A 43,627-nucleotide genomic window follows, 5' to 3' on the forward strand; every position below is an offset into this window, starting at 1 on the left:
CGGCCCGGGCGCCATGGAGGCGGCCAACCGGGGCGCGTCGGAGGCGGGCGGCTATTCGATCGGCCTCGGCATCGAGCTGCCGTTCGAACAGCACCAGCTCGTCGTAGTCACCGGGCGGGATGACGCCGCCCACGGTGACCATGATGTCGGGGCGCCCGACATCGGCCAGTGCCTGCCGCAGGGCCGGCACCAGCGTGAGGTGGCCCGCGGCCAGCGACGAGACGCCGACGACGTGCACGTCGTTGTCGGCCGCCTGCTGCGCCACCTCTTCGGGGGTCTGGAACAGCGGGCCCACGTCGACGTCCATGCCGAGGTCGGCGAAGGCGGTGGCGATCACCTTCTGGCCGCGGTCGTGGCCGTCCTGACCCATCTTGGCGATCAGGATGCGGGGGCGGCGGCCCTCGGCCTCGGCGAACGCCTCGACCAGTTCGATGGCCTTGCTGATGTTGGTCACCTTGCCGGCCTCCTCACGGTAAACGCCGGAGAGCGTACGGATCTCGGCCTGGTGGCGGCCGTAGACCTGCTCCAGGGCATCGGAGATCTCGCCGACGGTGGCCTTGGCACGCGCGGCGTTGATGGCCAGGGCCATCAGGTTGTTCTCCATGCCGCCCTCGGTCGAGGCGGCCGCGCGGGTGAGCTCGGCCAGTGCCTGGGCAACCGCGGCCGAATCACGTTCGGCGCGCAGCTTTTCCAGCTTGGCGTTCTGCTCGGCGCGCACGCGCGAGTTCTCGACCTTGAGGACCTCGATCGGGGTGTCTTCCTCGACCAGGTACTTGTTGACGCCGATCACCGGCTGCTGGCCGGTGTCGATGCGGGCCTGGGTGCGGGCCGCGGCCTCTTCGATGCGCAGCTTCGGAATGCCCTCCGAGATGGCCTGCGCCATACCGCCGTGCGCCTCGATCTCGGCGATGTGGGCGCGGGCGCGCTCGGCCAGCTGGTGGGTCAGCCACTCCACGTAGTACGAGCCGCCCCACGGGTCGGCCGGACGGGTGGTGTTGGACTCCTGCTGGATCAGCAGCTGGGTGTTGCGGGCGATGCGGGCGGAGAAGTCCGTCGGCAGCGCGAGCGCCTCGTCGAGGGCGTTGGTGTGCAGCGACTGGGTGTGGCCCTGGGTGGCGGCCATCGCCTCCACGCAGGTGCGCGCGACATTGTTGAACACGTCCTGCGCGGTCAGCGACCAGCCCGAGGTCTGCGAATGCGTGCGCAGCGCGAGCGACTTCGAGTTCTTCGGCTCGAACTTGGCGACCAGCTCGTTCCAGAGCAGCCGGCCCGCACGGAGTTTGGCGACCTCCATGAAGAAGTTCATGCCGATGGCCCAGAAGAACGACAGCCGCGGTGCGAACTTGTCGACCTCCATGCCCGCGTCCAGACCGGCCTTGATGTACTCCACGCCGTCGGCGAGGGTGTAGGCCAGCTCCAGGTCGGCGGTCGCGCCGGCCTCCTGGATGTGGTAGCCGGAGATCGAGATCGAGTTGAACTTTGGCATCTTCGCGGAGGTGTAGGCGAAGATGTCGGAGATGATCCGCATCGAGGGCTTGGGCGGGTAGATGTAGGTGTTGCGGACCATGAACTCCTTCAGAATGTCGTTCTGAATGGTTCCGGCCAGCTGCTCGGGCGCGACGCCCTGCTCCTCGGCGGCGACGACGTAGAGCGCCAGGATCGGCAGCACCGCGCCGTTCATGGTCATCGACACCGACACCTGGTCCAGCGGAATGTGATCGAACAGTTCCCGCATGTCCAGGATGGAGTCGATGGCGACACCGGCCATACCGACGTCACCGGTGACGCGCGGGTGGTCGGAGTCGTAGCCACGGTGGGTCGCCAGGTCGAAGGCGACCGACAGGCCCTTCTGGCCGGCCTGCAGGTTGCGGCGGTAGAAGGCGTTGGAGTCCGCCGCGGTGGAGAAGCCCGCGTACTGACGGATGGTCCACGGCTGGTTCACGTACATGGTCGGGTACGGACCGCGCACGAACGGCGAGATGCCCGGCACGCTGTCGAGCGGGTAGCCCTCGGCGACGATGGCGTCCCGGTCGGCCTTGGTGAACACCGGCGGCACGTCGATGCCCTCGGGGGTCGACCAGGTGAGCTGTTCGGGCGCATAGTGATTGGCGGTCGCGGCGGTCTTGACGAACTCCTCGACCTGCGCGGCGCTGACCTCGGCGGGGGCGGTGTCGCCCGCGGTCAGCGGTACTTCGGCGAAATTGCCGATCCGGTGCTTGATATCGGTCATCTCTACGCTCCCAGCTTCTCCAGCAGACCGGACAGAGCCGCCACCGCATCCATGCGCGCGGTCACGAAACCGTCGGGGCGCTGGGCGCCGGTCAGGTCCGCGACCGCCTTCTCGGGTCCGGCCAGCAGCACGGTGGTCACACCGGCCGCCCGCAATTCCTCCACCGCCGCGGCGGCGTCGGTGCCGTACCGCTTGTCCGAACCACACAGCACCGCGATCGACGGACCGGCCTCGGTGACCGCCTCGATGCCGCCGGAGGCGAGCAGGTTGGTGGAGAAGGTGACACGAACATTGTTCTCCGACACCGGGCCCAGCGGAACCAGCCGCACCCGCGGCCGCGCGCCGTGGGCGGCCAGGTAGGCGTCGGAACGGTTGCGCAGCGCCTCGAAGGCGGCGCCGTAGCGGAAACCGGCGTCGGCGCGCGCGGCGTCCGACAGCGGCTTCTCGCCCAGGTTCGGGAATTCGTTGACACCGGTGACGGCCGTCTTGCGGTGCGCCACATCGGAATCGCGCTGCGCCTTGGTCTCGCCGATGCGCTCGGCCAGCAGACCCGCCTGCAGCGCGGCCAGGTAACCGCCGGCCGCCTCGATCTCCTGCATGAACTCCCACGCCTTGGCGGCGAGCTCATCGGTCAGCGACTCCACGTACCAAGAGCCCGCGCCCGGGTCCTGCACGTGGCCGAGGCGGGACTCCTCGAGCAGCAGCAGCTGGGTGTTGCGGGCCATGCGCTCGGAGAACGCCTGCGACACCTCGAGTTCCCCGGCGGGCAGGGCGGCGTCGAAGGGCAGCACGGTGACGATGTCGGCGCCGCCGACGCCCGCGCCGAACGCGGCGAGCGTGGTGCGCAGCATGTTCACCCACGGGTCACGCTGGCTCATCATGGCCGCGGAGGTCACGGCCTGCTGCGGCGCGTTACCGGCGGACGGGGCGCCGCACACGTGGGCCACGCGGGCCCAGAGCTTGCGGGCGGCACGGAACTTCGCGACCGTCTCGAACTGGTCGTCGGTGGCGGCGAAGCGGAACTCCAGCTGTCCCAGCGCGTCCACGATGTCGGCGCCCGCGTCGGTGAGCGAGCGCAGGTACTCGAGGCCCGCGGCCACGGCCGCGCCCAGCTCCTGCGCGTCGGAGGCGCCCGCGTTGTGGAAGGCGATTCCGCACACCGTGATCGCGCGGATGGTCTCCGGGCGGCCCACCGCCTGCTGGGCCAGCGCGACCGCGCCGTCCAGGTCGATGGCCGAGGTGCCCGCGAACAGGCTCGTCAGCGGGGTCGCGCCCAGCGAGACGCGGATGTCGGCGCGGTCGGTCAGCGTCGCCACATTGGCGGCCGCGTAGGCGTCCAGCACCGAGAACAGCTGCGCGGCGGCCTCATTGGCGGCCGGGCCGGCGTCCAGGGTGAGCGGGGCCAGCTCGAACAGCAGCCCCCGCAGCGCGGTGGCCAGACCCTCGACGGGGACGCCGCGCTCGGCGACGCCCAGCTGCACGGCGCTCACGCCGTTGTCGAGCGCGAACAGGATGTCGGCGTTGACGGCCTTGGCGTCCTGACCGGCGAACTTCTGGCTCACGAACCAGCCGCGGTGCACGTCGCGGGTGGCGTCGCCACCGCGCACGTAGGGGAACTGCCCGGGCAGCGGCTGCTCGGGCAGTTCGTCACGACGCGTGTAGAGCGGGTTGACCGTCAGACCGTCATAGGTCGTGACCGCGAGCAGCTGCTCCGGCTCGGCCGGCAGTTCGCTCGCATCCACCTTGCGGGCCTTCGCCAGCACCCCGGCGACACCCTTGCGCCAGGCGGCATACTCGGGCACCGGATCGGTGTCCGAGTCGGAAGCAATCGGCATAGCTGCGTGTCCTTCTTCCACTCCCTGACCGGATGACCGCAGAACTGGCATTCGCGCAGATCAACGGTCACTTTGGTTAACGAGCATTCCTCGTCTTTCCCCTGATGCTAGCGGCACCCCCGGGATTGCCGTCTCCGGAGTCTCGCTACCAGCGGGTAACCTGGCGCGGTGCCAACAACCGTGAGCTCCCCGCTCGAGCGCGTATCCGGGCTGCTCAGCCGCCTTCGCCAACCCCGCACCCTGGCCTTGCTGATCGGCTGCGGACTCCTCTTCGCGCTCGCGGCCTTCGCGCCGCATCCGGCACCCCAGCAGATCCGCCAGTGGGCCGACTCGGTCGGGCCCACGCTGCCGCTGGTGTTCTTCGCCGTGCACACGCTGGTGTGCGTGGCCCCGTTCCCCCGAACGATATTCACGCTCAGCGCGGGCATGCTCTTCGGGTCGACCGAAGGCCTGACGCTCGCCGTCACCGCCACCACCCTGAGCGCGGTGCTGGCGTTGTGGCTGGTGCGGGCACTCGATCACGAACGGGTCCGGGCCCGGCTCACCCATCCCTCCGTGCAGGCGGTCGACGCCCGGCTCGCCCGGCGGGGCTGGCTGGCCATCGGATCGTTGCGGCTCATCGCCTTCGCGCCGTTCTCGATCGTGAACTATTGCGCGGCACTGTCTTCCATCCGGTTCACGCCGTACCTCGCGGCCACGTTCCTCGGCATCATCCCGGGCACGGTGGGGACCGTGCTGCTCGGTGACGCGCTCACCAACCGGACCTCCCCCGCCCAGATCATCGTCACCGTCGCATGCCTGGCGGTGGGCGTGATCGGCCTGGTCGTGGACGCCCGGATGACGGTCGAGCGGGCCGACGGCTGAACTGCCCGGAGTCGGATCACCGGACACCCGTGACCGGAATCAGTCCCGCGCCGCGGCCCGGTCGGAACCGAGGTGGGCGTCCAGGTACTGCCGGACCATGATGGTCAGGGCCGCCAGCCGCATGGCGTCCAGCTCCGGCTGCGGGAAGGTGCCGGTGTGGATGGCGAAGCCGTCGAAGCAGAACACCACGATCGAGCCCAGGGCCAGATTCTGCTCGGGCGTGAGTCCACGAGCGGCGGGCAGGCCGCCGCCCGCGAGCATGGCCGCGGCGTACTCGTCGCGGACCACCGAGAGGTGTTCGCGCAGTTGCGCATCGGTGCGGGCCGCGATGGTCAGCTCCAGCCACACCGTATTGATGGGGTCGCGGGCGGCGTCGAGCCAGATCGACAGCACCGCGTCGACGTCGCGCGGGTCGGGCAGCTCGGCGACATTCGCGCGGAAACGCTCGATCTGACGGCGGCCGACCTCCGCCGCGGCCGCGGCGACCAGGTCGAACAGCGAGTCGAACCGCCCGAACAATCCGCCGTGCGAGACCCCGGCGCGCCGGCACACCTCATTGACCGTGAGCTTGACGTAGCCCTTCTCGACGATCGCCCGAATAGCGGCCTCGATCAGCGCCTCTCGCGTCTCGGCGCGCCGCTGGGCCTGAGTCCGCCGTACGGCCGTCACGACACTGTCCTCCAGGCTCCACGTACATCCGATCGACCGATCGTTTTCCTGCGACCACGCTACCAACCTGCCCCCACCTGCTGACAGTCCACCGGCCACCGGTAGCGCTCCGCGCGAGAACGGTGGGGTCCCCTCCGCCCCACCGTCCCCGGCATTCCATGGTCGGTCGCCGCGCCCGCACCCGGCGGCCCGCCGATACCACTGATCAACGTGGTGCCCGCACCCCTGCGCGGGCAAGCCGCACACCGGGATTGGCGCGTACGGACCCACGTCGGCGTGATCGGGTAGCACGCGGAACCCGGGCCGTTGACGGACCCGGTTTCAGAATCACGCTGATCCTGGCCCTGTTCGGCGCGCTGCCGCCCCGACAGGATCGGGCCGGACGGTTTCGGTCTCACCCCGGCACCGCAGGCCCACCCGACGGAGAGAGAGGCGCACCCGCGTGAGTCCCCACCACGTGCCCGGAACACCCACATGATCAGTCTCGGCGCGACCGGCCCCGCGACCGCACCCGCCGACCGTGCCCGAATCGCGCTGCCCGCCGGACCGATTCGCGGCCTCGCCGTGCGCGCGGCCTCCCTGGCCGGATTCCTGGCCCTGTGGTGGGCGGTCGCCGCCGCGCGGCTCGTCGACCCGCAATTCCTGCCGGGCCCGCACGCCGTATGGGACGCCTTCGTGCGCGCCAACAGCTGGCATCAGCTCGCGCCCGGAGTCCCCCGCGAGGTGCCCGGCGAACAGAACTACTTCCTGTGGGAGCATCTGCTGGCCAGCCTGCAGCGCATCGCCGCGGGCGCGGGCGCGGCCGTGATCCTCGGTCCCATAGCCGGTTTCGCGCTCGGCACCTCCCGGACCCTGGCCACCGTCGTCGGGCCCTACCTCAACTTCGTGCGCACCCTGCCGCCGCTGGGCTACATCGGACTGCTCATCGTGTGGTTCGGCATCGGCGACACCTCCAAGATCTGGCTGCTGTTCCTGGCCGCCTTCCCGCCCATCGTGATCGCGACCATGACGGGCGTGCACCAGGTTTCGGCCGACCGCGTCCATGCCGCCCGCGCGCTGGGCGCGAACCGGCTGCAGGTCGTCACCCGGGTGCTACTGCCCGCCACCCTGCCCGAGGTCATCGGCGGGATCCGGGTCGCCGTCGGATTCGCCTGGACCACCGTGGTCGCGGCCGAGCTGAACAACGGCATCCCCGGCATCGGCGGGCTCGCCTTCCTGGCCGGTCAGCAGCTCAACACCGCGCTGACCATGGCCTGCATCATCGTCATCGGTCTCACCGCGCTCACGCTCGACGCGGTCATCAGTCGGATCGGCGCGCTGGTCGTGCCGTGGAAAGGCCAAGCATGAAACGCGTTGCCCGTTCAGTACGCACAGCCGCGGCCCTGGCGGTCGCCGGGCTGCTCACCGCCTCCCTGACCGCGTGCGTCCAATCCGGGCGCACCGACCAGTCCCGCGGCGGCGGGGAGAAGGTGGCGTGCCCGGTCGCCGTCGACGAAACCTTCACCGGGACGGTGCGACTCGGCTACCAGGAGATCCCCAACGGGGACCTGATCGTGAAGGACGCCGGACTGCTCGAGACCTGCCTGCCCAAGGCCACCATCACCTGGTCCAAGTTCGCCTCCGGCGCCACCGTCATCCAGGCGTTCGGATCGAACTCCCTGGATCTGGGTCTGCTCGGCAGCGCGGCCGCCGCCCGGGCGCTGTCCGCGCCGCTGCACATCGGCATGAAGGCGGTGTGGGTGCACGACGTGATCGGCGCGGCCGAATCGCTCGTCGTGAAGGACCCGGCCATCACCTCGGTGGCGGGCCTGCGCGGCAAGAAGGTCGCGGTGCCGTTCGCCAGCACCTCGCACTACAGCCTGCTCGCGGCGCTCACCGCCGCCGGAATCGAGCGGGACGTGACGCTGGTGAACATGCAGCCCGACGCCATCGCCGCGGCCTGGCGTGGCGGCGATATCGACGCGGCGTTCATCTGGGAGCCGACGCTGTCGGAACTGGTGAAGAACGGGCACGTGGTCACCACCGCCGCCGAGACCGCCAAGGCGGGCAAACCCACCTATGACCTGGCGGGCGCGCGCAGCGACTTCGTCACGGCCAACCCGCGCTTCCTCGAGGTGTGGACCGCCGCGCAGAACTGGGCGGTCAATCTCATCAACTCCGCGCCCGACAGTGCCGCCACCCATATCGCCGCGCAACTCGGCGTTCCGGTCGCCGACATCCGCAAGCAGCTCGGCGAGTACGGCTACCTCGACGCCGCCACCCAGGCCGGTCCGGCCTATCTGGGCAAGCAGCTGGGCGCGGACCTGAAGTCCTCGGCCGACTTCCTGCTGAGCCAGGGTGAGATCCAGGGCCTGGCGGCGCCCGAGGCGTATGCCGGAGCGGTCGACGCGGGCGCGGCCACCAAGGTCAGCGCGAAATGACCGCGGCGCTCGACCAGCGCGACCGGGTGGTGCTGACCGAGGTCTCCAAGACCTATGACACCCCGACGGGCAGCACCGTCGCACTGTCCCCCACCGATCTGGTCATCGAGCCCGGCGAGTTCGTGAGCATCGTCGGGCCGTCCGGATGCGGCAAGACCACGCTGCTGCGGCTGCTCGGCGGGTTCCTCGAGCCCAGCACCGGCACCCTGCTGGTCGGCCGGGACCGCGTCGACGGCCCGAGCCCCGACCGCGGGGTCGTCTTCCAGTCGCCCACCCTGTACCCGTGGCTCACCGTCCGCGGCAATGTCGAGTTCGGACCGAAATGTCGCGGCGTGGACAAGAAGACGCGGCGGGTCGCGGCGGACCGGCTGCTCGAACTCGTCGGGCTCGCCGACGTCGGCGGGAAGCGGCCCTACGAACTGTCCGGCGGCATGCAGCAGCGGGCGCAGATCGCGCGGGTGCTCGCCAACGATCCGCGCATCATCCTCATGGACGAGCCGTTCGGCGCGCTGGATCAGCTCACCCGCGAGCGGTTGCAGGTGGAGTTGCTGCGGCTGTGGCGTGCGGCCGGGAAAACCATTGTGTTCGTGACCCATTCGGTGGAGGAGGCGGTATTCCTGTCCACTCGGGTCCTGGTCATGAGCGCCCGGCCGGGACGGGTCATCGTGGACCGCGCCATCACCCTGCCCGGCGATGACGACGACGGTGTCCGGGAGTTAGCTGTCACCGCGACGCCTGAATTCCAAGCCCTCAAGATCGAATTGGCGCAGGCGATCTACGAAGCCCACGCGTGATTCCTCGAAATACGACAATGGCCCGTGCCGCATCATCGCGGCACGGGCCATCGCAAATTCCGGGTGAGCGGAACGCCTATTACAGGTAGGCGCCGCACACGGGCCAGGCGCCCCGGCCCTGGCCGGCGAGCACGTTCTCCGCGACGCGGATCTGCTCCTCACGGCTGGCGTTGGCGGCGCTGCCCGCGCCACCGTAGGCGTTCCAGGTGCTCTGGGTGAACTGCAGGCCGCCGTAGAAACCGTTGCCGGTGTTGGCGGCCCAGTTGCCACTGCTCTCGCACTGCGCGACAGCATCCCAGTTGCCCGAGGCGGCCGAGGCGGTCGCCGTCGACAGCGCGAACGGGACGGACACGAGCGCGCCCACGGCCGCGGTGGCGGCGGCGATACGAGTGCGGGTGGTGAGCTTCCGGTTGCGATGCATAAGTTTGTTTCCTCGCCCCGCTCCCACCGGCCCGTGCTGCTCGCTGCGGGTCCCCGTCCCCAGGGGTATCGGTTGCTCTCGAATCGCGGGACGGAGTTGCCGGTGTTCGTCGATTCGAGCTGGAGCCCGGGTTTCTCCGAGCCGCTAGCGACGGTAACGGAAAGATCTCCGCAAATCACGTATCGATCACGAGCAGTTGACGAAACGATTGCGACCGTACTTTATGCGGTTTACGCAGTTCGTCGCGGAGTGTCGGGGAATGACAATTCTGGAATTCAACCGATAATTTGTGAGCGAGGTCACGCGTAAAAGGTGACGCCGATCGCGTAATACAAACGCGACACAAAACGATGCGCGCGCGAAAACCTGCCGCGACCGGCTCGGATCGTGCTGCGCGCAACCGTTGCCCCAGGTCAGAGCCCTAGGGATAGTTCCTGGAACGTCGTTTCGGGTCCCCCAGGAGGAACCATGGCCGCCATCGATGAACCCCGGTCCGGAGCCCGCGCGGTCGACCGCGCGATCCACGTCCTGAACTGCCTCGAGGGCGACGATCCCGAGCTGTCGCTGAGTGAACTGGCCCAGCGGGCCGCGCTGCCGGTCAGCACTACGCACCGGCTGGCCCAGGCGCTGGTCCGGGGCGGGTTGCTCGAGCAGGATCCGGCCACCGACCGGTATCGGGTCGGGCAGGGACTGGCCACGCTGGCCCGGCCGGCCCTGGCCCGCCTCGGCCTGGACTCGATCGCGCCGCACCTCTACGCGCTGGCGGCGGGCATCCGCATCACGGTCAGCGTCAGCGTGCCCGAGGCCGACGACGCGGTGACGGTGTTCCAGGCCCGACCGCCCGTGCACTTCTGCCACCATCAGGTGCCGCGAGCCCGGCAGTCGCTGCACGCCAGCGCGACGGGTCACGCGTTGCTCGCCTACTCCGCCACCCGGGCGGCGGCCGATGTCGACCTCGACCGGGTCCGGCACCGGGGGTTCGCCAGCGAGCTCATCGAGACCGAGGATCCGATCCGCGCGCTCGCCGTCCCGATCGTCGGGCCGCATCGGCAGGTGCGGGGTGCGCTGGCGGTGCAGGCCCGCTCGGCGCGCCTGGACGGCGAGTTGATCCGGGCCGTCGTCCCGGCCATGCGCATCGCGGCCGGGCGGATCGCACCACTGTTCCAAAACACCGGCGACGCAATGCTTTCCGTCGCCGAATTTCGCTCACACTGATTTCCACATCGTGAAATGGCGGTTGCCGGGGCATCCCGGCCATCGCAGCATGTGAGCACTCCGACCGACCGTCCCCGCCCCCGAAGAGGAATCCCCATGCGGCTCTGTTGTCGTCCCCGCCACGAAACCCATTCCGCGACGGACACATTCACCGAAAGACTTCCTCATGGCCTTCTCTCTCCGCCCCGTGCGGGTGCGGCGCGCGGTCGCCGCCGCGATCGCGGTCACCAGCGCGGCGGTCCTGCTCACCGGCTGCGCCAAGACCGATGCGGGCACGACCGCCGACGGTAGGACCGTCCTCCGCTATCAGGGCAGCACCGGCCAGGTCTCGGCCTTCGAGCTCGCGGCCGACCTGGGCTACTTCACCAAGATCGACCTGCACTGGGAGGGCGACACCACCAGCGGTCCCGCCAATATCCAGGCCGCCGCCACCAAGCAGGTGGAATTCGGCAGCGCGTTCAACGGCGCGGTCATCAAACTCATCGCCGGCGGCGCACCGGTCACCTCGGTCCTCAGCTCCTACGGGGCGGACGAACTGAACTTCACCGGCTACTTCGTGCGCGACGACTCCCGCATCACCTCCGCGCGCGACCTCATCGGCAAGAAGGTCGGCGTCAACACCCTGGGCGCGCACCACGAATTCATCACCCGCCAATGGCTGCACGATCAAGGGCTCAGCGACGCCGAGATCAAGCAGGTGCAGCTCATCGTGCTGCCACCGGCCAATACCGAGGACGCGCTACGCAACGGGCAGATCGACGTGGCCGCGCTCGGCGGCGTCTTCCGCGACACCGCCCTCGGGCGCGGCGGCATCCATCCGCTGTACACCGACAAGGATCTGTTCGGCCAGTTCGATTACGGCACCTATGTTTTCCGCAACGACTACCTGAAGTCGCACGGCGACGCGGTGGCCGACTTCGTGCAGGGCACCGCGCGCGCCACCCGCTGGCTGCAGGTGACCCCGCGCGACGAGGTGGTGGCCCGGTTCGCCGACATCATCCACAAGCGCGGGCGCAACGAGAACACCTCGCTGCTGCAGTACTACAAGAGCTCCGGCATCCCGGTCCCCGGCGGCGTGGTCGCCGAGCGGGAGCTGCAGATCTGGATCGACTGGCTGGTGCGCAACGGCGAACTGCCCGCGGGCAAGCTCGCCGCCAAGGACCTCTACACCAACAAGGACAATCCGTACGCCAACGGGAAGTACCCGGCGACCGGCGGCCCGAGCGGCGAGGCGGTGTCGAAATGAGCACCGCCGCCGTCAAACTGGCTCTGTCCGGGGTTCGCAAGGAGTTCCCGATCCGGGGCGAACGGGAACCGCTCACCGCGCTCTCCGACATCTCCGTCGATGTTCGCGACGGCGAGTTCCTGGTCCTGGTCGGGCCCAGCGGTTCGGGCAAATCCACGCTGCTGGATCTGCTCGGCGGACTGGACCGCCCGACCGCCGGGCAGATCCTGCTCGACGGAGCGCCCGTCACCGGCCCCGGCCTCGATCGCGGCATCGTATTCCAGCAGTACGCGCTGCTGCCCTGGCGTACGGCCCGGGCCAACATCGAATTCGGGTTGGAGGCCAAGGGCATTCCCCGCCGCGCCCGCAAGGGAATCGCCGAGCACTATCTGGAACTGGTCGGACTGGCCGGATTCGGCAACCGTTACCCGCACGAACTGTCCGGCGGCATGAAGCAGCGCGTCGCCATCGCCCGCAGCCTCGCGTTCGATCCCGAAGTGCTGCTGATGGACGAACCGTTCGCCGCGCTCGACGCCCAGACCCGGGAGTCGTTGCAGGACGAGCTGTTACGGATCTGGCGGGCCACCGGCAAGACGGTGCTGTTCATCACCCACGGCATCGACGAGGCCGTCTACCTGGGGCAGCGGGTCGCGGTGCTGACCTCACGGCCCGGGCGGATCAAGGCCGTGGTCGACATCGACCTCGACCGGGCGGCCGACCCGGATGTCCGTTCCAGCGAGCGGTTCCGCGAACTGCGCCACCACGTGTGGACGCTACTGCATGACGAGGTCGCGCGAGCTCGGGACCTCGAGCAGGCCGCGCTCACCGCCGATCGGAGGAATCCCCATGTCTAGCGCTGTGCACCTGGTCGACGCACCCGTCGAGATCCCGACGCGCACCGCCGATCACGCGACACCGCGACCGAACCGCGCCGCCTCGGTCCTGCCGGGGATCGCCCGCATCGGCTGGCGGATCGGCAAACCGGCCGTGGTGATCGCGGCGTTCCTCGCGGTGTGGGAGGCCGCGCCGCGACTGGGACTCGTGGACGAGGTCTTCCTGCCGCCGTTCTCCACGGTCGTCGGGGCAGGGCAGGAGCTGATCCGCAACGGTCAGCTGTGGGAGCACGTGTCCACCAGCCTGACCCGCTCGCTCATCGGCTTCGCCATCGCACTCGTGGCGGCGATCCCGGTCGGTGTGGCGATCGCCTGGTACCGGCCGGTCGCGGAGTTCCTGAGCCCGGTGCTGGAACTGTTCCGCAATACCGCGGCCCTCGCCCTGCTGCCGGTGTTCATCCTGATCCTCGGCATCGGCGAGACCTCGAAGATCGCGCTGGTGGTGTACGCGGCCTTCTTCCCGATCCTGCTCAACACCATCAGCGGCGTGCGAACCGTGGACCCGCTGCTCGTGAAATCGGCCGTCTCACTCGGCTTCTCACCGCTGCGGCTGTTCCAGAAGGTGATCCTGCCCGCGGCCGTGCCGTCCATCTTCACCGGTATCCGGATGGCGGCCTCGGGCTCGATCCTGGTGCTCATCGCCGCGGAGATGTTCGGGGCGCGCGCCGGACTCGGATACCTGATCACCGCCGCGCAGCAGAACTTCCAGATTCCGGACATGTACGCCGGGATCGTCGCCATCGCCGTGGTCGGACTCGTCTACAACGGCGTGCTCGTGGCCATCGAGCGGCGGCTGTCCCGGTGGCGCGCGCACCGCTAGCCGCCGCCACCCCCTGAAACCATCGAAGGATCACTCCCCTATGTCCAACCCCCGCAAGACCTTCCATCTCAACGCCTTCCTCATGGGCGTCGGCCACCACGAGGCCGCCTGGCGGCATCCCCGCACCCGCGAACACCAGGTGCTCGAGGTCGGGCACTTCCAGGAGCTCGGGCGCATCGCCGAACGCGGCAAACTCGACTCGGTGTTCTTCGCCGACGGACTCGCCGTGGGGCCGCGCGTCAAACGCAACGCGCTCGCCGTCTTCGAACCGGTCACCCTGCTCGCGGCCATCGCCACCGCCACCGCGCATGTGGGCCTCATCGCCACCGCCTCGACCAGCTACAACGAACCCTTCAATCTGGCCCGCAAATTCGCCTCCCTGGACCACATCAGCGGTGGGCGGGCCGGATGGAACATCGTCACCTCCGGCAGCGAGGACGAGGCGTTCAACTTCGGCTTCGACGCCATCCCCGAACACGCCCGCCGCTACGAGCGGGCCGAGGAGTTCGTCGATCTGGCGGTCCAGCTGTGGGACAGCTGGGAATCCGACGCGATCGTGCTGGACCCGGAGACCGGCGTCTTCGCCGACCCGGACAAAGTGCACACCCTCGACTACCGCGGCGAACGATTCCGGGTCCGCGGGCCGCTGAACTCCCCGCGCAGCCCGCAGGGTCGGCCGCTGCTCGTGCAGGCCGGATCCTCGGAGAGCGGAAAGGAATTCGCGGCCCGCCACGCCGAGGCCGTGTTCACCGCCCAACGCACCCTCGCCGAAGGGCAAGCGTTCTACCGGGACCTGAAGGCCCGGCTACCCAAGTACGGTCGTTCCGCCGACGACCTGAAGGTGCTGCCCGGTCTGGTGCCGTTCATCGCCGCCACCGAGGCCGAAGCGCGAGCGCTGGAACAGGAATTCACCGACCTCATCTCTCCCGACTACGCGCTGCGGCAGTTGTCGGCGCTGCTGGGCGTCGACCTCACCGAGCACGCCCTCGACGCGCCGCTGCCGCCGCTGCCACCCGAAAGCGAGATCGAAGGCGGCAAGAGCAGATTCACCCTCGTCAAGGAGCTCGCCGAGAAGGAGGAGCTGACCGTCCGCCAGCTCATCGGCAAGCTCGGCGGCGGCCGCGGCCACCGCACCCTCGCCGGCACACCCGAACAGATCGCCGACGACCTGCAGACCTGGTTCGAGCAGGGCGCGGCCGACGGCTTCAACATCATGCCGCCGTACCTGCCCGGCGGGCTCGAGGACTTCGTCGACCAGGTGGTGCCGATCCTGCAGCAGCGCGGCCTGTTCCGCACCGAGTACACCGCCACCACCCTGCGCGGCCACTACGGGCTCGCCCCGGTGGAAAGCCAGTTCACTCCCGTCCGCACCCAGGCCACCGCCTGAGCACCGAAAGGAAACCCTCATGACCACCGTCACCGAGCACCCCGTCGGCACCTTCCAGATCACGCCCGTCGCCGGGCACATCGGCGCCGAGATCAGCGGCATCGACCTGCGCGACGACTTCACCGACGAGCAGATCGCGGTCCTGACCGCGGCCCTGCACGAATACAAGGTGCTGTTCTTCCGCGATCAGCACATCGGGCACGCCGAGCAGATCGCGTTCTCACGCCGCTTCGGCGCGGTCACGCCCTCGCATCCCTACGACGACGACGCGCCCACCGAGCACCCCGAGATCCTGGCCGTCGACAGCCGGCTCTACGAAAAGCGGTTCGGGAAGAAGAAATTCAGCTACACCAATCAGTGGCACACCGATATCTCGCCACTGATCAACCCGCCCGCCGCCTCCCTGCTGCGCGCCGAGATCGCACCCGAGCGCGGTGGCGACACCCAGTGGACCAATCTGGCGGCCGCCTATGCGGGACTGCCGGATTCGCTCAAAACGCTCCTCGACGGCCTGCGCGCCGAGCACCGGTTCGGCGGCAAGCTGCCCGTGTGGGACGCCGACAGCGACTACGCCAAGCGCGTCGCGGCGGCGCCGCTGGTCACCGAGCATCCGGTGGTCCGGGTACACCCGGTCACCGGGGAACGCGTGCTGTTCGTGAACCCCGGCTTCACCACCCGCATCATCGGATTGACCCCGCGGCAGAGCGACGCGCTGCTCGAGCTGCTGTACGCCGAGATCGCCGACCCCGCGTACACGGTCCGATTCCGGTGGGAGAAGGGCAGTGTCGCGTTCTGGGACAACCGCGCCACCGCGCACCTGGCGCCCAGCGATCTCGACCATCTCGACGTGACCCGGGTGCTGTACCGCACGACCCTCGAAGGGGAGGTGCCCGTGGGCGTCGACGGCGAGCAGTCGCGGTCGATCTCGGGCGAACGCTTCGACGGTTCGGCGAACTGACTGACGGTTCGGCGAACTGACTATTGAGGCCCTCCCGGCGGTGCCGGGAGGGCCTCAATCAATCTCGCGTCAATCGATATCGCGTCCGGCGGCTATCGCGTCCGCCAGCTATCGCGTCCGGGAACTCGAGGGATCAACGTCCCTGCGGGCGCGGCGGCTGCGGCGGGTTCTGCCAGCGCTGATCGGGCGGTTCCTGCCGGTACTGCGGCTGTACGGGCGGCGTCGGACGCTGGGTGTGCGGCAGCTGCTGCGGTGCGACCGTCGGCGGCAGGCTCATCGGCTCGACCGGGGTGCGGGCGTCGGCCTCCGCGGCGCGCACGGCCTGCTGGGTGGCCGGGTCGGTGGCCGTGTCGAACCAGTCGGCGACCTCGTCGGAGTCGTCCTCGGTGGCCGGCTCGGCACCGTCGGGGGCGGGCTCATAACGGAAGACGCCGTCCTCGCCCTGCTTGCCGAAGCCACGCGCGAAGCCTTCCAAAGCCTTGCCGAAGTCGCTCGGCACCAGCCACACCTTGTTGGCGTCACCCTTGGCGACCTGCGGCAGGGTCTGCATGTACTGGTAGGCCAGCAGCTCGGGGGTGGGTTTGCCGTTCTTGATCGCGGCGAACACCTTCTCGATGGCCTTGGCCTGGCCCTGCGCCTGCAGGTACGCGGCCGCCCGTTCACCTTGGGCACGCAGGATGCGGGACTGCCGCTCACCTTCGGCGGACAGGATCATCGACTGTTTGGAGCCCTCGGCCGCGAGGATCTGCGCCTGCTTCTGGCCCTCGGCCGTCTTGATCGACGCCTCGCGCTGACCTTCGGCGGTGAGGATGATGGCGCGCTTCTCGCGGTCGGCCTTCATCTGCTTCTCCATCGATTCCTGAATCGACGGCGGCGGATCGATCGCCTTGAGTTCCACGCGCGAGACCCGCAGGCCCCAGCGGCCGGTGGCCTCGTCGAGGACGCCGCGCAGTTCACCGTTGATCTGGTCGCGGGAGGTGAGGGTTTCCTCGAGGGTCATGCCGCCGACCACGTTGCGCAGCGTGGTGATCGTCAACTGCTCAACGGCGGCAATGTAATTGGAGATCTCGTAGACGGCGGCTTGCGGGCTGGTGACCTGGAAGTACACCACCGAGTCGATCTGCACGGTCAGGTTGTCCTTGGTGATGACCGGCTGCGGCGGGAAGGACACCACCCGCTCGCGGAGGTCCACCTTGGCGCGGACGCGGTCCGCGAACGGCACCAGGAAGGTCAGCTGCCCGGACACGGTCCGCGAATAGCGGCCCAGCCGTTCGATCACGGCGGCCTCGGCCTGCGGCACCAGCGCCACCGACTTGAAGACCACCACCACGACCAGAAGAATGAGTACGACGGCGACTATCAGTACAGCCATCACGGCCCTTTCATGACGACGGCGTGCGCGCCGTCGATCCTCATGACGAACACGGTCGAACCGACCGGGTAGGTCTCCTCGGCGTTATACGGACGCGCACTCCACACTTCTCCGCCGAGCTTCACGCGACCGCCATGCTCATCGACCGTTTCGAGCACCTTGGCGGTCTTACCGGGCAGGGCGTCCACCCCCGTCTGATGCGGCGGCGGAATCGCGTAGCGCCGCAACAGGAATGGGCGCACCAGCACCAACAGCGCGATCGAGGTGACACCGAACACGACCGCGTCCACCAGCACCGGGGCCCCCGTGAGCGCGTTCACGCCCGCGGTGATCAGCGCGGCGACCCCCAGCATGATCAGCACGAGACTGCCCGTGAGCATCTCGGCCGCCGCGAGCAGGATGCCCGCGACCAGCCAAACTATTGCGGCCACGCCACAACAGTAACTGTATTTGCGAGGCCCGGCTGATATTCGTGATCACTCCGAGCCCCACGACCGGGCACATCGGACACCGATCGCCGGAATCCGTGCGCAACCTGCCCAGCAGCCGCCCCCGCCGCCGGAATGGGCGCGGCGCGAGCGGGATTCCCGCCCGCCGCCGGTAACCTCGACGCGGTGAGTGGGCACCAGAAGTACGGCGACATCTTCTCCGGGCACGCACGGAAACAGAAGCGGGAGGTGCCCCGCGTGGTCGCCGAACGCGACCTGGTCGCCGAGGACGCGGCCACCGGATTCTGCGGCGCCGTAGTCGGTTTCGACCGCAGCTACGACGGCGAGTTCGTCAAACTCGAGGACCGCGCCGGACGAGTCCGCCTGTTCGCCCTGCGGGAAGCCGCCTTCCTGATCGACGGCCGGCCGGTGACCCTGGTGAAGCCGACCGCCACCGCACCCGCGAAACCCACCCGATCCGCCTCCGGATCCACCCGCGTCGAAGGCCTGAAAGCGCGCGTCGCGCGCGCCAGCCGCATCTGGGTCGAAGGCATCCACGACGCCGCCCTCGTCGAACGCGTGTGGGGCCACGACCTCCGCGTCGAAGGCGTGGTCGTCGAACAACTCGAAGGCCTCGACCACCTCGGCGCGAAGCTCGCCGAATTCCAGCCCGGCCCGAACCACCGCGTCGGCGTCCTGGTCGACCACCTGGTCACCGGCTCCAAGGAATCGGGCCTCACCCAGGGCCTCGGCCCGCACGTCCTCGTCACCGGCCACCCCTACATCGACGTGTGGCAGGCCGTCCGGCCCCGAGCCGTGGGCATCCCCGCCTGGCCGGACGTACCCCGAGGCGAGGACTGGAAGACCGGCATTTGCGGGCGCCTCGGCTGGGGCACCCCGCAGGACGGGTGGCGGCGCGTCTACAACGCCGTCAACTCCTACCGCGATCTGGAAACCCCCCTCATCGGTGCGGTCGAACGACTGATCGATTTCGTCACCGAGCAGGAGTAGCCCGCCAGTTATCCTCGAATACATGAGTTCCCCAAGCGCCTCGCTCACGGTCTGGGCCGGTTCCTGGCTGGCAGGTCGTAGCGCCCCCGACGATGTGCTCGACGAACTGCGCGCTTGGGCCCCGCAGCAGACCGTGGCCGCCGGAGACCCTGTCACCGGTGGGCACACCGGGCTGCCGTGGGCATCCGACGAAGACCCCACGGCGGTGGCCGGAGCGGGAATCATGGTGCTGCTCAAGATTATTCGCGAGGCGTACAACGGGCCCGAAGCGCAGGTTCGGCTGGTGCTTCCGATCCCCGGGGACGTGCGGGGCATGCCCGTCGGCACCGAATTCGCGGCCGCCGCAACCGAAGCCGAGGAAGGCATCCTCGTCGGCGCGCCCGGGACCACCGGGACCGGGCTCGTACCGGTGTGGACCGATGACGACGCGTTGCAATGGCGGGTGTACTCCACGCCCATCCCATTGAGCCTCGCGCCGGAGATGCCGTTGGGCGAGGCCGAATACACCATGCGGGAAGCCGTGCGCGATGCGGCGGACGCGTTGCAGCAGATGCACACCACGCGGGTCGGGTCGGGCGGCGTCGCACCGCGGGATCTGGTGGAAGCCGAGCTGGCCGGGCATTCCCGGCACAAGTATCCGGATTCGATGCCGCTGCGGGCGCGGCGGATTCTCGACACCGCCGATCAGGTCGCGGCGATCCTGACCGTCGCCGAGCGGGAACCGGCGTCCGCACCGACCTCGGCGACCGCGGTGGCGGCTCAGGAGGCGTTGTTGCGGCCGCTGTGGAACGCGATTCGCGCGGCTCGATTGGCTGCCGTTCACGCTCGCTGACTGTCCGATTCGTTCAAGAGAATCAGGGTGGCCCGCGCCTAGGGTTCGGGCATGGGAATTCGTCTGAACGTGATCGGGATCGTGGTTGCCGATATGGGGGCATCGCTGGAGTTCTATCGGCGGTTGGGGGTGGAGTTCGCGGACGGGGCGGAGAAGGAGCCGCATGTCGACGCGGATCTGGGTGGGGGTGTGAAGCTGATGCTCGATACCGAGGAGACGGTTCGGTCGTTTCGGCCGGATTGGGTGGCGGTGCCGGGGGCGGGGCGGATCGGGCTGGCTTGCGACTGCGGGTCGCCGGGTGGGGTGGATGCGAAGTTCGAGGAGTTGGTTGGGGCTGGGTATCGGGCGGAGTTGAAGCCGTTCGATGCGTTCTGGGGGCAGAGGTATGCGACGGTGCTCGACCCCGATGGGCACGGGGTGGATCTGTACGCGGCATTGGGGTGAGACGCCCGAGTGTGAAGAGCGGAAAGCCGAAGAGCGGAAAGCCAAAGAAGAAGAGATAAAAGAAGGAAGAGATAAAAGACGCCTGGAGAAGGAAGAGAGGGCGGCTGAGTTTACGAGGCCGCCTCGCCTTCCAGCTGCCTCGAGGTTCGGCCGTGAATCCTCCCGGTGTGAGAGAAGGGCAGCAGGCGGGCTTGGGTCCGAGTTGGGTCGTTGCCTCGAAGTTCTTTCGGGTTCTTGTCTCGAGAAGGTGATGCGTGCAGTCCGTGGGCTGGGATCGGCGGGAAACGGATCCCAGCCCGGCGTCAGCCCCAGTCCGGCAGGGCAGGCGACGCGACCACACTCCATGTTGTTTTGCGCACGCCAGCAGCGCACGAGCGGCTGGGTGTCATGCTGCCCGTGAGCGCCACGTTCGGCAGCTGGAATCGATGGCAGCGGCGATCGCCTGCCCGACGTGATGGCGCTCGTTCACTTGTGGGGTGCCGGTAGGGTCAAGACTCTTCGGCGCAATCCACCCAGTGCGGCCCGCATAGGGCGAGTCTTTACCCATCACAACGGTTTTCCAGCCGTCGGGGCCGTCGTTGATCAACGCGTGGCAGTGGTCGCACGCGAGTGTGAGGTTGTTGATGTCGGTGGGTCCGCCCTTGGCCCAATCATTGACGTGGTGCGCGGCGCACATATTGGCGGGTTGTTCACAGCCCGGTCGGGTGCAGCCTTTGTCTCTGGCCAACAGGGCCAATCGTTGGGCGCGGTTGGCGGTGCGGCGGGAACGCCGCAGGTAGAGCGGCATTCCGTCGCCGTCGAGGACCGCGATCACCGGCTTAGTGCCCTCGGCCATCTTCAACGCTTCATTAATGGAGATCTGAGTGCCCGAGCCGGTGGTGGCGACGCCGGTGCCGTTCTCCAGGTCGGTCAGGCTCATCGTGAGCACCACCTCGACGGGCAGTCCACGGTGCATGCCCAGGGTCCGCATGTTCACACCCGGCTGGACCAACGCCAGCAGCGCATCGTGGGTGCGCTGCCCGGCATCGCGACAGTCGCGCCGCGCGGCGGCGTCGAGAACACTGTCGGCGATGAACCGGCCGGTGGCGGTTGGGCTTTCGGGGTCTTCGACGTTGCACATGCCCGGCCGAGCCAGCTTGGCGAACACTGCGTCCAGGCACGCCCGCAGTTCCGGGGTGATCCACCCTTCGATGCGCGACATGCCGTCCACGCCCGGGCGGCACACCGTGATCCCGCGACGGCGACGACGGTCGGCATCGGAGACAACCTTCCCGTCCGGATCCAGGCGCGCGAGGATGTCGCGCCCGATCTTCAACAGGTCATCGGGCCACCCGTTGCGCGAGTAGTCGACCAGGATCTGCTCGGCCTCGGCCCGCGCTTCGGTAGGCACGTCCACGGGCAGGTGGTTCATGACGTCCATGATGTGACGCACGTGATCGCGGGAAATGTCCCCAGCCGCAAACGCTTCGGCGGTCACCGGCAATACCGGCGGAGCGACGTGTCCGGTCTGTTGCACGAATTCGCCGCAGTGGTGGGTGATCTTCACCCGCACCGACGCGTCATACCGCGACAGGCCCAAGGTGTGCCGCAGGAACGGCACCATCTTCCCCGCCCCACTACGCGAATGCAGCGACCGTTCTCCCGCTTCGATGATCAAACGCGTATCCAGGGCAGCCAATTGACGCTTGCAGGTCTCGAGCTGCCGCATCAACGACACAACATCCTCATCGGAGAAGTCGGTCATCTTCCCACCCTGAATGGTTTCGTTCAGGGTCGAGACCACGGCCGCCAGTTCAGCGATACCGCAGTCCTCGAGTGTCACCCCCACCGAATTCATGCCCCAATTCTATCGCCAATTCAACCCACCCACAGTCGAATCACGAAGTGATATAACAATATTCAGAACGACCGCGCTTCCAAATTCCACCCCAGCAACTTCATCGGCGACATCCCCGAGAACTCTCGAACATCACGCGTCAAATGCGCCTGATCCGCATACCCCGAAGCGACCGCTACGTCCGCAAGCCCCATTCCACCACGCGCCAATGCCAACGCCCGCTGCATTCTCAGCACCCGCCCCAGCGTCTTCGGCCCATACCCGAACGCCGCAAGCGATATTCGATGCAACCGACGCGGCCCCGTGCCCAACTCTTCAGCGATAGCCGCGACCGAGCTGCCCGACCGTAGCGATGCCACAAGGAATCGCACCACCGGATCGATCGGATCGGCTCGGCCCGCGCGCCAGCGAGCTACTACCTCCAGCCCGACGGCCGGACTCGATGCTCGTGCGATGAGCTCCGATGCGGTGCGCAGATCGGCGGGTGACCACAACTCGGCGAGATCAGCCCTGGCGTCGCGGAGTTCGTACGCGGGAACTCCGAGTAGCGCCGGAGCCGTCCCCGGGTAGAAGCGGATACCCGCGATCCGCTCGGCGAAGCCCGGCTCCGGCATATAGGCCCGAGTGTCCGGTCCCGCCACCGACAGTCGACCGTCGATCCACAGCAGGTCCATGCAACCGTCCGGCAGCACCGGCGGATCGGTGTCCGAGATGCCGCCGCGACACCAGATCACCGCGCCGTCGACGATCGACGGTCGCTCCCGGTAGCCTTGCGAGGCATGGACAGTCGTCACGACGTGCGCACCCGACCAGGCGCTGACCTCGAAATACGCTGAAACTCAGCACTGTTCGGCAGCTCGTGCACAGTTGCACGAGATGTCGTTTGGCACACAGTGCAATATTGCACGTTATGCCGTCGCCGGGTCGGCGCTGTCGGAGACTTCGACCACGTGCTCATCCTGCCCCGGCTTCCACACCGTCACTTCCATGCGCCCGTCGACGATCTCCACCGACGACGCCCCGGTCAGTTCCACCGCGTAGAACGGCTCGAACTTGCGTCCGCGCAGGTCGAATCCGCTTTCGGCGAAGAGGTCTTCCGCCCAGCGCCGCTGCAGCGCCGGATCCTGCACGTCGCGCACCGTGCCGAAAACCTTCACGTCGCCGTCGCTGACCTGGGTGTCGACGGTCGCCGTGTGCAGGCAGAAGCGCGGGTCGCGGGCCAGATCGGCGAACTTGGTGGTGCCCGGCATGCCCACCAGCCACAGCTCACCCTCGAAGATGCGCGGTTCCAGGGGGCTGATGCGCGGTGAGCCGTCTTTGCGCAGGGTGGCAAGCATGCAGAGGTTGCCGGTGGCGGCGTGACGACGGATGAAGATTCCCGAGATGCGAGGTGCGGCCGTGGCGAACTCGTTCCATGACGTCATATCCGCGACCGTACGCGCAGGGTCCGACAAATCCGTCCACCGAAATCCGGCTCCTTCTGTTTGAATGGCCCGATGTCGTACTCCCGCCGGCTCGCCGTCCTCGCCGCGGCGCTCATCGGCTGCGCAGTGCCCGCCCCCGCCCATGCCGTGGTCGGCGGCACCGAGGTCCAGGCCGGTGATCATCCCTGGCTGGCCACGGTCGGCACACCACTGTTCTTCCCGCGCGCCTCGGGCCAGTTCTGCGGCGGCGCGCTCATCGCACCGGACCGGGTGCTCACCGCCGCGCACTGCGTGCAACTCGCGCAGCTGCTGCCGCAGGCGCTCACCGTCACCTTCGACCGCAGCGACCTCACCTCACGTGACGGAACGACCGTCAGTGTCACCGACGTCCGCCTGCACCCCGACTTTCGCAGCGACACCGTCGACGGCGTCGATGTCTACCACCACGACCTCGCGATCCTGACGCTCGCGCACCCGCAGTCCCGGCCGACCGTCCCGATCGCCACACCCCACGGCAGCACCGGCAGCGTGCTCGGCTGGGGCGGGACCAGCGAGGCCGACATCGCCAACACCGTGCTGCGGCAGGCCTCCGTCCCGATGGTGTCCGACGCCGACTGCGCCGCCGCCTATCCGGGCGCCTTCGACGCCGCCGACATGGTGTGCGCCGGTTCCACCGATGCCGACACCGGCGAATTCGACAGTGGCGGGCCGCTGCTCATCGACGGGCAGCTGGTCGGCATCACCTCCTGGGCGCGCGGGACCGCGCGGGCCGGTTACCCGACCGTCTACACGCGCCTGCCCGCACCGTTCTGACGGTCAGACCTTCGCGGCCGACTGCTCGAACGCGAACACACCGGCGGGGTCGTAGTGTTTGGCGATTCCGCGTAACCGGGACGCGTTGTCGCCGTAATAGGCGGTCGCCCAGTTGGATAGTCCGGGGTCGATGTAATTGACGAAGGCCGTATTGCCGGTCAAGACGCCGAGACCGTCTCGCACTTCATTCACCGCGGTTCGCGCCTCGGGTGTGGTGGCACCGACGTAGATCTGGGCGGTGGCCACTGCGCCTCGATAGGGAAAAGCCGTGTCCTTCGCTCCGATTCGCGCCGGCGCGCCGGACATACTGTCGAGCAGAACATCCATTCCACTGCGACCGGTCAGCAAGGCGGTCAACTTGCTCGGGTCCGCCAGCGGTTTCGTCAGCACTCGCGAAGACGCCGTGAAGGACTCCCGACCGAGCACTCCCCCACCATTCCAATCCGGGCGGCACTGCTCGACCGAGTAATTCGCGCAGCCACCGAAATACATCATGGCCGAAAGGTAATCCTTGGTGAGGGAATACCTGTTGGACGGTTGTGTCTTCGTGGCCGCGACCAGTTTGTCGAGCAGGGTGTTCATGGTGGCCTCCGACCCGACATAACATCCGTTGATCCGGCACGTCGGCGGGCTCCCGGCGGAAATACCCAGGGTGGACCAGAATTCGTCGGGCGCGGAGGCCGTGAACGTCTGCCACGCGCCGAGGACATCGGTCAGCGACCCGGCCGGGAAGCGGACCTGGAAGACCGCCAGCCGTGGTGCCGCGACGGTCTTGAAGGTGAACGAGGTGACGATGCCGAAGTTGCCGCCGCCCCCACCGCGCAGCGCCCAGAACAGGTCGGGTTCCGACGTCGCCGAGGCGGTGCGCAGGGTTCCGTCGGCGGTGACCACCTGCGCCGAGATCAGGTTGTCACAGGTCAATCCGTACTTGCCGGTCAAGACGCCGAGGCCGCCGCCCAGGGTCAGGCCGGCGATCCCGACCGTCGGGCAGGAGCCCGCGGGCAGACAGCGGCCCGCCTTGGCCAGAGCGGAGTACACGTCCATCAGCCGTGCGCCCGCACCGATGATCGCGGTGCCGTCGGGTTTCACCTCCACCCCGCTCATGGACCCCAGATCGACGACCAAGCCGTTGTCGGGTGTCGAGTACCCGCCGTAGCTGTGCCCACCGCTGCGCGCGGCCACCGGGATCTTCGCGCTCGCCGCGGCATTCACACACGCCTGCACATCGGACGCGCTCGTCACCTGGGCGATCGCCGCCGGACGGCGGGTGTCGAACACCGGATTGAAAGCCAGTTTGGCTGTCCCGTAACCGGAATCGGACGGCAGCTTCAGTGTTCCGGACAAACGGGTCCGGAGTCCTTCCCAATCGACCTGCCCCGCAGGTGTTTCCGCACGCGGCAGGCCTTCCGGTACGCAACCGGTGACCGAGCTCAGCCCGGCCAGCCCGACTCCGAGCGCGGTCGCCCGCAACAGGTTTCGACGATTGATCGCCATGACGGCGCACCTCCCCCGAGGTCACGCCCGACTGCGCGGGCGCGAACGAACCATTCAACGGTTCGTTATCGCCGCCCGGAACAGACGCGTTTCAGCCAAGCAGTCCGTCGGCGAGCCGGGCCCAGTCCGAGAGAACCTGCTTGCGGCGCAGACGATCTCGGCCCACCATCTCGTCCAGGGTGGCGCCGCGCACCAGGTTGATGGTGAGCCAGAAGGCGGCTTCCAGACGTTCGCGCGGGACGTCGACGAAACGGCCGCAGGCGTCGAGCAGTTCGACGGTCAGATCGTGCTGCACACGCAGCATGTCGCGGCGTAGTTCCTTGTCATTGGCGATGCCGACGTACAGCTCCACCGCGGCCTTGCCCAGCTTGCCCGCGAACGGCGCGGTCACCAGCTCGACCAGCACCTCACCCGGCGACGACTCCCCCGGCAGCGTGCGCTCCCGCCGCCGCAACGCCTCGCCCTGCCGCTGCGTCAGATGCTCGATGGTCTGGGCGAACAATTCCTGCCTGGTGTGAAAGTGGTGCAGCTGCGCGCCCCGGGTCACCCCGGCCCGCGCGGTGATATCGGCGATCGAGGCGCTCGCGTACCCGACCTCCGCCAGGCTGTCGATGGCGGCGTCGAGCAGCAGGGCTCGGGTGCGGAGGCTCTTCTCCTGGTGCTTGTTCGGGGGTAGACCGGATACCACCTGGTCAGTCTAGCCGCCTTGCAAAATTGCGTGCTGCCTTGCACGCAATTGGGTGTCGGTCGTACTGTGACCTCATGCCCGTCGATCGTTTGCTGCCCACGTCCGAAGCCCGCGACCTCATCGAGCTCACCCGCGATATCGCGGACAAGGTGCTCGAGCCGATCGCGGCCGACTACGAGAAGCAGGAGCGCTACCCCGAGGAAGCGTTCCGGGCGCTCGGCGCGGCGGGGCTGCTGAGCCTGCCGTATCCGGAGGAGTTCGGCGGGGGCGGCCAGCCCTACGAGGTGTACCTCCAGGTGCTGGAAGAACTGGGCGCGCGGTGGGCGGCGGTCGCGGTGGCGGTCAGCGTGCACAGCCTGTCCTGCCACCCGCTCTTCGCCTACGGCACCGACGAGCAGCAGCAGCGCTGGCTGCCGGAGATGCTGTCGGGCAATCTCATCGGCGCCTACAGCCTGTCCGAGTCGCACGCCGGATCCGATGCCGCGGCACTGCGCTGCCGGGCCGTCGAGGCCGACGGCGGCTACCGGATCACCGGCACCAAGGCGTGGATCACCAACGGCGGCAAGGCCGACTACTACACGCTGTTCGCCCGCACCGGTGAGGGCTCGCGCGGCATCTCCTGCTTCCTGGTGCCCGCCGGCACCGAGGGACTGACCTTCGGCAAGCCCGAGGAGAAGATGGGCCTGCGCGCGGTCCCCACCACCAGCGCCGCCTACGACGACGCGTTCGTGCCCGCCGAGCGCCTCCTCGGCGCACCGGGCCAAGGTCTCCCGATCGCGTTCAGCGCCTTGGACTCCGGCCGGCTGGGCATCGCCGCCGTCGCCACCGGCATCGCGCAGCGCGCCCTCGACGACGCCGTCGCCTACGCCAAGCAGCGCGAGGCGTTCGGCCGCGCCATCATCGACCACCAGGGCCTGGGCTTCGTCCTCGCCGACATGGCCGCCGCCGTCGACTCCGCCCGCGCCACCTACCTCGACGCCGCCCGCCGCCGCGACGCCGGACTCCCCTACTCCCGCCAGGCCAGCGTCGCCAAGCTCATCGCCACCGACGCCGCCATGAAGGTCACCACCGACGCCGTCCAGGTCCTCGGCGGCTACGGCTACACCCAGGACTTCCCCGTCGAGCGCTACATGCGCGAAGCCAAGATCACCCAGATCTTCGAGGGTACCAACCAGATCCAGCGGCTGGTCATCGCGCGGTCACTGGCCAACGACTGAGCGTCGGGCGGAAGGCAGAGTTCTGCCGTCCCGCGCGGGGGCGCGGGACGGCGGTGAAAGATGGTCAGCAGCTGCCGAATTGGCACCACCACGGCGACTGCTGGTAGCCACCACGGTTCTGGCCGCCCCAGTTGTCGTCGTAGTCGCGGTGCCAGCGCCAGTCGTTGTCGCGGTCGCGGTACTCCCAGTGGCCGCGATTGTGGTCGCAGTCGCTGTTCTGCCAGCGGCCCCGTTCCTGTTGCCAGCTCCAGTTGCCGCTGTGGTCGCAGTCGCGGTACCAGTTGTTGTCGTTGTCCGACAAGGTGAGCGGCTCGGCGAGGGCGGGTGCGGCGTAGCCCAGGGGCAGCACGAGGAGCGAGCCCAGCACGAACGCCCGGGCCAGCCGGCGGCGTGCGGATGTCCTCTCGGAGATAGTCATGGCCATACCTCGGGTCGGCACGGCCATGAAGGCGTCAGGAATGTGCACCCTCGACCGACGTGGCAACCCACGCACACTGCGCTCTACTGGCGGATTCGTGACCGTGGCAAGGGAATCCGGGACCACCGGTCGTGGCCCGCGGAAGATCGATGCTCGGTCCGGCCTCAGTCTAATCCCGCCAACTGCCGAAAAGAAGGGTCTCACCGGGACGAATGCCGCGGTGAGACCCTCGCTTCACCGCTACGCCGTGGTCTCGCGCCGGGGCAGCTTCCAGCCCGGACGCGGGAAGTGGCAGGTGTAGCCGTTCGGGTAGCGGACCAGGTAGTCCTGGTGCTCCGGCTCGGCGTCCCAGAACGCGCTCGCCGGGGTCACCTCGGTGACCACCTTGCCCGGCCACAGGCCCGAGGCGTCCACATCGGCGATGGTGTCCTCGGCGACCCGCTTCTGCTCGTCATCCAGGTAGAAGATGGCGGAGCGGTAGCTCGAGCCGATGTCGTTGCCCTGCCGGTCCTTGGTGCTCGGATCGTGGATCTGGAAGAAGAACTCCAGCAGCGCACGGTAATCGGTCCGCGCAGGGTCGTAGACGATCTCCACGGCCTCCGCGTGCCCGGGGTGATTGCGATAGGTCGGGTTGTCGTTGCTGCCGCCGGTGTACCCGACCCGGGTGTCGACCACTCCGGGCTGGCGCCGGATCAGATCCTGCATGCCCCAGAAGCAGCCGCCCGCCAGAATCGCCTTGCCGCTCCGCCTCTCCGCGCTTGTGTCGGTCACGCTTCCTCCTTCGTGAACAGCGTCTTGTACTGTCCGTAGCCTTCGGATTCCAGATCGTCGCGATGCACGAAGCGCAGCGACGCCGAATTGATGCAGTAGCGCAGCCCGCCCGCCTCGCGCGGGCCATCGGGGAACACATGGCCCAGATGGCTGTCACCGTGCACCGAACGCACCTCGGTGCGCACCATGAAATGGCTGACGTCGCGCTTCTCGGCCACATTCGACGCGTCGATCGGCCTGGTGAAACTCGGCCACCCCGACCCGCTCTCGAACTTGTCCGTCGACGCGAACAACGGCTCCCCGGACACCACGTCCACATAGATACCGGGCTCATGGTTGTCCCAGTACTCGCCGGTGAACGCCCGCTCGGTGCCGTTCTCCTGGGTGACGTGATACTGCTCGGGCGACAGCGCCGCCACCGCCGCCGGATTCCGGTTGTACTCCCGTGCCACATGACCTCCTTGGTAGGCCCCAGCTACAACCCACCCTGCCCGACGGAAAGTCCATCCGCGAGCCCGCGTCATACTTCTGTCACCTTTGCCCGCCGGGCATACTCACCAGCGTGAGCGAACCCGCCGACGACACCGACGACGATCAGGTGCCCGCGTGGGCGCGGCGCACCGCCGGGGAATCGCGCTGGGCGGCCACCGCGGCGGTCGTCGGGATCCTGCTGGTGCAGTTCCTCCTGCCGCCCGAATACTCGGCCGGGCCCAACTGGGTCGTGCCGATCGTCGGGTTCGCGCTGCTGATCATCCTGATGGTCGCCAACCCGGTGCGGCTCGACCGCGAGGACGTCCGGTTGCGGCGATTCAGCCTGCTGCTGATGGCGCTGCTCGGCTTCGGCATGGTGTGGTCGGTGGCCCATTTGGTGAAATCGCTGATCAACGGGACCGCCGCGAACGACGCCGCCGGGCTGCTCGGCTCGGGCGCCGCGGTCTGGCTGTCCAATGTGCTGGTGTTCGCGCTCTGGTACTGGGATTTCGACCGGGGCGGTCCGGCCGCGCGCGCCCACGCGCGCAAGCCGTATCCGGATTTCCTGTGGGTCCAGATGCAGAATCCGGAACTCGCCGATCCCGACTGGGAGCCGCAATTCCCGGATTATCTGTATCTGTCGTTCACCAACGCGACCGCCTTCAGCCCCACCGACGTGATGCCGATGACCCGCTGGGCCAAGCTCCTCATGATGGTGCAGTCCGGGATCTCCCTCGTCACCGTGAGCCTGGTCGTCGCCCGCGCGGTGAATGTCCTGCACTGACGGGCGAATCGGTCAGCGGTTGAAGAACATGTCGGCCACCAGCATGACCACCGCGATCGCGACGAACGCCGCGGCGAACATGATGGACTGGCCGATGGTGCCGACGATGCCGGCGGCGAGGAACAGCGTCAGGACGGGGGCCCAGACGAAGAGGTCGGGCGAGCCGAAGGTGCGCTGCGGCTTGCGGGCGGCGGTGCCGCCGGAGGCGGGCTGACGGCGTTGCGGGGTTCCGCGTCCGGGTGTAGTCACCTGGGCGAGACTACAATTCGGCGGCCGCCGGTGCCACCGCGGGTCGGCGCGGCGGCAGCGCGCAGCAGCCGACCACGCAAGGGGCGCCGTCGACGGTGCAGCCCAGGCCGGTGATGTCGCTCAGCCGCGCGGGGGCTGCCGCGGTCAGGTACTCCCGCACCAGATCCGCGACCATGCGCGCGAAACGCGGGTCCGGGCCGGGGGTGGCGGCGCGGGCGAAGGCCATGCCCAGTTCGGCGGCCCGCTCCTTCACCTCGTTGTCGAGGTCCCAGATCACCTCGAGGTGGTCGGAGACGAAACCGACCGGGCACACCACCACGGCGTCCACACCCTGTTCGGCGAGCGCGTCGAGATGATCGACGATGTCGGGGTCCAGCCACGGCACCTGCGGCGGACCCGAGCGCGACTGCCACACCAGGTCGTAGGAGTCGAATCCGGTTGCCTCCGCGCACAATCGGGCCGCCTCGGCGACCTGACGGCTGTAGAGACGCTGCTCCGCGGGCGGGCCGGAGGCGATATCGGCGGAGACCGGCACGGAATGCGCGGTGAAGACCAAGCGGGCCGAATCACGCTTGTCCCGCGGCAATTCCGCGACCGCCGCGCGAATCGCGTCCGCGAACGCCGCGACGAACAGCGGATGATCGAAATATTGGCGCAGCTTCACTAATTCGGGGGCATCGGCGACCGCGGCGCGGGCGCGCGTGATGTCCTCCTGGTATTGCAGGCACCCCGAATACCCGCCCCACGCGGAGGTCGGGAACACCAGCGCCGAGCGGACGCCGTCGGCGCGCATGCCCTCGACGGTCGCCTCGACCATGGGATGCCAGTTGCGATTGCCGAAATACACCGGCAGATCGATACCGCGGGCGGCGAATTCGGCCTCGATCGCCTTGATGATGTCGAGGTTCAGGGCGTTGATCGGGGACACCCCGCCGAAGTGCAGATAGTGCTGCGCGACTTCGGCGAGGCGTTCCGGCGGCACGCCCCGGCCCCGAGTGACGTTCTCCAGGAACGGCATCACGTCCTCGGGACGCTCGGGACCGCCGAAGGACAGCAGTAGCAGGGCGTCCACTTCACGAGCCGCAGGCTCCCCAGCCACTGCTCTCCTCCTCGAAAACTCGAACCGCTGACGATCAGTTGGAGCCGAAACCGGCTTCCGGGAACCAGGTGTTGTGGCTGGCGCCGCCGTCGACGTAGATGATCGAACCGGTGGTGGCGGGCAGCCAATCCGACAGCAGGGCCACGATGGACTTGGCCACCGCGGTCGGGTCGTCGACATTCCAGCCGATCGGCGACGCGCCGTCCCAGTACTCGTTGAGCATGTTCAGCTGCTTGGCGTCGTCGGTGGCGGTACCCGCGATGGCCTTGGCCGCGAGGGTCTTGATCGGACCGGCCGCGATCAGGTTGGAGCGAACCTTCTTGGCGGCGCCCGCTTCCCGCGCGACATAGCGGTTCACCGACTCCAGCGCCGCCTTGGCGACACCCATCCAGTTGTAGTACGGCATCGCGGTGCGCGGATCGAAGTCCATGCCGACGATGGAGCCGCCCTCGTTCATGGCGGGCAGCACGGCGCGCGCCAGCGAGGCGTAGGACCACGCCGAGATCTCGAACGCCTTGGCCGCGTCCGGGCCGGGGGCGTCGAGGAAGTTCACCGCGTCCGGGCCCATCAGGGTCTTGGGCGCGAAGGCGATCGAGTGCAGCACGCCGTCGATGCCCTCCGGCGCCAGCTCACGCAGCTTCTCCGGCAGCTCGGCCAGGTTCTCCTCGCTGGTGACGTCCAGACCGATGGCCGGGGGCACCTCCTGCGGCAGGCGCTTGGCGATGCGGTCGATGAGGCGCAGCCGCTCCGGGATGCCGGTGATGATCACCTTCGCGCCCTGCTCCTGCGCGACCGCGGCCGCGTGGAAGGCGATGGACGAGTCGGTGATGATGCCGGTGATGAGTACGGTCTTGCCTGCGAGCAATCCAGCCATGGGGTGGTGGGTTCTCCTCGTTAGAAATGCTGGGGGTGAGGGTTCGGGTCGGGCCTGAGCGGAAGGCTCAGTGGCCCATGCCCATTCCGCCGTCGACGGGGATGATCGCGCCGGAGACGTAGCGAGAATCCTCGGAGGCCAGGAAGCTGACGACCGCCGCGACGTCCTCGGCCTGGCCGAGACGCTGCAGCGGAATGAACTTCTTGGCGGTCTCCTTCAGGTCCTCGGGCAGCTCGGCCGTCATATCGGTCTCGATGAAGCCGGGAGCGACCACATTGGCGGTGATGTTGCGCGAACCCAGTTCGCGGGTCACCGAGCGGGCCAGGCCGATCACACCGGCCTTGGAGGAGGCGTAGTTGATCTGGCCGGGGCCACCGCCCAGACCGACCACCGAGCCCAGGAAGATCATGCGGCCCCAGCGGGCGCGCAGCATGGCGCGGTTGGCGCGCTTGGCGCAACGGAAGGCGCCGGTCAGGTTGGCGTCGATGACCCGGGTGAACTGCTCCTCGGTCATGCGCATCAGCAGGGTGTCATCGGTGATGCCCGCGTTCGCGACCAGCACCTCGACCGGACCCTGGTGCTCCTCCACCTCGGAGAACGCCCGATCGACCGATTCGCTATCGGTCACATCGCATTTCACGCCGAAAAGACCCTCGGGAACGCCGGACCCGCGGTGGGTGACGGCGACCTTGTGTCCGTCGGCGAGCAGGCGCTGGGCGACCGCGAGCCCGATGCCGCGATTACCGCCGGTCACCAGGACCGACCGGGATGTGATGTTCGACATAGACGCAAACCTATCTGTTCGTGTTCGGGACTCGGCGCGCGGTACCGATTTACGGCAGACGCTGACGATAGAGCAACGCGGCCACCAACCCGGCGGCAGTCACCACCAAACCCAGCAGCAACCACGGGCGGCTGGCGTCGGCGACGGTTGTCTCGAAGCCGATCTGCTCTTCCAAGTGCGCGTAGACGTTCTTGAGTTCTTCCAGCGTGGAGGCGGTGAAGAATTCACCGCCGGACAGCTTCGCGATCTCGCGCAGCGAATCGTCGTCCACCGGGACGCGTACGCGCTGGGAGCCCTTGCCGTCCTGGTCGGGGATCTCCACGGTGCCCCACGTGGTGCCGAACGAAATCGTCGACACCGGAATGCCTTTCTCCTTCGCCAGACGCGCGGCGGTGAAGCCGTGGCGGGGATTCTCGACATCCTTGTCGTCCGGGACGGTCTGCTTACCGTCGGACATGAGCACCACCTGGGCCGGCGGCGGCTTCTCCGCACCCGGCAGCACCGAGGCCAGGGTGTCGATGGACTGCAACGCGGTCAGGATGCCCTCACCGGTGGCGGTGCGCTCGGCCAGCTTCATGGTGTCGATGGCGGCCTTGACCGCCTCCCGATTCGTGGTCGGCGACACCTGCACCGACGCGGTACCCGCGAAGGTGACCAGACCCAGGTTGATACCCGGGGTCAGATTGTCCGCGAACTCCTTGGCGGCCTTCTTGGCCACCTGGATCCGGCTGGGCGGCACATCGGTCGCCTCCATCGACAGCGACACGTCGATCACCAGGATCACCGTGGCGCGGTTGCGGGGCACCTTCTTCGCCGCGGTCGGACCGGCCGCGGCGAAGGTGAGGAACATGAGGCCCACCAGGGTCACCGCGACGGGAATGTGCCGCCACGGCTTGGGCTGGCGGGGCGCCACCTTCTCCAGCATCTCCATATTGGAGAAGCGCAGCATCTGTTTGCGACGCCGCTGCTGCATCAGGATGTAGATCAGCGCCGCCAGCGCGATCACGGCCAGGAAGGCCAGCCAATACTGGTAGGCGAAATGCGAAAGGCTGAAGGTCAGCTCGCCGATAGTCACTGGCGCGGCACCCGTCCGGCGTTCGGGGCGCCAAAGGTGTGGCGCCGGGTGGACACGAATCGAACCACGTCCGCGATCCAGTCGCCGTCGGTGCGCAGGGTCATCACCGGCGCACCGCAACTGCGCAGCGCCTGCTCGACCTGCTCGCGATGGCCTTGGGCGGCGCGCGCGAAATCGGCGCGGAGCGTGGGGGTCACACTGAATTCCCGGGTCCGTCCGGTCTCCGGGTCGTGCAGGACCACATCGCCGAGATCCGGGAGCTCCAGATCGCGCGGGTCCAGCACCTCGACGCCGAGCAGATCGTGGCGGCCGGAGATGGCGCGCAGCGACCGCTGCCAGTCGATATCGCCCAGGAAGTCGGAAATGACCACGGCCAGACCGCGTTTGCGCTGCGGGCGGCGCAACGCCTCGATCGCGCCGCGCAGATCACCGCGGACACCGTCGGGGGCGTGCGGGGTGGTCGCGATCTTGCGCAGCAACGACTGCTCGTGCACCCGGCCGCTGCGGGCCGGAATGCGGATCAGCTCATCGCCATTGGCCACCACCGCGCCGATCCGGTTGCCGCCGCCGCTGGTCAGATGCGTGACCGCGGCCGCCGCGGCGACCACCAGATCCCGCTTCTCGCACAGCGCGGTACCGAAATCGAGGCTGGCCGACAGGTCGACCACCAGCCAGGTCTCCAGCTCGCGGTCGGCGATCATCTGCCGCACGTGCGGGTGGGTGGTGCGGGCGGTGACCGACCAATCCATCTGCCGCACATCGTCGCCGGGCTGATACATGCGGGCATCGCCGGGCTCGGAGCCGGGACCCGGGATCAGGCCCAGGTGGTCACCGTGCAGCACGCCGTCCAGGCGCCGGCGCACGGTGAGTTCGAGCGTCCGCAGCGCCGCCGACAACCGCGGGTCGGTGAGCTGACCCTGCCGGAACGACGGCGGGGCGTGCTGGGATTCGCTGGGAGTTGAGATCGTCACGGGCGCAATCGATTCCGTGGCCACCTACTTCGGCTGCGGCTGACCGGGGACGCCGGGCATCTGACCGTTCGGAGGCTGCGGGATGCCCGGCTGCGGCGGTTGCGGGATGCCCTGGGCGGGCACGCCCGGCTGCTGCGGGACACCCGGCTGCGGCACCGCGGCCGGGATCGGGGCGGGCGCGCCGGCCGGGGCGTTGGCCTGGGCCGCGACCTGCGGCAGGCCGACGGTCTGCAGCACGCGCTTGATCACGTCGTCCGGGCTGACCTCGTCGGCCAGGGCGTCGTAGGACAGCACCAGGCGATGGCGCAGCACGTCCGGGATCACCTCGACCACGTCCTGCGGGACCACGTAGTCGCGGCCGCGGATCAGCGCCACCGCGCGGGCGGCGGCGATGATGCCCAGCGAGGCGCGCGGCGACGCGCCGTAGGAGATCCAGCCGGCTACGTCCTGCATGCCGAAGTCGGCGGGCTTACGGGTCGCGGCGATCACCCGGACCACGTAGTCGACCAGCGCGTGGTGCACGAAGGTGTTGGCGGCGACGTTCTGCAGCCGCACCAGCTCGGCCGGGTCCAGGACCCGCTTGGGCTCCGGCGGGGTGACACCCATCCGGTAGATGATCTCGCGCTCCTCCTCCACCGAGGGGTAGTCGACGACCACCTTGAACAGGAAGCGGTCGCGCTGCGCCTCGGGCAGCGGGTACACGCCTTCCGATTCGATCGGGTTCTGAGTCGCCATGACCAGGAACGGATTCGGCATCGGATAGGTCTTGCCGCCGATGGACACGTGCCGCTCGGCCATCACCTCGAGCAGTGCGGACTGCACCTTGGCGGGCGCGCGGTTGATCTCGTCGGCGAGCACGAAGTTGGCGACCACCGGGCCCAGCTCGGTGTCGAACTCCTCGCGGCCCTGCCGGTAGATGCGGGTACCGACGAGGTCGGTGGGCACCAGGTCCGGGGTGAACTGCACGCGCGAGAAGCTGCCGCCCACCACGGTCGCGAAGGTCTCCACGGCCAGGGTCTTGGCGATACCCGGCACGCCTTCGAGCAGCACGTGCCCCTTGGCGAGAACACCGACCAACAGCCGCTCGACCAGCCGATCCTGACCGACGATCACGCGTTTGACTTCGTAGATCGCCTTTTCCAGGGTCTGGACATCGCGCTCGAGGGTGCTCGGAGCCGAAGGTGCGTCCTTCACCGTGCTTACCCCGCTCACACCGTCAGTCGAAGTCACCAACATCCCCGCTTTCGCCTTGGTCCTGTGCGTTCCGCCCCAACTATTCCAGGTATCTCGCGTGATTGCCGCACCCGCCCGCGATCGGGGCGCGAAATTTCGGCGCGAAATGTGGCTTTCAGCTAATCCGGAGCCGGATCGGCGGCCGGGCGGGTCAATTCGCGCAGCGCCGCCGCCGACGCGGTGCCGGGCTCGGCGCTGTAGACGACCAGGGCGCGGACACCGGGGTCGGCGGGCAGATTCAGGAACTCGAAATCCAGGCGCAGCTCACCCATGCGCGGATGGTCCAGGTGGTAGCGGCCGTAGGCGAGATCGCTGACATCGTGCGATTCCCACATGTAGCGGAATTGATCGCTGGCCGCGGTCATGGTGGCGACCAGGTCGCGCAAGGCCCGGTCGTCCGGGCGGGCGCTGGCCCGCAGACGCAGGTAGGTGACCACGCGCCGGGCCATGTCGGGCCAGGTGGGCGCGGTGATCCGGCGGACCCGGTCGTCGAGGAAGATCAGATGCGCCCAGGTGCGCTCGGCGGCGGGCACCGCGTCGAAGTCGACGTCGAAGACCACGCTCGCGGCGCGGTTCCAGGCCAGGATGTCGGTGCGGTGGCCGACCACATAGGCCGGGTTCGGGTCCAGGGCGGTCACCAGTTGCCGCAGGCGGGGCCGCAGCCGGGGCGGCTCGGACATCCCGTCGGCGGGCGGATGCGCCAGGTTGCGCAGGTGCAGCCGTTCGTCGGAGTCCAGGCGCAGGGCGGTGGCGATCGCGTCGAGGACGGAATCGGAGACATTGTCCACGCGGCCCCGCTCGACGCGGACGTAGTAGTCGGCGCTGATCCCCGCCAGCTGGGCCAGTTCCTCGCGGCGCAGCCCAGGGACCCGCCGGCGGGTGCCGTACACCGTGAGGCCGACGTCCTCGGGGCGCAACCGGGCCCGCCGGGACCGCAGGAACGCGCCGATCTGCGAGGACTCTTCCACGACCGGACATCCTAGAGGGGTTCTCGCAAACCCCCGTGTCGGCGAGCCCCGGGATCGACCGGGCTCTGGCCGCGAGTTCGCGGCGCGCGCACGCTGATTCGCATGAACCGAGCTTTGATCGTGATCGATGTCCAGAACGAGTACGTGACCGGGCGGCTGCCCATCGCCTATCCCCCGCTGGATGTCAGCCTGGCCAATATCGCGGCCGCCATGGACGCCGCGCGGCGTGCCGGAATTCCGGTGGTCGTGGTGCAGCATGTCGCGCCCGCCGAGTCGCCCGTCTTCGCGCGCGGCGGAACGGGATTCGCGCTGCACCCCACCGTCGCCGAGCGGCCGTGGGACCTGCTGGTGGAGAAGACCCTGCCGTCCAGCTTCCCCGAGACGGGGCTGGCGCAATGGCTCGCCGAGCGGGACGTGGACACCATCGTGGTCTGCGGGTACATGACGCAGAACTGCGACGAGTCGACCGCGCGGGACGCGGTGCACCGGGGCTTCGCGGTGGAATTCCTCTCCGATGCCACCGGCACGCTCGCCCTGACGAATCAGGCCGGGGCGGTCGCGGCCAAGGAGTTGCACGAAGCGGTGCTGGTGGTGATGCAGTCGCGATTCGCGGCGGTGGCGACCACCGCGGAATGGATCGAAACCATCACCGGCGGAGCCGAATTGGAGCGATCCGGGATCCTCGCCAGCGCCACGACCGCACGGCCGTGAGCGGCGCGCTGCAGATACCGGCCTGGCTGGATCTGACAGCGGTGGCGGTCGGCGCGCTCACCGGAGCCGTCACCGCCACCCGCCACGCCGATCGCATCGACGCGATCGGCGTGGCGGTCATCGCCATCGCGACCGGGCTGGGTGGGAGCATGCTGCGCGACGCGGCGCTCGGACAGCTTCCGGCCGCCTTGCGCGGAGACCGCTACCTGATCGCCGCGCTGCTGGCGGCGGGCGCCGGAATGGCCTTCGCGCGCTGGCTGGTTCGCGCGGCCGGGGTGCTCGCGGTGTGCGACGCGGCGGCGCTGGGCATGTACCTGGCGCTGGGCATCACCAAAGCGCAGGCCGCCGGCGTCGCGGCGACCGGGGCGGTGCTGGTCGGCGTGCTGGCCTGCACGGGCGGCGGGGTGGCGCGCGACCTGCTGCTCGGCGATCCGGTCGGTCTCGTCCGGGTCGGATCCTGGTATGTCACCGCCGCGCTCGGCGCGGCCGGGGTGTTCCTGCTGTGTCAGCCGCGGACCGGGATGACCGTGGCCACCGGCGCGGCCGCGGCGACCGCCTTCGCTTTGCGCACCGCGGCGCTGCGGTGGCGGTGGTCGACCCCGGCCGTCAGGCAGCCGCGAGCCTGACCAGTGCTAGCGCCGGAGCGTGGTCGACCGCTCGAGCACGAGCTCGATCGCGTCCGCGACCGGCGTGTGGCCCTCGGTGAGCTCGAGGATCATGCGGTTGAGGGCCGGGCGGTGCAGGGCCACATCGATGAAGGCGGCGACGTCGTCGCGGCGCACATCGCCGTATTCGATCGCCAGTCCGGCGGTGACCAGACCGCTGCCCGGTTCGTCGCGCAGGGTTCCGGGACGGATGATCAGCCAGTCCAGGTCGGTGCCGACCAGGTAGGCGTCGGCGGTCTTCTTCACCCGCATGTAGTGCTCGAAGCCCGGCGTGGTCTCGCGGTCGCGGCCCGCGTCCGGGAACACCGAGACCAGGACGAAGCGGGCAACACCGGCGAAGCGGGCGGCGTCGGCGGCTTTCTCCAGCCCCCGGCCGTCGATGAGGCTGGTCTGGTCCGTACCGGTGCCGTGCGCGCCCGCGGAGAAGACGATGGCGTCGTGGCCGTGGAACTTGGCGGCCAGGTCGTCCACCGAATCGGCGATCAGGTCGCCGTGCAGCGGGATCGCGCCGGTCGCGGCGATGACCTCGGCCTGCGCCGGGCCGCGATGCATGCCGGTCACCTCGTCACCGCGGGCGGTGAGCAGGGTCGCCAGGCGGCGGCCGATACCGCCGGCCGCGCCGATCTGGAACACCTTCACGATGACTCCTCTCGTAGGCGGTACGAGTCCAGCTTCCCACCCGCGCCGCGGTGATGGCACGCAGGCATTTCGGGCCGGTGTCGAGAAAGTTTCCGGACCCAGGATCGCTGGGGCGGAAGTGCGCCTATTCTTGCGAATGTCTCTGCCGCCGACCGTTTCTCCGCCGGTAGCGTTATCCGTATCGGTCGACGGTGTCCGGTGCTACGGGATGTGGTGTGCAGTGTGGGATTTCGAGGTTTCGCCCAAGCAATCCATCGGCGAAACGGTGTTGCAGGAACTACAGGAGCGGGCCGCCGCGGAGGGAGTCGCGCTACGGGTGGGGGTGGTCGTCGAGCACAATGACTCGGTGCTGATGCTCGAGCACGAAGAGCATGTCGAAGGGCGCAGTCCGCTGCACCTGCCGGGCACCGTGGTGCGACCGGGCGAGTCGCTGGCCAGCGCGGTGGTGCGGGCCGTGCGCGAGGAGACCGGTCTCGCGGTCACCGATATCGTGCGCCACCTCGGCAGCTTCGACTATCTGTCCAGCGCCGGGAAACCGGTGCGCCGGGAGCATTTCGCCGCGGTGGTGGCCAGCGCCGGACCGGTGCGGGTGACCAACTACGCCGAATACCGGTGGGTGCCGCTGACCGGGGACCTGCCGGTCACCTCCTCGATCCGGCGCATCCTCACGGCCTACCAGGAGTAGCCGGATCCGGGTCGTCGGTGGCCGGGTCGGAGCCGCGGACGAGATGCGACAGCGCTTGCGCGGCAACATGATCGCGCAGGCGCGCCACCGCCGGGGTCGGCCGGTGGCTGCCCGAGACCAGGCCGATGCTGCGGTCGCGCGCACCGGCCAGGGTCACGCGGGCCAGGCCCGGGTGCGCGACCTCCGGGGCGGGCAGCACCGCGATGCCGAGATTCTGGGCGACCAGGGCGCGCAGCGTCTCGAACTCGGTGATCTCGAAACCGACGCGCGGGGTGAATCCGGCCTCGGCGCACCAGGAGTCGAACAGCCGACGCAGGTGGTAGGTCGGTGGGTTGGCGATGAACGGCTGGTCGGCCAGCTCCGCCAGCTCGACCTCGGCACGGGCGGCCAGGGGGTGGGTGTCGGCCACGTACAGGTGCAGGCGCTGGTGACCCAGGATGATCGCGGGCAGGTCGTCGGGGGCCGGGATGGTGACGGCCAGATCCAGGCGGCCCTCGCGGACCATCTCGGTCAAGGCGCTGCCGTGGGCCTGCACGAGGTGCAGCCGGATCCGGGGCGCACCGGCGTGGAAATCGGCCAGCAGTGACGGGATGCTGACCGGGCCGAGGGTGAACGGGAAACCGAAGCGGACCAGGCCGCTGTCGGGATCGGCGTCGCCGCGGACCACGTCCACGGCATCGGTGAGGGCTTGCACCAGGCCGCGGGTGCGTTCGAACAGTTCCTGACCGGCGGGGGTGAGGGCCACTCGGCGACCGACCGGTTGGAAGAGTTTCACCCCGACCGCCTGCTCGACCGCCTTCAACCGGCGGCTCAGCGACGACTGCGGCACCCCCAGCCGCTGGGCCGCCCGCGTGACATGCCCCTCCCCCGCGGCCGCGTCGAACGCCGCGAGCAACGGAATCAGGGCCTCCACCTGCGACGACGCCAATTCATCCATATTCGGATCATAATCGCCCGGAATGGGCATTGGACGGATGGATACGCGCGGCGTGACGATGACGAGGTACCCGCAGCCCAGGAGGTCACGCAGATGGACAACCACGCCGCACCCACCGAATCCACAACGGACACAGAGATTCTCGATGTCGTGCTGATCGGCGGCGGCATCATGTCGGCCACGCTCGGCGCGATGATCGCGGCGCTGCGACCGGATTGGTCGATGGCCCTGCTGGAGCGGCTCGACCGGGTCGCCGCGGAGAGCTCCGATCCGTGGAACAACGCGGGCACCGGGCACTCGGGCCTGTGCGAACTCAACTACATGCCGGATCCGGGCGATGCGGGAAAGGCGGCCGAGATCGCGTCGATGTTCGCGCTGTCCCGGCAGTTCTGGGCCGGACTGGCCGAGCGGGGCGCGCTGGCCGACACCGGATTCGTCACCGCGACACCGCATATGGATGTGGTGTTCGGCGAGCGCGATGTCACCTACCTGCGTCGGCGATTCGAGACCCTGCGCGCGCTGCCCGCCTTCGCGGCCATGGAGTACAGCGAGGACCCGGCCGTCATCGCGGACTGGGCTCCCCTGCTCATGGCGGGCCGCGAGCCGGGGCGACCGGTGGCGGCCACCCGGTTCGAGGCGGGCACCGATGTCGATTTCGGGGCGCTGACCGAGTCACTCGTGCGGGCCATGACCGACGCGGGCGCGCAGGTGCGCACCGGTCACGAGGTCACCAGGCTGCGTCGCGACGCCGACGGGATCTGGACGGTGACAGGTAAGGACCGGAACCGCAAGCGGCGCTTCACCATCCGCGCTCGATTCGTGTTCGTGGGAGCCGGCGGATACGCGCTGAAGCTGCTGCAGCGGGCCCGCGTCCCCGAGGTGCGCGGCTACGGCGTCTTCCCGGTCGGCGCGCAGTTCCTGCGCACCGACAACCCCGAGGTCGTGGCCCGCCACGAGGCGAAGGTCTACAGCCAGGCCCTGCTGGGGGCTCCCCCGATGTCGGTACCGCACTTGGACAAGCGCAATGTCGGCGGCGAGTCGTCGCTGCTGTTCGGCCCCTACGCGACGTTCAGCACCCGACTGTTGAAGCACGGCAGGCTGATCGACCTGTTCACCACGCTGCGGCTGACGAACATCGTGGTGCTGGCGGCGGCGGGACTGCAGAATCTGCCGCTGGTGCGTTATCTGATCGGCGAGCTGCTCGCGACCCGGCGGCGCAAGTTCGCTCAGCTGCGGCGCTTCTACCCCGAGGCCGACCCGGCCGACTGGTATCTGGTCCAGGCCGGGCAACGCGCGCAACTGGTGAAGCCCGACCGCGACCGGGTGGGTGTGCTGACCATGGGCACCGAGCTGGTCACCGGCGCCGACGGCACCATCGCGGGCTTGCTGGGCGCGTCCCCCGGCGCGTCGACCGCGCCCGCGATCATGATCGAACTCCTCGAACGGTGCTTCCCGCGGCAGCGTTCGCAGTGGGAGCCGGGTCTGCGGCAGCTGGTGCCGGGTTACGCCGTGGGCTCGAACTCCCAGAGCACGGGCCCCGACGCCGCGGTGGGGATCGGGAAGTAGCTGTGATGATCGGCCGGATCGACCACGACGATGTGCGCGCCGTCGGCCAGATGCGCGGCGCCCAGGGGAGCCGGGTGCCCGGTGCGGGCGTCCAGCACACTCACCCAGCCGCTCTCGGCGGCCACGTAGATCCGCTGCGCGCCGGGATCATAGGCGAGTACGTCGGGGGTCCGGCCGACGGTGTTCCGGTCGGTGACAGCGTGTTTCGCCAGATCGACGGTGGCGAGCGTGGCGTTGTCCTCGCATCCGACGTACATCAGCTGCCGGGCCGCGTCCAGCGCCTGACCGTGCGGTCCCGAGCAGCCGGGCGTCGGGATGCGGTCGGTGACCGACAGCGAGCCGGGGTCGATGACCGCCAGATCGCCCCGGCCCTGCACGGCCACGACCATGCGGTCCGGGCCCGGGTCGTAGACGACATTGCCGACCTCGCCGCCCAGCGTGACCGTGCCGCGGGCCTGTCCGGTGCCGGCGTCGACGACCGACTCGCTGCCCGCGCGTTCGTTGGTGGTCCAGACGGCGTCGCGAACCGGGTCGAAGGCCAGACCGTCCGGATAGGCCCCGGTCGGCGCCGTGAACAGCACCGAACCGGTGTCCTCGTCCAGCGCGACGAGCTGATCACGCCCGGTCACCGTCGCGTACACCCGGTGTTTCTCCGGGACGACCAGCACGCCGTGGACATCCGGGGTGTCGGCGATGGTACGCACCACGCGGTGCGCGCGGACATCGACCTCGACGATCTCACCGGCCCCCATATGCGCCAGGAACAGCAGTCCGCGACCGGAATCCAGGCTCGCGTAATCGAATCGGGCCGAGCCGCCCGGCAGGTCGACCTCGGCGACCTTCCGCAGCGGCAGCGGGCCGCCGGTGGTGGCCGGACCGGATGAGCAGCCCGCGATCAGCGCGATCGCGGTCAGCGCCCATCCGGCTCGTCTCGACCACATCCGGCTCACCTCACGCGGGTCAGCGGACGCCGCGGAACAGCTCGGCGGCCGCGTCGGCGGCGGGCTCGATCAGGCGGGGATCGTCGTAGAAGTCGATCTGGCCGACCGAGTCCAGCCACAGCTCCGATTTCGGGGATGCCACCCCAGCGTAGAACTCGCGCGCCCACGGCGGCATCAGCGCGTTGTCCGAGTGCACCAGCAGGAACGGCACCGAGAGCCGCGCGGCCGCCTCCTGGGCGTCGAAACCCGCGGTGTGCTCGAAGGATTCGACCGCGAAACCGTTCGTGTAGTTGGGGACCACGCCGCGCGGGGTGCCGTAGTACTCGAACGCCTCGGTCAAGGGCATGGCCACGTCGCCGTTGTCGGCGGCCACCGCCGGGATGGTCTGGACCTCGCCGGTGGCGAGGCGGCGCTCGCGCGCCCGGCGGCCGCGCTCGACCACCGCCGGATCGGCCGGGTTGGCGGCCGCGTCGGCGTACACGCCCGCGACGCCCG

Annotated in this window: 46 protein-coding genes; 20 read left to right on the forward strand and 26 right to left on the reverse strand. The window is 68.9% G+C overall.

Features of this window, described 5'->3' with window-relative positions; translation table 11 throughout:
- Both scpA and ACWELJ_RS15840 read right to left on the reverse strand, forming a co-directional pair.
- Window positions 1-2,230: methylmalonyl-CoA mutase (gene scpA, locus ACWELJ_RS15835; RefSeq protein WP_452366867.1), on the reverse strand; the 2,230-nt coding region annotated here is incomplete at its 3' end.
- A 2-nt stretch (window positions 2,231-2,232) separates the two neighbouring features.
- Entirely contained in the window at window positions 2,233-4,065 is a 1,833-nt protein-coding gene (locus tag ACWELJ_RS15840; RefSeq protein WP_452366868.1) for a methylmalonyl-CoA mutase family protein, read from the reverse strand.
- Between the two features lie 168 nt (window positions 4,066-4,233).
- On the opposite strand from ACWELJ_RS15840, the gene ACWELJ_RS15845 reads away from it, so the two are divergent.
- Window positions 4,234-4,929 carry a TVP38/TMEM64 family protein gene (locus ACWELJ_RS15845; protein ID WP_452366869.1) on the forward strand — a complete coding sequence of 232 codons (696 nt, stop codon included), beginning with the start codon at window positions 4,234-4,236 and terminating at the stop codon, window positions 4,927-4,929.
- A 39-nt stretch (window positions 4,930-4,968) separates the two neighbouring features.
- Here ACWELJ_RS15845 and ACWELJ_RS15850 read toward each other — a convergent pair whose 3' ends face one another.
- Window positions 4,969-5,598, reverse strand: coding sequence for a TetR/AcrR family transcriptional regulator (locus ACWELJ_RS15850; RefSeq protein WP_452366870.1), 630 nt, complete (start codon window positions 5,596-5,598; stop codon window positions 4,969-4,971).
- Window positions 5,599-6,072: 474 nt separating this feature from the next.
- Here ACWELJ_RS15850 and ACWELJ_RS15855 point away from each other — a divergent pair, with 474 nt between their 5' ends.
- The 3 genes from ACWELJ_RS15855 to ACWELJ_RS15865 are packed head-to-tail and all read left to right on the forward strand — an operon-like array spanning window position 6,073 to window position 8,812.
- Window positions 6,073-6,945, forward strand: a complete 873-nt coding sequence (locus tag ACWELJ_RS15855) for an ABC transporter permease (RefSeq protein WP_452366871.1) — start codon at window positions 6,073-6,075, stop codon at window positions 6,943-6,945.
- Entirely contained in the window at window positions 6,942-8,018 is a 1,077-nt protein-coding gene (locus tag ACWELJ_RS15860) for a taurine ABC transporter substrate-binding protein (RefSeq protein WP_452366872.1), read from the forward strand. The genes ACWELJ_RS15855 and ACWELJ_RS15860 overlap by 4 nt, the downstream gene beginning before the upstream one ends.
- On the forward strand, window positions 8,015-8,812 hold the full coding sequence (locus ACWELJ_RS15865; RefSeq protein ID WP_452366873.1) for an ABC transporter ATP-binding protein: 798 nt from the start codon (window positions 8,015-8,017) through the stop codon (window positions 8,810-8,812). Before ACWELJ_RS15860 ends, ACWELJ_RS15865 begins: the two co-directional genes overlap by 4 nt.
- A gap of 79 nt (window positions 8,813-8,891) precedes the next feature.
- Here the strand turns inward: ACWELJ_RS15865 and ACWELJ_RS15870 are convergent, their stop codons facing one another.
- On the reverse strand, window positions 8,892-9,233 hold the full coding sequence (locus ACWELJ_RS15870; RefSeq protein WP_357276906.1) for a transglycosylase family protein: 342 nt from the start codon (window positions 9,231-9,233) through the stop codon (window positions 8,892-8,894).
- Between the two features lie 468 nt (window positions 9,234-9,701).
- Between ACWELJ_RS15870 and ACWELJ_RS15875 the strand changes: the two genes are divergently transcribed.
- The 6 genes from ACWELJ_RS15875 (at window position 9,702) to ACWELJ_RS15900 (ending at window position 15,731) form a co-directional block, all read left to right on the forward strand.
- On the forward strand, window positions 9,702-10,448 hold the full coding sequence (locus tag ACWELJ_RS15875; RefSeq protein WP_452366874.1) for an IclR family transcriptional regulator: 747 nt from the start codon (window positions 9,702-9,704) through the stop codon (window positions 10,446-10,448).
- Between the two features lie 166 nt (window positions 10,449-10,614).
- The gene (locus tag ACWELJ_RS15880) at window positions 10,615-11,694 is read left to right on the forward strand and encodes an ABC transporter substrate-binding protein (protein ID WP_452366875.1); all 1,080 of its coding nucleotides are present in this window, start codon (window positions 10,615-10,617) and stop codon (window positions 11,692-11,694) included.
- Window positions 11,691-12,527 carry an ABC transporter ATP-binding protein gene (locus ACWELJ_RS15885; RefSeq protein ID WP_452366876.1) on the forward strand — a complete coding sequence of 279 codons (837 nt, stop codon included), beginning with the start codon at window positions 11,691-11,693 and terminating at the stop codon, window positions 12,525-12,527. Before ACWELJ_RS15880 ends, ACWELJ_RS15885 begins: the two co-directional genes overlap by 4 nt.
- Window positions 12,520-13,386, forward strand: a complete 867-nt coding sequence (locus tag ACWELJ_RS15890; RefSeq protein WP_452366877.1) for an ABC transporter permease — start codon at window positions 12,520-12,522, stop codon at window positions 13,384-13,386. Before ACWELJ_RS15885 ends, ACWELJ_RS15890 begins: the two co-directional genes overlap by 8 nt.
- Window positions 13,387-13,426: 40 nt before the next feature.
- Window positions 13,427-14,773, forward strand: coding sequence for an LLM class flavin-dependent oxidoreductase (locus ACWELJ_RS15895; RefSeq protein ID WP_452366878.1), 1,347 nt, complete (start codon window positions 13,427-13,429; stop codon window positions 14,771-14,773).
- Window positions 14,774-14,792: 19 nt separating this feature from the next.
- Complete coding sequence (locus tag ACWELJ_RS15900; protein WP_452366879.1) at window positions 14,793-15,731, forward strand: TauD/TfdA dioxygenase family protein; 939 nt, start codon at window positions 14,793-14,795, stop codon at window positions 15,729-15,731.
- A gap of 133 nt (window positions 15,732-15,864) precedes the next feature.
- Here the strand turns inward: ACWELJ_RS15900 and ACWELJ_RS15905 are convergent, their stop codons facing one another.
- Both ACWELJ_RS15905 and ACWELJ_RS15910 read right to left on the reverse strand, forming a co-directional pair.
- Complete coding sequence (locus ACWELJ_RS15905; RefSeq protein ID WP_452366880.1) at window positions 15,865-17,103, reverse strand: SPFH domain-containing protein; 1,239 nt, start codon at window positions 17,101-17,103, stop codon at window positions 15,865-15,867.
- Window positions 17,103-17,534 carry an NfeD family protein gene (locus ACWELJ_RS15910; protein ID WP_452366881.1) on the reverse strand — a complete coding sequence of 144 codons (432 nt, stop codon included), beginning with the start codon at window positions 17,532-17,534 and terminating at the stop codon, window positions 17,103-17,105. The genes ACWELJ_RS15905 and ACWELJ_RS15910 overlap by 1 nt, the downstream gene beginning before the upstream one ends.
- 183 nt (window positions 17,535-17,717) lie before the next feature.
- Here ACWELJ_RS15910 and ACWELJ_RS15915 point away from each other — a divergent pair, with 183 nt between their 5' ends.
- Genes ACWELJ_RS15915 through ACWELJ_RS15925 form a run of 3 tightly spaced genes read left to right on the forward strand, consistent with a single transcriptional unit; the run spans window position 17,718 to window position 19,818 of the window.
- Window positions 17,718-18,542 (forward strand): DUF3097 domain-containing protein, encoded by an 825-nt coding sequence (locus ACWELJ_RS15915; protein WP_452366882.1) that lies wholly within the window; start codon window positions 17,718-17,720, stop codon window positions 18,540-18,542.
- A gap of 22 nt (window positions 18,543-18,564) precedes the next feature.
- Window positions 18,565-19,374: a hypothetical protein gene (locus tag ACWELJ_RS15920; RefSeq protein WP_452366883.1), complete on the forward strand. Its 810-nt coding sequence runs from the start codon at window positions 18,565-18,567 to the stop codon at window positions 19,372-19,374.
- 51 nt (window positions 19,375-19,425) lie between these two features.
- A complete protein-coding gene (locus ACWELJ_RS15925; RefSeq protein WP_452366884.1) occupies window positions 19,426-19,818 on the forward strand; it encodes a VOC family protein in 393 nt (130 codons plus the stop codon).
- A 385-nt stretch (window positions 19,819-20,203) separates the two neighbouring features.
- On the opposite strand, the gene ACWELJ_RS15930 is transcribed toward ACWELJ_RS15925, so the two are convergent.
- From ACWELJ_RS15930 to ACWELJ_RS15940, 3 genes are all read right to left on the reverse strand, one after another.
- A complete protein-coding gene (locus tag ACWELJ_RS15930; RefSeq protein ID WP_452366885.1) occupies window positions 20,204-21,655 on the reverse strand; it encodes a DUF222 domain-containing protein in 1,452 nt (483 codons plus the stop codon).
- Between the two features lie 62 nt (window positions 21,656-21,717).
- Window positions 21,718-22,449, reverse strand: a complete 732-nt coding sequence (locus tag ACWELJ_RS15935) for a helix-turn-helix domain-containing protein (RefSeq protein WP_452366886.1) — start codon at window positions 22,447-22,449, stop codon at window positions 21,718-21,720.
- 114 nt (window positions 22,450-22,563) lie between these two features.
- On the reverse strand, window positions 22,564-23,079 hold the full coding sequence (locus ACWELJ_RS15940; RefSeq protein ID WP_452366887.1) for a pyridoxamine 5'-phosphate oxidase family protein: 516 nt from the start codon (window positions 23,077-23,079) through the stop codon (window positions 22,564-22,566).
- Between the two features lie 72 nt (window positions 23,080-23,151).
- Between ACWELJ_RS15940 and ACWELJ_RS15945 the strand changes: the two genes are divergently transcribed.
- Window positions 23,152-23,892 carry a S1 family peptidase gene (locus tag ACWELJ_RS15945; protein ID WP_452366888.1) on the forward strand — a complete coding sequence of 247 codons (741 nt, stop codon included), beginning with the start codon at window positions 23,152-23,154 and terminating at the stop codon, window positions 23,890-23,892.
- A 3-nt stretch (window positions 23,893-23,895) separates the two neighbouring features.
- On the opposite strand, the gene ACWELJ_RS15950 is transcribed toward ACWELJ_RS15945, so the two are convergent.
- The gene (locus tag ACWELJ_RS15950; RefSeq protein WP_452366889.1) at window positions 23,896-25,386 is read right to left on the reverse strand and encodes an FAD-binding oxidoreductase; all 1,491 of its coding nucleotides are present in this window, start codon (window positions 25,384-25,386) and stop codon (window positions 23,896-23,898) included.
- Between the two features lie 91 nt (window positions 25,387-25,477).
- Window positions 25,478-26,074 carry a TetR/AcrR family transcriptional regulator gene (locus tag ACWELJ_RS15955; RefSeq protein ID WP_452366890.1) on the reverse strand — a complete coding sequence of 199 codons (597 nt, stop codon included), beginning with the start codon at window positions 26,072-26,074 and terminating at the stop codon, window positions 25,478-25,480.
- A 74-nt stretch (window positions 26,075-26,148) separates the two neighbouring features.
- Between ACWELJ_RS15955 and ACWELJ_RS15960 the strand changes: the two genes are divergently transcribed.
- A complete protein-coding gene (locus tag ACWELJ_RS15960; RefSeq protein WP_452366891.1) occupies window positions 26,149-27,291 on the forward strand; it encodes an acyl-CoA dehydrogenase family protein in 1,143 nt (380 codons plus the stop codon).
- Between the two features lie 64 nt (window positions 27,292-27,355).
- Here ACWELJ_RS15960 and ACWELJ_RS15965 read toward each other — a convergent pair whose 3' ends face one another.
- The 3 genes from ACWELJ_RS15965 to msrB all read right to left on the reverse strand — a co-directional run bounded on the left by ACWELJ_RS15965 (window position 27,356) and on the right by msrB (window position 28,932).
- On the reverse strand, window positions 27,356-27,709 hold the full coding sequence (locus ACWELJ_RS15965) for a hypothetical protein (RefSeq protein ID WP_452366892.1): 354 nt from the start codon (window positions 27,707-27,709) through the stop codon (window positions 27,356-27,358).
- A 240-nt stretch (window positions 27,710-27,949) separates the two neighbouring features.
- A complete protein-coding gene (msrA, locus tag ACWELJ_RS15970) occupies window positions 27,950-28,480 on the reverse strand; it encodes a peptide-methionine (S)-S-oxide reductase MsrA (protein ID WP_452366893.1) in 531 nt (176 codons plus the stop codon).
- Complete coding sequence (gene msrB, locus ACWELJ_RS15975; RefSeq protein WP_452366894.1) at window positions 28,477-28,932, reverse strand: peptide-methionine (R)-S-oxide reductase MsrB; 456 nt, start codon at window positions 28,930-28,932, stop codon at window positions 28,477-28,479. Before msrB ends, msrA begins: the two co-directional genes overlap by 4 nt.
- 110 nt (window positions 28,933-29,042) lie before the next feature.
- Here msrB and ACWELJ_RS15980 point away from each other — a divergent pair, with 110 nt between their 5' ends.
- Window positions 29,043-29,735: a hypothetical protein gene (locus ACWELJ_RS15980; RefSeq protein WP_452366895.1), complete on the forward strand. Its 693-nt coding sequence runs from the start codon at window positions 29,043-29,045 to the stop codon at window positions 29,733-29,735.
- A 12-nt stretch (window positions 29,736-29,747) separates the two neighbouring features.
- Here ACWELJ_RS15980 and ACWELJ_RS15985 read toward each other — a convergent pair whose 3' ends face one another.
- The 8 genes from ACWELJ_RS15985 to ACWELJ_RS16020 all read right to left on the reverse strand — a co-directional run bounded on the left by ACWELJ_RS15985 (window position 29,748) and on the right by ACWELJ_RS16020 (window position 36,988).
- Window positions 29,748-29,984, reverse strand: coding sequence for a hypothetical protein (locus ACWELJ_RS15985; RefSeq protein ID WP_452366896.1), 237 nt, complete (start codon window positions 29,982-29,984; stop codon window positions 29,748-29,750).
- A 10-nt stretch (window positions 29,985-29,994) separates the two neighbouring features.
- Window positions 29,995-31,083, reverse strand: coding sequence for a ferrochelatase (locus ACWELJ_RS15990; RefSeq protein ID WP_452366897.1), 1,089 nt, complete (start codon window positions 31,081-31,083; stop codon window positions 29,995-29,997).
- Window positions 31,084-31,117: 34 nt separating this feature from the next.
- Complete coding sequence (inhA, locus tag ACWELJ_RS15995) at window positions 31,118-31,957, reverse strand: NADH-dependent enoyl-ACP reductase InhA (RefSeq protein WP_452366898.1); 840 nt, start codon at window positions 31,955-31,957, stop codon at window positions 31,118-31,120.
- Between the two features lie 67 nt (window positions 31,958-32,024).
- Complete coding sequence (gene fabG1 / locus ACWELJ_RS16000) at window positions 32,025-32,741, reverse strand: 3-oxoacyl-ACP reductase FabG1 (RefSeq protein ID WP_452366899.1); 717 nt, start codon at window positions 32,739-32,741, stop codon at window positions 32,025-32,027.
- Between the two features lie 49 nt (window positions 32,742-32,790).
- Entirely contained in the window at window positions 32,791-33,816 is a 1,026-nt protein-coding gene (locus ACWELJ_RS16005) for a VWA domain-containing protein (RefSeq protein ID WP_357276959.1), read from the reverse strand.
- Complete coding sequence (locus tag ACWELJ_RS16010; RefSeq protein WP_452366900.1) at window positions 33,813-34,787, reverse strand: DUF58 domain-containing protein; 975 nt, start codon at window positions 34,785-34,787, stop codon at window positions 33,813-33,815. Before ACWELJ_RS16010 ends, ACWELJ_RS16005 begins: the two co-directional genes overlap by 4 nt.
- A 24-nt stretch (window positions 34,788-34,811) precedes the next feature.
- Window positions 34,812-36,023 (reverse strand): AAA family ATPase, encoded by a 1,212-nt coding sequence (locus ACWELJ_RS16015; RefSeq protein ID WP_452366901.1) that lies wholly within the window; start codon window positions 36,021-36,023, stop codon window positions 34,812-34,814.
- A gap of 116 nt (window positions 36,024-36,139) precedes the next feature.
- A complete protein-coding gene (locus ACWELJ_RS16020) occupies window positions 36,140-36,988 on the reverse strand; it encodes a helix-turn-helix domain-containing protein (RefSeq protein ID WP_452366902.1) in 849 nt (282 codons plus the stop codon).
- A gap of 102 nt (window positions 36,989-37,090) precedes the next feature.
- On the opposite strand from ACWELJ_RS16020, the gene ACWELJ_RS16025 reads away from it, so the two are divergent.
- Window positions 37,091-37,699 carry a cysteine hydrolase family protein gene (locus ACWELJ_RS16025; RefSeq protein ID WP_379098892.1) on the forward strand — a complete coding sequence of 203 codons (609 nt, stop codon included), beginning with the start codon at window positions 37,091-37,093 and terminating at the stop codon, window positions 37,697-37,699.
- Window positions 37,696-38,325 (forward strand): trimeric intracellular cation channel family protein, encoded by a 630-nt coding sequence (locus ACWELJ_RS16030; RefSeq protein WP_452366903.1) that lies wholly within the window; start codon window positions 37,696-37,698, stop codon window positions 38,323-38,325. The genes ACWELJ_RS16025 and ACWELJ_RS16030 overlap by 4 nt, the downstream gene beginning before the upstream one ends.
- 6 nt (window positions 38,326-38,331) lie before the next feature.
- Here the strand turns inward: ACWELJ_RS16030 and ACWELJ_RS16035 are convergent, their stop codons facing one another.
- Window positions 38,332-39,003, reverse strand: coding sequence for an NAD(P)H-binding protein (locus ACWELJ_RS16035; RefSeq protein ID WP_452366904.1), 672 nt, complete (start codon window positions 39,001-39,003; stop codon window positions 38,332-38,334).
- Window positions 39,004-39,223: 220 nt separating this feature from the next.
- Between ACWELJ_RS16035 and ACWELJ_RS16040 the strand changes: the two genes are divergently transcribed.
- On the forward strand, window positions 39,224-39,688 hold the full coding sequence (locus tag ACWELJ_RS16040) for an NUDIX hydrolase (protein WP_452366905.1): 465 nt from the start codon (window positions 39,224-39,226) through the stop codon (window positions 39,686-39,688).
- Here ACWELJ_RS16040 and ACWELJ_RS16045 read toward each other — a convergent pair.
- Window positions 39,669-40,625, reverse strand: coding sequence for a LysR family transcriptional regulator (locus ACWELJ_RS16045; protein WP_452366906.1), 957 nt, complete (start codon window positions 40,623-40,625; stop codon window positions 39,669-39,671). The genes ACWELJ_RS16040 and ACWELJ_RS16045 overlap by 20 nt on opposite strands.
- Before the next feature lie 93 nt (window positions 40,626-40,718).
- On the opposite strand from ACWELJ_RS16045, the gene mqo reads away from it, so the two are divergent.
- Window positions 40,719-42,191: a malate dehydrogenase (quinone) gene (gene mqo, locus ACWELJ_RS16050; RefSeq protein ID WP_452366907.1), complete on the forward strand. Its 1,473-nt coding sequence runs from the start codon at window positions 40,719-40,721 to the stop codon at window positions 42,189-42,191.
- Here mqo and ACWELJ_RS16055 read toward each other — a convergent pair.
- Both ACWELJ_RS16055 and ACWELJ_RS16060 read right to left on the reverse strand, forming a co-directional pair.
- Window positions 42,128-43,132 (reverse strand): YncE family protein, encoded by a 1,005-nt coding sequence (locus ACWELJ_RS16055; protein ID WP_452366908.1) that lies wholly within the window; start codon window positions 43,130-43,132, stop codon window positions 42,128-42,130. The two genes, mqo and ACWELJ_RS16055, sit on opposite strands and share 64 nt — an antisense overlap.
- 19 nt (window positions 43,133-43,151) lie before the next feature.
- A partial coding sequence (locus ACWELJ_RS16060; protein WP_452366909.1) for a hypothetical protein occupies window positions 43,152-43,627 on the reverse strand: 476 nt, incomplete at its 5' end.

The organism is Nocardia sp. NPDC004582, from assembly GCF_053602115.1.

Coding starts and splice junctions, on each gene's coding strand:
- ACWELJ_RS15840 (WP_452366868.1), bottom strand. CDS start 4,065: ATGCCGATTGCTTCCGACTCGGACACCGATCCGGTGCCCGAGTATGCC.
- ACWELJ_RS15855 (WP_452366871.1), top strand. CDS start 6,073: ATGATCAGTCTCGGCGCGACCGGCCCCGCGACCGCACCCGCCGACCGT.
- ACWELJ_RS15860 (WP_452366872.1), top strand. CDS start 6,942: ATGAAACGCGTTGCCCGTTCAGTACGCACAGCCGCGGCCCTGGCGGTC.
- ACWELJ_RS15865 (WP_452366873.1), top strand. CDS start 8,015: ATGACCGCGGCGCTCGACCAGCGCGACCGGGTGGTGCTGACCGAGGTC.
- ACWELJ_RS15870 (WP_357276906.1), bottom strand. CDS start 9,233: ATGCATCGCAACCGGAAGCTCACCACCCGCACTCGTATCGCCGCCGCC.
- ACWELJ_RS15875 (WP_452366874.1), top strand. CDS start 9,702: ATGGCCGCCATCGATGAACCCCGGTCCGGAGCCCGCGCGGTCGACCGC.
- ACWELJ_RS15880 (WP_452366875.1), top strand. CDS start 10,615: ATGGCCTTCTCTCTCCGCCCCGTGCGGGTGCGGCGCGCGGTCGCCGCC.
- ACWELJ_RS15885 (WP_452366876.1), top strand. CDS start 11,691: ATGAGCACCGCCGCCGTCAAACTGGCTCTGTCCGGGGTTCGCAAGGAG.
- ACWELJ_RS15890 (WP_452366877.1), top strand. CDS start 12,520: ATGTCTAGCGCTGTGCACCTGGTCGACGCACCCGTCGAGATCCCGACG.
- ACWELJ_RS15895 (WP_452366878.1), top strand. CDS start 13,427: ATGTCCAACCCCCGCAAGACCTTCCATCTCAACGCCTTCCTCATGGGC.
- ACWELJ_RS15900 (WP_452366879.1), top strand. CDS start 14,793: ATGACCACCGTCACCGAGCACCCCGTCGGCACCTTCCAGATCACGCCC.
- ACWELJ_RS15905 (WP_452366880.1), bottom strand. CDS start 17,103: ATGGCTGTACTGATAGTCGCCGTCGTACTCATTCTTCTGGTCGTGGTG.
- ACWELJ_RS15920 (WP_452366883.1), top strand. CDS start 18,565: ATGAGTTCCCCAAGCGCCTCGCTCACGGTCTGGGCCGGTTCCTGGCTG.
- ACWELJ_RS15925 (WP_452366884.1), top strand. CDS start 19,426: ATGGGAATTCGTCTGAACGTGATCGGGATCGTGGTTGCCGATATGGGG.
- ACWELJ_RS15930 (WP_452366885.1), bottom strand. CDS start 21,655: ATGAATTCGGTGGGGGTGACACTCGAGGACTGCGGTATCGCTGAACTG.
- ACWELJ_RS15940 (WP_452366887.1), bottom strand. CDS start 23,079: ATGACGTCATGGAACGAGTTCGCCACGGCCGCACCTCGCATCTCGGGA.
- ACWELJ_RS15945 (WP_452366888.1), top strand. CDS start 23,152: ATGTCGTACTCCCGCCGGCTCGCCGTCCTCGCCGCGGCGCTCATCGGC.
- ACWELJ_RS15950 (WP_452366889.1), bottom strand. CDS start 25,386: ATGGCGATCAATCGTCGAAACCTGTTGCGGGCGACCGCGCTCGGAGTC.
- ACWELJ_RS15960 (WP_452366891.1), top strand. CDS start 26,149: ATGCCCGTCGATCGTTTGCTGCCCACGTCCGAAGCCCGCGACCTCATC.
- ACWELJ_RS15965 (WP_452366892.1), bottom strand. CDS start 27,709: ATGACTATCTCCGAGAGGACATCCGCACGCCGCCGGCTGGCCCGGGCG.
- inhA (WP_452366898.1), bottom strand. CDS start 31,957: ATGGCTGGATTGCTCGCAGGCAAGACCGTACTCATCACCGGCATCATC.
- fabG1 (WP_452366899.1), bottom strand. CDS start 32,741: ATGTCGAACATCACATCCCGGTCGGTCCTGGTGACCGGCGGTAATCGC.
- ACWELJ_RS16015 (WP_452366901.1), bottom strand. CDS start 36,023: ATGTTGGTGACTTCGACTGACGGTGTGAGCGGGGTAAGCACGGTGAAG.
- ACWELJ_RS16025 (WP_379098892.1), top strand. CDS start 37,091: ATGAACCGAGCTTTGATCGTGATCGATGTCCAGAACGAGTACGTGACC.
- ACWELJ_RS16045 (WP_452366906.1), bottom strand. CDS start 40,625: ATGGATGAATTGGCGTCGTCGCAGGTGGAGGCCCTGATTCCGTTGCTC.
- mqo (WP_452366907.1), top strand. CDS start 40,719: ATGGACAACCACGCCGCACCCACCGAATCCACAACGGACACAGAGATT.
- ACWELJ_RS16055 (WP_452366908.1), bottom strand. CDS start 43,132: ATGTGGTCGAGACGAGCCGGATGGGCGCTGACCGCGATCGCGCTGATC.